The organism is Acidovorax sp., assembly GCF_027492855.1.
GTDB lineage: Bacteria > Pseudomonadota > Gammaproteobacteria > Burkholderiales > Burkholderiaceae_C > Acidovorax.
This window is the reverse complement of the sequence record NZ_JAPUDY010000034.1, coordinates 54,539-98,641: the sequence shown is the minus strand read 5'-3', so window position 1 is coordinate 98,641 and position 44,103 is coordinate 54,539. Positions and strand designations below refer to the sequence as shown.

The 44,103-nt window shown below is 64.8% G+C and carries 47 protein-coding genes and 1 tRNA gene (1 of these 48 running past the window's edge); 20 read left to right on the top strand and 28 right to left on the bottom strand.

All coding sequences use genetic code 11. The features are described 5' to 3' along the window. From Q0105_RS06875 to Q0105_RS06825, 11 genes are all read right to left on the bottom strand, one after another. The coding region (locus Q0105_RS06875; protein WP_298210091.1) for a branched-chain amino acid ABC transporter permease at positions 1–673 on the bottom strand (673 nt) is incomplete at its 3' end. A gap of 16 nt (positions 674–689) precedes the next feature. After that, a complete protein-coding gene (locus tag Q0105_RS06870) occupies positions 690–1,679 on the bottom strand; it encodes a branched-chain amino acid ABC transporter permease (RefSeq protein ID WP_298210089.1) in 990 nt (329 codons plus the stop codon). A gap of 115 nt (positions 1,680–1,794) precedes the next feature. Next, positions 1,795–2,532 carry an ABC transporter ATP-binding protein gene (locus Q0105_RS06865; RefSeq protein WP_298210087.1) on the bottom strand — a complete coding sequence of 246 codons (738 nt, stop codon included), beginning with the start codon at positions 2,530–2,532 and terminating at the stop codon, positions 1,795–1,797. Beyond that, entirely contained in the window at positions 2,529–3,311 is a 783-nt protein-coding gene (locus tag Q0105_RS06860) for an ABC transporter ATP-binding protein (protein WP_298210085.1), read from the bottom strand. Before Q0105_RS06860 ends, Q0105_RS06865 begins: the two co-directional genes overlap by 4 nt. A 67-nt stretch (positions 3,312–3,378) precedes the next feature. Beyond that, on the bottom strand, positions 3,379–4,857 hold the full coding sequence (locus Q0105_RS06855) for a PHB depolymerase family esterase (protein WP_298210083.1): 1,479 nt from the start codon (positions 4,855–4,857) through the stop codon (positions 3,379–3,381). A gap of 176 nt (positions 4,858–5,033) precedes the next feature. Further along, complete coding sequence (locus tag Q0105_RS06850; protein WP_298210081.1) at positions 5,034–6,227, bottom strand: substrate-binding domain-containing protein; 1,194 nt, start codon at positions 6,225–6,227, stop codon at positions 5,034–5,036. Positions 6,228–6,378: 151 nt separating this feature from the next. After that, positions 6,379–7,890, bottom strand: coding sequence for a sigma 54-interacting transcriptional regulator (locus tag Q0105_RS06845; protein ID WP_298210079.1), 1,512 nt, complete (start codon positions 7,888–7,890; stop codon positions 6,379–6,381). Between the two features lie 114 nt (positions 7,891–8,004). After that, on the bottom strand, positions 8,005–8,685 hold the full coding sequence (locus Q0105_RS06840) for a DUF2325 domain-containing protein (RefSeq protein WP_298210077.1): 681 nt from the start codon (positions 8,683–8,685) through the stop codon (positions 8,005–8,007). Positions 8,686–8,940: 255 nt separating this feature from the next. Continuing rightward, positions 8,941–10,440 (bottom strand): tripartite tricarboxylate transporter permease, encoded by a 1,500-nt coding sequence (locus Q0105_RS06835; protein WP_298210075.1) that lies wholly within the window; start codon positions 10,438–10,440, stop codon positions 8,941–8,943. A gap of 12 nt (positions 10,441–10,452) precedes the next feature. Further along, complete coding sequence (locus Q0105_RS06830; RefSeq protein ID WP_298210072.1) at positions 10,453–10,971, bottom strand: tripartite tricarboxylate transporter TctB family protein; 519 nt, start codon at positions 10,969–10,971, stop codon at positions 10,453–10,455. Positions 10,972–11,076: 105 nt separating this feature from the next. Beyond that, entirely contained in the window at positions 11,077–12,036 is a 960-nt protein-coding gene (locus Q0105_RS06825; RefSeq protein WP_298210070.1) for a tripartite tricarboxylate transporter substrate-binding protein, read from the bottom strand. Positions 12,037–12,160: 124 nt separating this feature from the next. Between Q0105_RS06825 and Q0105_RS06820 the strand changes: the two genes are divergently transcribed. From Q0105_RS06820 to Q0105_RS06810, 3 genes are read left to right on the top strand one after another with little or no spacing between them, the layout of a single operon-like run. Beyond that, positions 12,161–12,844, top strand: a complete 684-nt coding sequence (locus Q0105_RS06820) for a response regulator transcription factor (RefSeq protein ID WP_298210067.1) — start codon at positions 12,161–12,163, stop codon at positions 12,842–12,844. Next, positions 12,841–14,289, top strand: coding sequence for a sensor histidine kinase (locus Q0105_RS06815; RefSeq protein WP_298210065.1), 1,449 nt, complete (start codon positions 12,841–12,843; stop codon positions 14,287–14,289). Before Q0105_RS06820 ends, Q0105_RS06815 begins: the two co-directional genes overlap by 4 nt. Positions 14,290–14,306: 17 nt before the next feature. Then, on the top strand, positions 14,307–14,738 hold the full coding sequence (locus Q0105_RS06810) for an RNA-binding S4 domain-containing protein (RefSeq protein WP_298210063.1): 432 nt from the start codon (positions 14,307–14,309) through the stop codon (positions 14,736–14,738). Between the two features lie 120 nt (positions 14,739–14,858). Here the strand turns inward: Q0105_RS06810 and Q0105_RS06805 are convergent. The 7 genes from Q0105_RS06805 to cysS all read right to left on the bottom strand — a co-directional run bounded on the left by Q0105_RS06805 (position 14,859) and on the right by cysS (position 22,649). Next, positions 14,859–14,951, bottom strand: a tRNA-Ser gene (locus Q0105_RS06805). A gap of 42 nt (positions 14,952–14,993) precedes the next feature. Beyond that, complete coding sequence (locus Q0105_RS06800; RefSeq protein WP_298210061.1) at positions 14,994–16,262, bottom strand: aspartate kinase; 1,269 nt, start codon at positions 16,260–16,262, stop codon at positions 14,994–14,996. A gap of 103 nt (positions 16,263–16,365) precedes the next feature. Next, entirely contained in the window at positions 16,366–17,316 is a 951-nt protein-coding gene (tilS, locus tag Q0105_RS06795) for a tRNA lysidine(34) synthetase TilS (RefSeq protein WP_298210059.1), read from the bottom strand. A 117-nt stretch (positions 17,317–17,433) separates the two neighbouring features. After that, positions 17,434–19,284: a methyl-accepting chemotaxis protein gene (locus Q0105_RS06790; RefSeq protein ID WP_298210057.1), complete on the bottom strand. Its 1,851-nt coding sequence runs from the start codon at positions 19,282–19,284 to the stop codon at positions 17,434–17,436. Positions 19,285–19,469: 185 nt separating this feature from the next. Continuing rightward, positions 19,470–20,447 carry an acetyl-CoA carboxylase carboxyltransferase subunit alpha gene (locus Q0105_RS06785; RefSeq protein WP_298210055.1) on the bottom strand — a complete coding sequence of 326 codons (978 nt, stop codon included), beginning with the start codon at positions 20,445–20,447 and terminating at the stop codon, positions 19,470–19,472. Positions 20,448–20,550: 103 nt separating this feature from the next. Beyond that, positions 20,551–21,129, bottom strand: coding sequence for a DNA-3-methyladenine glycosylase 2 family protein (locus tag Q0105_RS06780; RefSeq protein ID WP_298210098.1), 579 nt, complete (start codon positions 21,127–21,129; stop codon positions 20,551–20,553). 140 nt (positions 21,130–21,269) lie between these two features. Further along, on the bottom strand, positions 21,270–22,649 hold the full coding sequence (gene cysS / locus Q0105_RS06775) for a cysteine--tRNA ligase (protein WP_298210053.1): 1,380 nt from the start codon (positions 22,647–22,649) through the stop codon (positions 21,270–21,272). A gap of 212 nt (positions 22,650–22,861) precedes the next feature. On the opposite strand from cysS, the gene Q0105_RS06770 reads away from it, so the two are divergent. The 6 genes from Q0105_RS06770 (at position 22,862) to Q0105_RS06745 (ending at position 28,076) form a co-directional block, all read left to right on the top strand. After that, positions 22,862–23,920: a tetratricopeptide repeat protein gene (locus tag Q0105_RS06770; RefSeq protein WP_298210051.1), complete on the top strand. Its 1,059-nt coding sequence runs from the start codon at positions 22,862–22,864 to the stop codon at positions 23,918–23,920. A gap of 76 nt (positions 23,921–23,996) precedes the next feature. Beyond that, complete coding sequence (locus Q0105_RS06765) at positions 23,997–25,283, top strand: L,D-transpeptidase family protein (RefSeq protein WP_298210049.1); 1,287 nt, start codon at positions 23,997–23,999, stop codon at positions 25,281–25,283. Continuing rightward, positions 25,280–25,861, top strand: a complete 582-nt coding sequence (locus Q0105_RS06760) for a peptidylprolyl isomerase (RefSeq protein WP_298210047.1) — start codon at positions 25,280–25,282, stop codon at positions 25,859–25,861. Before Q0105_RS06765 ends, Q0105_RS06760 begins: the two co-directional genes overlap by 4 nt. Positions 25,862–25,897: 36 nt before the next feature. Next, positions 25,898–26,404, top strand: a complete 507-nt coding sequence (locus Q0105_RS06755) for a peptidylprolyl isomerase (protein ID WP_298210045.1) — start codon at positions 25,898–25,900, stop codon at positions 26,402–26,404. A 15-nt stretch (positions 26,405–26,419) separates the two neighbouring features. Beyond that, a complete protein-coding gene (locus Q0105_RS06750; RefSeq protein ID WP_298210043.1) occupies positions 26,420–27,199 on the top strand; it encodes a UDP-2,3-diacylglucosamine diphosphatase in 780 nt (259 codons plus the stop codon). Between the two features lie 46 nt (positions 27,200–27,245). Then, complete coding sequence (locus Q0105_RS06745; RefSeq protein ID WP_298210041.1) at positions 27,246–28,076, top strand: M90 family metallopeptidase; 831 nt, start codon at positions 27,246–27,248, stop codon at positions 28,074–28,076. Between the two features lie 84 nt (positions 28,077–28,160). Here the strand turns inward: Q0105_RS06745 and mdeB are convergent, their stop codons facing one another. Then, positions 28,161–30,812 (bottom strand): alpha-ketoglutarate dehydrogenase, encoded by a 2,652-nt coding sequence (gene mdeB / locus Q0105_RS06740; protein WP_298210039.1) that lies wholly within the window; start codon positions 30,810–30,812, stop codon positions 28,161–28,163. A 103-nt stretch (positions 30,813–30,915) separates the two neighbouring features. On the opposite strand from mdeB, the gene Q0105_RS06735 reads away from it, so the two are divergent. Continuing rightward, positions 30,916–31,398 carry an Lrp/AsnC family transcriptional regulator gene (locus Q0105_RS06735; RefSeq protein ID WP_298210037.1) on the top strand — a complete coding sequence of 161 codons (483 nt, stop codon included), beginning with the start codon at positions 30,916–30,918 and terminating at the stop codon, positions 31,396–31,398. On the opposite strand, the gene Q0105_RS06730 is transcribed toward Q0105_RS06735, so the two are convergent. Beyond that, positions 31,337–32,602: a methionine gamma-lyase gene (locus tag Q0105_RS06730; protein WP_298210035.1), complete on the bottom strand. Its 1,266-nt coding sequence runs from the start codon at positions 32,600–32,602 to the stop codon at positions 31,337–31,339. The genes Q0105_RS06735 and Q0105_RS06730 overlap by 62 nt on opposite strands. A gap of 139 nt (positions 32,603–32,741) precedes the next feature. Between Q0105_RS06730 and Q0105_RS06725 the strand changes: the two genes are divergently transcribed. Then, entirely contained in the window at positions 32,742–33,209 is a 468-nt protein-coding gene (locus Q0105_RS06725) for an Lrp/AsnC family transcriptional regulator (RefSeq protein WP_298210033.1), read from the top strand. A gap of 18 nt (positions 33,210–33,227) precedes the next feature. Here the strand turns inward: Q0105_RS06725 and Q0105_RS06720 are convergent, their stop codons facing one another. The 7 genes from Q0105_RS06720 to Q0105_RS06690 all read right to left on the bottom strand — a co-directional run bounded on the left by Q0105_RS06720 (position 33,228) and on the right by Q0105_RS06690 (position 37,854). After that, a complete protein-coding gene (locus Q0105_RS06720) occupies positions 33,228–34,121 on the bottom strand; it encodes a DUF3014 domain-containing protein (protein WP_298210031.1) in 894 nt (297 codons plus the stop codon). Positions 34,122–34,235: 114 nt separating this feature from the next. Further along, positions 34,236–34,457 (bottom strand): amphi-Trp domain-containing protein, encoded by a 222-nt coding sequence (locus Q0105_RS06715; RefSeq protein WP_298210029.1) that lies wholly within the window; start codon positions 34,455–34,457, stop codon positions 34,236–34,238. 288 nt (positions 34,458–34,745) lie between these two features. Next, positions 34,746–35,417, bottom strand: coding sequence for a dienelactone hydrolase family protein (locus tag Q0105_RS06710; RefSeq protein WP_298210027.1), 672 nt, complete (start codon positions 35,415–35,417; stop codon positions 34,746–34,748). A 38-nt stretch (positions 35,418–35,455) separates the two neighbouring features. After that, on the bottom strand, positions 35,456–36,307 hold the full coding sequence (locus Q0105_RS06705) for a class III extradiol ring-cleavage dioxygenase (RefSeq protein ID WP_298210025.1): 852 nt from the start codon (positions 36,305–36,307) through the stop codon (positions 35,456–35,458). Positions 36,308–36,424: 117 nt separating this feature from the next. After that, the gene (gene arfB, locus Q0105_RS06700) at positions 36,425–36,838 is read right to left on the bottom strand and encodes an alternative ribosome rescue aminoacyl-tRNA hydrolase ArfB (protein WP_298210023.1); all 414 of its coding nucleotides are present in this window, start codon (positions 36,836–36,838) and stop codon (positions 36,425–36,427) included. A gap of 13 nt (positions 36,839–36,851) precedes the next feature. Beyond that, positions 36,852–37,337, bottom strand: a complete 486-nt coding sequence (gene aroQ / locus Q0105_RS06695; protein ID WP_298210021.1) for a type II 3-dehydroquinate dehydratase — start codon at positions 37,335–37,337, stop codon at positions 36,852–36,854. Positions 37,338–37,500: 163 nt separating this feature from the next. Beyond that, positions 37,501–37,854 carry a hypothetical protein gene (locus Q0105_RS06690; protein WP_298210020.1) on the bottom strand — a complete coding sequence of 118 codons (354 nt, stop codon included), beginning with the start codon at positions 37,852–37,854 and terminating at the stop codon, positions 37,501–37,503. 171 nt (positions 37,855–38,025) lie between these two features. Between Q0105_RS06690 and Q0105_RS06685 the strand changes: the two genes are divergently transcribed. The 9 genes from Q0105_RS06685 to Q0105_RS06645 all read left to right on the top strand — a co-directional run bounded on the left by Q0105_RS06685 (position 38,026) and on the right by Q0105_RS06645 (position 43,679). Next, the gene (locus Q0105_RS06685) at positions 38,026–39,849 is read left to right on the top strand and encodes a glutamine--tRNA ligase/YqeY domain fusion protein (RefSeq protein ID WP_298210018.1); all 1,824 of its coding nucleotides are present in this window, start codon (positions 38,026–38,028) and stop codon (positions 39,847–39,849) included. Positions 39,850–40,133: 284 nt separating this feature from the next. After that, positions 40,134–40,352 (top strand): addiction module protein, encoded by a 219-nt coding sequence (locus Q0105_RS06680; protein WP_298210015.1) that lies wholly within the window; start codon positions 40,134–40,136, stop codon positions 40,350–40,352. Beyond that, the gene (locus Q0105_RS06675) at positions 40,349–40,663 is read left to right on the top strand and encodes a type II toxin-antitoxin system RelE/ParE family toxin (RefSeq protein WP_298210013.1); all 315 of its coding nucleotides are present in this window, start codon (positions 40,349–40,351) and stop codon (positions 40,661–40,663) included. The genes Q0105_RS06680 and Q0105_RS06675 overlap by 4 nt, the downstream gene beginning before the upstream one ends. A gap of 10 nt (positions 40,664–40,673) precedes the next feature. After that, positions 40,674–41,213 (top strand): DUF924 family protein, encoded by a 540-nt coding sequence (locus Q0105_RS06670; protein WP_298210011.1) that lies wholly within the window; start codon positions 40,674–40,676, stop codon positions 41,211–41,213. A 242-nt stretch (positions 41,214–41,455) separates the two neighbouring features. Continuing rightward, positions 41,456–41,773 (top strand): hypothetical protein, encoded by a 318-nt coding sequence (locus tag Q0105_RS06665; protein WP_298210009.1) that lies wholly within the window; start codon positions 41,456–41,458, stop codon positions 41,771–41,773. Positions 41,774–42,024: 251 nt separating this feature from the next. Further along, positions 42,025–42,354 (top strand): hypothetical protein, encoded by a 330-nt coding sequence (locus Q0105_RS06660; protein ID WP_298210005.1) that lies wholly within the window; start codon positions 42,025–42,027, stop codon positions 42,352–42,354. 115 nt (positions 42,355–42,469) lie between these two features. Beyond that, positions 42,470–42,787, top strand: coding sequence for a DUF2322 family protein (locus Q0105_RS06655; protein ID WP_298210003.1), 318 nt, complete (start codon positions 42,470–42,472; stop codon positions 42,785–42,787). Between the two features lie 119 nt (positions 42,788–42,906). Beyond that, positions 42,907–43,362, top strand: coding sequence for an SRPBCC family protein (locus Q0105_RS06650; RefSeq protein ID WP_298210001.1), 456 nt, complete (start codon positions 42,907–42,909; stop codon positions 43,360–43,362). Positions 43,363–43,430: 68 nt separating this feature from the next. Continuing rightward, positions 43,431–43,679, top strand: a complete 249-nt coding sequence (locus tag Q0105_RS06645; RefSeq protein ID WP_298209999.1) for a hypothetical protein — start codon at positions 43,431–43,433, stop codon at positions 43,677–43,679. Between the two features lie 24 nt (positions 43,680–43,703). Here the strand turns inward: Q0105_RS06645 and Q0105_RS06640 are convergent, their stop codons facing one another. After that, positions 43,704–44,103, bottom strand: the 3' portion of a protein-coding gene (locus Q0105_RS06640) for a carboxymuconolactone decarboxylase family protein (protein ID WP_298209997.1). 194 nt of this gene lie beyond the right edge of the window; only the last 400 of its 594 coding nucleotides appear in the window; its start codon lies beyond the right edge, outside the window; it ends in the stop codon at positions 43,704–43,706.

Below are 44,103 nucleotides of genomic sequence, written 5' to 3'. Positions count from 1 at the left end.
AGCCGATGGCCTCGGCGCGGAACTCGTTCTCGCGGATGGCCTGCAGCACGCGGCCAAACGGCGAGTTGACGATGCGCAGCAGCGCCAGCACCAGCGCCACGGCAGTGACAAACAGCAGGTAGTAGCAGATCAGGCGCCCGTCGATGCTCACGCCCAGGAAGGGCTCTTCAAACGGCTCGAAGCTGGGCGACAGAAACTCTGGCACCTTGAAGGTCAGGCCGTCTTCGCCGCCGGTGATGTCGGAGAGCTGCGAGGCCAGCGTCTGGAACGCGGCGGCCACGGCGAGCGTGATCATGGCGAAGAAGATGGCCCGCACGCGCAGCGAGAACAGCCCCACCGCCAGCGACAGCAGCAGAGACAGCAGCAGCGCCCCGCCAATGCCCACGCCCAGCGCCGTCCAAGTAGGCCCCAGGCGCGTGGTGGCCACGGCAATGCCATAGGCCCCAATGCCAAAGAACATGGTGTGCGCAAAGCTCACGATGCCGGTGTAACCCAGCAGCAGGTCGAAACTGGCGACCAGCACCACAAAGATGAGCACCTTGGCTGCCACCGACAGCGCCTTGACGCCGGGGAACAGAAAGGGTGCGAACGCCAGCCCGAGGAGGATGGCTATCAGGATGGCCGCCAGCACCTTGCTGCGCGGGTAGTCGCCGGAGAGAAGTCGGTTCAGCATGTCAGTCGGCTCCTCATCAGCGGTTGGCGACCGGGTAGACGCCTTGCGGGCGCCACAACAGGATCGCCACCATGAGGGCAATGTTGGAGAACAGCGCCACCTTGGGCACCAAAAAGCCGGTGTAGTTGGCCATGAGCCCCACCAGCAGCGCGCCGATGAGCGCACCGCCCGTGCTGCCCAGGCCGCCGATGATGATCACGATGAAGATCAGCACATTGACCTGCGCACCCATCTGCGGGATAACGCTTTGCTGGTACAGGCCCCACATCACGCCACCCAGGCCGGCCAGGGCCGAACCCACAACAAACACGCCGATGAACAGGCGACGGATGCGGTAGCCCAGGCTCTCGACCATCTCGCGGTCTTGCACGCCCGCGCGGATCAGCAGGCCCACCTTGGTGCGCGACAGCGTCCAGGCCAGCACGCCAAACACCAGCAGGCCCACAGCCACGGCCACCAGGCGGTATTTCTCGATGGCGGCATCGCCGATGAGCAGCGAGCCACGCATGCCCTCGGGCAGCGGCAGCGGGATCTGCGCGGGGCCCCAGATGACCTTGATGAGCTCTTCACCAATGATCATGCCGCCCATGGTGATGAGGATCTGCTTCAAATGCTGGCCGTACACGGGCCGCACGATGAAGCGCTCGAACGCCAGGCCCACGGCACCGGCCACGGCCATGGCCACCAGCATGGCGGGCAGCACGGCCATCAGATTGCGCCACAGGTCAGCGCTTTGGGTGTAGTCGCCCATGGCGCCCAGCACGCTGGTGGCCACAAAGGCACCGAGCGCAATGAACACGCCGTGGCCGAAGTTCAGCACGTCCATCAGGCCGAACACCAGCGTGAGGCCCGAGGCGATGATGAACACGATCATGCCCATGGCCAACCCCGCCACCGTGAGCGTGAGCCAGGTGCTGGGCGAGCCGATGAAGGGCAACACCAAAAGCGCAAGCGCTGGCACCAGCGCCAGGGGCTTCCAGTCGAAGTCGCGGGCCATGTTGCTCATGCCAAACCTCCTTGCCAGGGGGTGGTCGGGAGCACGGTCACTATGTTTTTGATAGCTGGTAGCGCTTGATAAATAAGCGCCAGAGCATCAAAAGGCTTGAAATTGGATGTAAAACTCATAGTGCCAACCCCAGCAGCGAGCGCTGCAGTTCTTCGTCCTCGGCCAGCGCGGCCATGCTGCCTGCATGCACCACTTGGCCGTTGTCCATCACGGCCACGGTGTCACCGAGCCGCTTCGCGAAATTGATGTTCTGCTCGACGAGCAAAATGGTCACGCCACTCTTCTTGAGCTGGTCGAACGCCTCGATCATGTTGTTGATGATGGCGGGCGCGAGGCCCTTGCTGGGCTCGTCCACGATGAGCAGATCACGCGGTTCCACGATGGCGCGGCTCACCGCCACCATCTGCTTTTGGCCGCCGCTGAGCTTGCCCGCCGGGTGGTTCCAGAACTTCTCCACAGCGGGGAAAAGCTTGAAGATCCATTCGAGCCGCGCCTGATCCATCTGCACGGCGTTGCTGGCCTTGCGGGCGGCCAGCAGCATGTTTTCTTTCACCGTGAGGTCAGAGAAGATGCCCATGTTTTCGGGCACGTAGGCGATGTTCATGCCCGCGATCTGCGGGGTGTTCATGGCGGTGATGTCTTTGCCACCGAAATGGATGGAGCCCTGCGACGCATGCCACAGGCCCATGATGGTGCGCAGCGTGGTCGTCTTGCCCGCGCCGTTGCGCCCCAGCAGCATGGTGAGCTGCCCCTTGGGTACAGCCAAGTCCACACCGTGCAGGATGTGGTACGCGCCAATGTGGGTGTGTACGCCCTTGAGTTCAAGCAGATTGGGGGGGGTCGCCGTGCTCATGCCGCCTCCTTTTCTGCTTCCTTGCTGACGCCCAGGTAAGCCTCTTGCACCACGGGCGATGCAATCACCTCGGCCGGTGGGCCGTCGGCCACCAGCGTGCCGTTGGTCAGCACGATGATGCGGTCGGCCAGCTCGCGCACCACGTCCATCTTGTGCTCCACCAGAAGGATGATCTTGGTCTTGTCTTTTTTAAGCTCGCGGATCAGGTTCAGGATCACGGGGGCTTCGTCGTGGCTCATGCCGGCCGTGGGCTCGTCGAACATATACACCTGCGGCTCCAGCGCCATGAGCAGCGCTACCTCCAGCTTGCGCTGGTCGCCGTGCGGCAGGCTGGCCACGGGGGTGTCGGCGCGGTCGCTCATCGCCACGGCCTGCAGGATCACTCGGGCACGCTGGGTCAACGCGTTGTGGTCGCTCCAGATGCTCCAGAGGTTCATGCCCCGGCGGTGCTTGCCCTCGTGCGTGGCCTGCACGGCCAGACGCACGTTTTCCAGCACACTGAGGTTGGGGAAAAGGTTGGTGAGCTGAAACGCCCGGCCCAGGCCCGCATGCGTGCGCGCCGAGACCGATTGCCCCGTGAGATCTTGTCCACCCAGCGTGACAGTGCCACTGGATGCCTTGAGTTGCCCGGAGATCAGGTTGAAGTAGGTGGTCTTGCCCGCGCCATTGGGGCCCACGATGGCGGTCAGCGTGCCTGGCTCGAAGGAGCAGGTCACGCCATTGACCGCCACATGGCCGCCGAAGCGGATGGTCAAGTCCTTGGTGGCCAAGGTGCTCATGGGTGTTTTTTCACTTTCACTGTCGTCAGTCGATAGAAGGGGCGCCCGGCCGAGCGCCCGCTTCACTTTAGGGGCAGGTGCCGATCACGTAGTAGTTCGGCCCGGTCTGCTTCAGGGTCTTGGTCACGAACACATTCCACAGGCCCATGTTCTGGTTGGAGCCCAAGGCAAAGGTGTAGCCACCTGCGGCATACGCGCGGCCCGCCATGGTGTGTGCATAGTTGCTGGATGTGGTGCAGGTGGCTGTGCCACCGGAGCCAGCCAGCGTGGTGCCGGATGCGGCTGCCGAGGTAGCGCCCTCAGCACCGTTGGCATCGGCAGCGCGCACCGTCCAGCTGTAGGTGATGGATGCGGCCAGGCCGGTGTCGGTGTAGCTCGTGGCCGTCACCGGCAGCGCGTTGACCTTGTTGGCGTTGCGATAGACGTTGTAGCTGGCGGCACCGGAGACGGCAGCCCAGCCAATGGCCATGCTGTTCGATGTAGCACCCGAAGTGCTCACACCCGTGGGTGCGGGCAGCGCGGCCGGGGGCGGCGTTGTGGTGCCCGAGCCGCTGGAGACCGCGTCCACCATGGCCTTGATCGCAGCCATCTGTGGGCCGGACTTCTTGGAATAGTTGGCGTTGTCATAGCCCCACCAGTCCCAGCAGCTGTTGGTGGCTGCCGTGCTGGTCTGCGGGTACAGCATCACGATGTTGTTGGTGTCGGCCCAGCGGTTGTAGCCCGTGTTGCGCACGTACTGCTGCTGCACGTTGCTGACGTTCTGTTTGCAGCCATGCAGCACCACGTGCAGCTTGCAGGTGGCACTGCCGCCTGCCTGGCAAGCCTGCGGAATGTAGGCCCAGCCGGTGGTGGCCATGCCGTGGTTGGTGATGAACTGGCTTTGGTTGAACTCTACGTAGTTGCCCGCGGGAAGCGTGGCGTTGTTGCGCGCGTTCAGCGTGCCGTACAGGTGCTGCAGCATGGCCCCGGCCAGGTCGAAATTGCAGTCGTTGATGTAGGGCGCGCCATTGGTGGAGCAGCTGCTGCCGTAGTCATCGGTGATCATGGCGTGCTGGGCCGCGATGTCTTTTTTATAGACCACGTTGGCAGCGGGCACGAAGCTGTTGTAGTAGGTGCGCAGCGCATCCATCACGCCGGGCTTGACCGTGCTGTCGAGCGTGCCCGAGAACAGATAGACCTTGGAGCTTTGCAGGTTGGCCACGGGGTCGATGGCGCCCTGGCTGGCCCAGGTGTTGGTGGTGCTCACCAGCGTGCTGGTAGGAATGCCCGCCGGGCTGGCCATGCAGCGCCCGGTGGCGTTGGTGATCGAGCCCTCGGCGCAGTAGAACGGCCCGCCCGCCACCACGCCCGCGCCCTTGGCAAACGTGGCCGAATACGCCACGTGCAACTGCACGGCCATGAAGCCGCCCGACGACAGCCCCGACACCGTGGTCTGCGTCTTGTCGATGTTGAGCGCGGGAAGGTTGACGGCGGCCATTACGCCACCTGTTCCGCACATTGCGATGGCAGCTCCTGCTGCGGCCGCCCGGATGAAATTGAAAGCCATGTTGTCTTGTCTCCAAATAATTTTGAAAAAAACCGACCCAGCCCCCGTGTAGACCCGGGGGTTCATGTATCAATTCACTGGAAAAAGAGGGGCGGCCGCCCCTGCGGGATGTGCCCCGAAGGAGCAGAACATGTGTCCTGTCCAACGGGCCTCGCTAACACATTGAAAGGACCGGCTTATCGCTTGTTGCGAATCGGCACGTTCATTTCTTCAGGCTTGATCTCGCGCACCAGCTCGGGCACGCCCCAGGCGAAGGCCGGGTCCACCTTGATCTTGAAGTGGTACATGCTCTGCATGGCCTGGTGGTCTTCCTTGCGGAAGGTCATCTTGCCCTTGGGGGTGTCAAAACTCATGCCTTCCATGGTTTTGATGAGCTTGTTGGTGTTGGTGTCGCCGTTCGTGGCCTTCAGGGCCGTGACCAGGGCCATGGCCGAGCTGAAGCCGCCAGCGGTGAAGAAGTCTGGCGGCGTCTTGAACTCCTTGTAGTGCGCGGCCACCAGGGCTTCGTTCACCGGGTTCTTGGGGATGCCGAAGTAGTAGTACGTGGCGCCTTCCATGCCGGGGAAGTTCTTGTAGGCGGCCATGGCGGGCAAAATGTTGCCGCCCGTGGCAATCTCGATGCCGTAGCGCTTGAGGTCCAGATCGGCGATCTTGAACGGGTTGCCCGCACCGGCCCAGATGATGAAGATCACCTTGCGGCCGGGCACGTCCTTGAGCTTGTCGATCAGGCGCTGGGCACCGGCGGTGAAGTCGGTGGTGGTGGTGGGCAGGTATTCCTCGTGCACCAGCTTGGCGGTCTTGAGGGAGTCCTTGAAGGCCTTCACGCCGTCACGGCCGAAAGCGTAGTCCTGGGCCAGCGTAGCAACCGTCACGCCCGCCTTGTCGATGGCCACGGCGTTGCTGATGGCGTCCTGGCTGCTGTTGCGGCCGGTGCGAAAGATGTACTTGTTCCACTTGTCACCCGTGATGGCGTCGGCCACGGCGGGCTCTACCAGCAGGATCTTTTTGTATTCCTCGGCCACGGGCAGCAGCGCCAGGGCCACGCCGCTGGAGGTGGGGCCCACGGCGATGTCGGCCTTGTCATCCGAGTAGGCCGAGGCCAGCAGGCTCTTGCCCAGGTCGGGCTTGCCTTGGTCGTCTTTCTCGATCACGACGATCTTCTTGCCGCCCACGGTCATGGTGCCGCCAGTGGCGTAGTCCAGGCCCATCATCAGGCCCGTCTGGGTCTGCTTGCCATAGGCCTCCAGCGGGCCGGTCTTGCTATAGACGTGGGCAATGCGGATTTCGCCGGTCTGCGCGAAGGCGGGGGCAGACAACGTGGCGGCGGTAACAGCTGCGGTGGCGAGGGCGACCAGGGTGCGACGGTGCATAGAGAAGTCTCCTGTTGTGATGCCTGAACATTGCACAGTCCGTGCCAGGCTGCAAGTGATTGATTTTCAAGAAACTTTTATTTACACGCCATAAGTATTGGTCAAATTCAATACAACTTGTCTGTCCAATATTCAGGCATATGTTCAGTAATTAATCAGGGTTTTCCAGGCGTCCATAAAGCGTCGCGCGCGAGATTCCCAGCTGCCGGGCAGTGGCCAGCTTGTTGCCGCCGTGGGCCTTCAAGGTGGCGGCGATGGCGCGCTGCTCCAGCTCGGCCACTTGCTCGGCCAGTGGGCGCAGGTAGCGGGCTTCGTCGTCGGTTTCGCCCGTGGGGACTGCATCCAACACCGGGGCTGGGGCTGCGGGTTCCACACCGGCCTCGCGCAAAACACGCTCCAATTGCGCCGCGTCGATGGGCTGGGAGTCGCCGCGCATCACGGCTTGCTCGAGCACATTGCGCAGCTCGCGGATGTTGCCGCGCCAGGGCTGGCCCGCCAGCAGGGCCAGCGCGTCGGGCAGCAACTCGGGCGGCGGGGTGCCGTTGCGCATCGCCAGGTCTTCGCCCAAGGCTTCGACCAGTGCCGGGATGTCGCCCCGCCGCGCCCGCAGCGGGGGCACGCGCACGGGCAGCACATGCAGCCGGTAGAACAAATCCTCGCGGAACCGGTTTTCGCGCACCAGCGCCGCGAGGTCGCGCGAGGTGGCGGCCAGGATGCGTACATTGAAGGGCACAAGCTTGTTGCTGCCCAGCGGCTCGATCTCGCCCTCTTGCAGCGCGCGCAGCAGTTTGGCCTGCAGGCTTTGTGGCATGTCGCCGATTTCATCGAGGAACAGCGTGCCGCCATCGGCCAGCTTGAACTTGCCGTCGCGCCCCCTGCGGTCCGCGCCGGTGTAGGCGCCGGGGGCCACGCCAAAAAACTCGGCCTCCAGCAGCGTGTCGGGCACGGCGGCGATGTTCACACTGACGAACGGACCGCTCGCACGGCTCGACGCCGCATGGATCGCGTGGGCCAGCAGCTCTTTGCCGGTGCCGGTCTCGCCCAGCAGCAGCACGGGGCTGGTGGACTGTGCCGCGCGCCGCGCCTGGCGCTTGACCTCAGCCGCAGCGGGGCTGGAGCCAATGAAGCTGGCAAAGGTGTATTTGGCGCGCCGCTCGCCGTCGCCCGCCACGGCCAGCGAACGGCTGCGCTGGCTGGCCAGCTCGCGCCGGGCATCGTCCAGGTCGCGCTGCAGCAGCGCAAACTTGCTGATGAGCGGCTGCAGCGTGGTCTCGGGATGATCGACCAGCACGATGCCGATGGCGCCGATCACGCGGTCGAGCTCATCGCGCAGCGGGATGCGGCTGACCACGAAGGTGCCCGCCTTGTTGGTGAGCAGGTCGATCAGCACGGGCTGGCCGGTCTCCAGCACGCGGCGCATCTGGGTGTTGGGGATCACCTCCTCGACCGTGCGCCCCACGAACTCGTCGACCGACGAAAACCCCAGGTCGGGCAGGAAGCGCTGGTAGCCCTCATTGACCCAGACGATGCGTCCGTTGCGGTCCACCAGGAACATGCCCTGGCTGACGCTGGAGAACAGCTGGAACATGGAGCGCGCCGCCAGTTCAAGGATGCCCTGGGCATCCATCGGCAGTGCGGGGGCGTCGTCAGCAAGCAAAGGCATGCGCTGATGGTAGCGCGACAGGGTGCACGTCCTCGCCATGGCGCGCTGGAAGCGCGGCCTTGCGCACTCAAAATGCTATCAAATATATAGCTATTAGCGCTTATTCATCAAGCGCTAGGTGCCATTTTCATTCAAACCTTCAGTCGATAAAATGGCTTGCGCCAGCATCTCTTTCGCAGGCTGCTGTTGCTGCTGTTGCGCCGCTAGCGAAGCCATGCGCAACACGACCATGGGTTGAATGGCGGCCAGCGCCTGCGCCTGGCGAACGGCCAGGGGCTGGTCCACCAGGATGCAGGGCTTGCCCGTGCGGCGGCAGTGGTCCTGCACGCGCCAGTATTCATCGTGGCTGATACAGCCCGTCTGACAGATCACCAGATCCGCAGCGGCCAGGCTGGCGTCCAAGGCAGCATCGGCCTGCAGGCCCGACGAGTCGGCAAACTGGAGCGCTGCAGCGCCCTGCTCCATCACACGGGTCTGCACCTTGGCCTCGGCTGCGAGGCGCCAGCGCAGGCATTCGCGGGACAGGGCGGCAATGCGCTCAGCCAGCGCCCCGATGTGGCGCCCCATGGCCCGGCGCCGTGGCAGGCCGGGCGAGACCGCCTCCAACTGCGCAAGCTCCTCACGCGCCATGGCCAACCGCGTATCGCGCACCACCAGGGCACCGCGCAGCCGCACGATCTCGCCCTGCAGCGCCTGGATCTCGGCCGCCTGGGCGGACAGTGCGGTGCTGCAGCGCTGTTGGGCCTCGCCCAACTGGCGGCAAAGCACTAGAAACTCCCGCGGAAGTGAATGCATGGGTCAATCCTGCAAATAAGAACTATTCGCATTTTATGGTACCATTCAGTCATTGTTCGCAGCAAGTCGCCTGGTGGGAAAGGCGCCGGGGGCGCAAGGCCCCGGTGCCTGGCTTGCAACGGAAATCGTCGGCGCAAGGGACTGCTTGCGCTGTCTGGACATAAAAAAACCGCGCCCTGTGGCGCGGTTTTTTTGGTGCCCCGCTCACATGGGAGCGGTTTCAAAAGCTTTAAAAGCCTTGGCAGTTCCCCAGGCCTACGCCTGCGCCGCTTTGCGTGCAGCCCAGCGGCGCAGCAGGCGCGGCACGATCAGCACCGCCAGCACGATGATGATCAGCGTCACCGAACCGGGGCGCTCCAAGAAGATCGTCCACTTGCCTTCGCCAATCGACACCGCATTGCGCATCTGCGCCTCAGCCAGCGGGCCTAGGATCATGCCCACCACCACCGGCGCAGCCGGGAAGTCAAAGCGACGCATCACCACGCCCAAAAGGCCAATCGCATACAGAAGCACCAGGTCGAACGCACTTTGGCGCATGCCATATACGCCCAGCGTGGAGAACACCAAAATGCCCGCGTACAGGTACGACTTGGGGATGTTCAGCAGCTTCACCCACAGGCCCACCAGCGGCAGGTTCAAAATCAGCAGCATCACGTTGCCGATGTACATCGACGCGATCAGCGCCCACACCAGCGCACCGTTGGTGTCAAACAGCTGCGGGCCAGGCTGGATGCCGTAGTTCTGGAACGCACCCAGCAAAATCGCCGTGGTGTTCGATGTGGGAATACCCAGCGTGAGCAGCGGGATCAAAGTGGCCGTGATGGCCGCGTTGTTGGCTGCCTCGGGGCCGGCCACGCCTTCGATGGCGCCCGTGGTGCCGAACTCTTCCTTGTGCTTGCTCAGCTTCTTTTCCGCCGCGTAGCTCAGGAAGGTGGGGATCTCGCTGCCACCCGCAGGCACGGTGCCAAACGGGAAGCCGATGGCCGTGGCGCGCAGCCACGCGGGCCAGGAGCGCTTCCACTCCTCCTTGGTCATGTGGGTGCTGGTCAGGCGGTTCTGGGTTTCGTCGGTACGGCCTTCGTACATCACGTTGTACAGCGCCTCGCCCACGGCAAACAGGCCCACAGCGATCAGCACCACCTCAATGCCATCCATCAGCTCGGGCACACCACCGGTGTAGCGCGCCTGACCCGTGATCTGGTCGATGCCGATCAGGCCCATCGCCAAGCCAACGAACAGCGCCACCATGCCGCGCAGCGTGCTTTTGCCCAGCACCGCACTCACGGTGGTGAAGGCCAGCACCATCAGCATGAAATATTCAGGTGGGCCCAGGCGCACCGCGTATTCGGCCACCAGGGGGGCAAAGAACGTGACCAGCACCGTGGCGATGGTGCCCGCCACGAATGAGCCAATGGCCGCCGTGGCCAGCGCCGCACCCGCGCGGCCGTTCTTGGCCATCTTGTTGCCCTCCATGGCCGTGACCATGGAGCCCGCCTCACCGGGCGTGTTCAGCAAGATGGAGGTGGTGGAGCCGCCATACATCGCGCCGTAGTAAATCCCCCCAAAGAAGATCATCGACGCCGTGGCCTCGACCTTCACGGTGATGGGCAGCAGCATGGCCACCGCCACGGCCGGGCCGATGCCAGGCAACACGCCCACGGCAGTGCCGATGATGCAGCCCACAAAGGCCCACAGCAGGTTGATGGGGGTTGCAGCGGTGACGAACCCCTGCATCAAAAGGTTGAACGTTTCCATGGCGCGCGGGCTTTACAGCCACCCCGTGTTGGTCAGGCCGGGCAGATTGATGGCCAGCAATTGCGTAAACATCCAGTACACCGGGGCAGACACTGCGATACCGATGAAAGAATCCTTGATCCAGGCCTGCAGGCGCAGGTCCAGCTCGCCTTCGGCGCTTTTGAAGCCCCGCACCGACAGCACGAAGCACAGCGCACAACTCAGGATGAAGCCCAAGGTGGTGATGAGCAGGGCATTGAGCAGCAACCCGGCCGACACCCAGATGAAACCCTTCCAGTGCGCGCGCACGTCGCCTGAGCCGTCTTCCAGATCCCGGAACCCCCCTGTCAGTGCATGCACGATGCAAAGCACGCCGCAGACCAGCAAGACGATGCTGACCACCCAGGGAAAGAAATTGGGGCCCACGCCGCCGTAGCCCGCCTCGGAACTGACCGAGCTGGCCCCCCAGGCCAGGCCCAGCGAGAGCACCACCAGCCCCGCCCCCACCAGGGTTTGCAAGGGCTTGGAGCGCGACGAGTGTTGTTGTGTCATGTTTTTTCTCCTTCGCACCAACCAGCACGTACACCAGCGTGTGCGCTACTGCCGCCCAACCCACCTGGCAAGACAGGCAGAGCGGCTACAGCGCACGGCTTGCGATCAGATCATCCCGGACTTGGCCATCGTGGCGCGCATGCTGGCGAACTCGTTGTCCACGAAGTTGGAGAACTCGTCACCGGCCATCCATGCGGGGGTCCAGTTGTTCTTCTCCATCGCGTCCTGCCAGGCCTTGCTCTTGAAGGTCTTGGCCAACGAGTCGATCAGGGCCTTGCGCTGCTCGGGCGTGATGCCGGGGGCGCCGTACACGCCGCGCCAGTTGCCGATTTCCACGTTGATGCCCTGCTCCTTGAGCGTAGGCACGTTCACGCCCTTGAGGCGGGTGCCCGAGGTCACACCCACAGCGCGCATCTTGCCGGCCGAGATGTATTCAGAAAACTCGCTGTAACCGCTGCCGCCCACGGTGACATTGCCACCCAGAATGGCGGCGGTGGCCTCACCGCCCCCACGGAAAGCCACGTAGTTGATCTTGGCAGGGTCCACGCCCACTTCGCGGGCGATCATGGCGGCAGCGATGTGCTCGGTAGAGCCCCGCGAGCCACCGCCCCACTTCACGCTGCCGGGGTCCTTTTTGAGCTGGTCGATCACGTCCTTCATGGTCTTGAAAGGCGAGTTGGCGGGCAGCACGAACACGTTGTATTCGCTGGTCAGGCGCGCCAGGGGCGTGACCTTGTCCAGGCCCACGGGCGGCTTGCCGGTGATGATGCCGCCCAGCATCACGGCGCCCATCACCATCAAGGCGTTCGGGTCGCCCTTGCTGGCGTTGACGAACTGCGCCAGCCCGATCGCACCGGCGGCTCCGCCCTTGTTGTCATAGGACACCGACGATGCGGCGCCCGCGTCCTGCATCGCCTTGCCCAACGCGCGACCGGTGGAATCCCAGCCACCACCAGGATTGGCGGGAATCATCATCTTGAGGGCCGATGCCGTCTGGGCCGAGACGGGCAACACACCCGCAGCAGCCATGGCTGCCAGAGATTTCAGAAAGGTATCGCGACGCATGGAGTCTCCTGATAGGGTTACGAACGGCTCGATGATGCGCGCGCAGCCTGTCAAACGGCTGTCCTCGGACTCAGGGAAAACACCCATGCACCCCGCCCGACGAGACGGTGCTATGGTGCCGCGCATGCAACTGCTCCTTGTAGAAGACGACCCCACCATGCAGGCCACCTTGCACCGCGCACTGACACGCCGCGGCATGGAAGTAACCGCCGTGGGCGACGGGCGTGCGGCGCTGAACCAGTGGGCCGCCCTGCAGCCCGACGCGGTCATCCTCGACCTCACCCTGCCCGGCCTGGACGGCCTGCAGGTGCTGCAACAGGCGCGCAACCGGGGCCTGCGCACCCCCGTGCTGATACTCACCGCGCGGGGCACCGTGGGCGACCGTGTGGTGGGCCTGAACGCCGGTGCCGACGACTACCTGCCCAAGCCCTTTGACCTGGACGAACTGGAGGCCCGCCTGCGTGCCCTGGTGCGCCGCAGCGCCGACCCTGCCGTGGCCCCCCTGGCGCCCAGCACCATACAGATCGGCGCCATCCGCTACGACAAGGACAGCGGCGCGCTCTACCTGAACGGCGAGGTGATGGAGCTCACCCCCCGCGAACTGGCGCTGATGCACGCACTGCTGGCGCAGCCCGGCCACGCCGTGACCAAGGAGCGGCTGTATGAACTGGTGTTCCCCGGCCAGCTTGACGTGCAATACGAAGCCATCGAGGTGGTGGTGTACCGGCTGCGCAAAAAACTGACCGGCACGGGCCTCACCCTGATGACGCTGCGCGGCCTGGGCTACCTGCTGCGGGCCGATACATGAGCGTCGCCCCAAGCGCAGCACCGCGCTACCACTCGCTGCGCAGGCGCCTGCTATTGGGCATCCTGCTGCCAGTGGCGCTGTTCATCGCCTTCAACACCTTCAGCCTGTACCGCCAGACGCTGACATCGCTCAACACGGCATATGACCGCACCTTGCTGGCATCCGCCAAGAGCATCAGCGAGCAGCTCGACGTGAAAGGCTTCGACGACGCGGCGCAACTGCGCGCCATCGTGCCCTATTCGGCGCTGGAGGCTTTTGAGGCCGACAACCAGAGCCAGATGTTTTACCGCGTCTCGACATTGAAGGGCGAGATGGTGTCAGGTTTTGAGGAACTGCCGTTCTGGCAGGGCAGCATCCCCGATCGCCCGCCCTACGCCGCCCTGGTGGACTTCTACGATGACCAGTTCCGCGACCGGGACGTGCGCGTGGCCGTGCTGCTGCAGCCGGTGGCCAGCTCCGAAGGGCGCACCATGGCCGTGATCCAGGTGGCTGAAACGCTGGAAGTGCGCGAAACCCTGGCCCTGCAAATCCTGTGGAACACCCTGCTGCGCCAGGCCCTGCTGATCGCCGTGGTGGCCTTTACCGTAGTGCTGGTGGTGCAACGCGCCACCCGCCCCGTGCGCCAGCTCAGCCAGCAATTGCAGGCTCGGCGCGAGGGCGACCTGAGCCCCATCGCCGCGCCCCTGGCCCCGCGCGAACTGCAGCCACTGGTGGACGCCACCAACGAGGTCATGCAACGCCTGCGCCACCTGCTCAGGCACCAAAAGCGCTTCGTGCGCGACGCATCGCACCAGTTGCGCACCCCACTGGCCGTGCTCAAAACCCAGGTGCAATCGGCGCTGCATGGCGACCTGGAGCCCCGCCAAGCCCTGCACGAAATCAGCGACACGGTGGACCGGGCCACCCAACTCGCCAACCAGATGCTGGCCCTGGCCAAGGTGGAACAACTGCGCCAGCAAAGCGCCCCACCCACCACGCGGCTCGACGAGATACTGCGTGCCGTGGCACTGGAGATCTCACCCCTGATCGCGCAACGCGACCTCGATTTCGGCATCCACACTGAGCCCGCGCTGGTGCAGTCCCACGAATGGATGCTGCGCGAACTCAGCCGCAACCTGCTGCACAACGCCGTGCGCCACGCACCAGAAGGCAGCGAGCTGACTGTGGACCTGCGCAGCGACGGCCGCCACGTGGCGCTGACCATCAGCGACCACGGCCCCGGCATCGACGACGAACTGGCCGCCCGGCTGTTCCAGCCCTTCTCGGCCGGCGACGTGCGTACCGGCAGCGGCCTGGGCCTGGCCATCTGCCACGAAATCGTGCAGGCGCTGGAGGGCAGCATCACGCTCGTCAATCGCATGTCGGGCCACCAGATCGTGGGGCTTGACGCCGTCGTGCGCCTGCCCCTGCCCAGCGCGATGGCGAACGACGCGCCCGCAACTTAAGCGGCACAATCTCGCCCATGAATACCCTGGCGACAATGCGGCTGGACAAATGGCTCTGGTGCGCCCGCTTCTACAAAACCCGCAGCCTGGCCACCGAAGAAATCAGCAAAGGCCGCGTCACCCTCAACGGCCAACTGGCCAAGCCCGCACGCGACCTGCGCTGCGGCGACACCGTGGCCCTGCGGCAAGGCCCTGTGGAGCGCACCGTGCTGGTGAAAGGACTGAGCGGCGCACGCGGCCCGGCGCCCGTGGCCCAGCAGTTGTATGAAGAAACCGCCGACAGCATCGCCGCACGAGAGAACGCCGCAGAACTGCGCCGCCTGGCCCCCGAACCCGCCGCCACATTGCAAGAAGGCCGCCCCACCAAACGCGATCGCCGCGAGATCGACAAGGTGAACCAGCGCGGCAAAGAATGGGGCCAGAGGTGGAGTGCGTCGATCGACGAGTGACCGGCCACTTGCCTGCGCAGGCGACCCGCGCCATGCATGGCCCGCGTTGGATGGGTAGATTCAGCACCGGGGTGGGGCAAATAAAAAGCCCCACATGCTTGAAGCACTTGGGGCTTATCTTGGCGGAAACGGAGGGATTCGAACCCTCGATGAGGCTCTACACCCCATACTCCCTTAGCAGGGGAGCACCTTCGGCCACTCGGTCACGTTTCCAATCCCGCTATTATGCCTCATTTCAGAGGCGATTCTGGCGGGTTAGGCGGCTGGCTGGTCCAGCTCGAACGCCTTGTGCAGGCTGCGCACGGCCAGTTCGACGTACTTTTCGTCGATCACGACCGAGGTCTTGATTTCGGAGGTGGAGATCATCTGGATGTTGATGCCCTCTTCGCTCAGCACGCGGAACATCTTGCTGGCCACGCCCACATGGCTGCGCATGCCGATGCCGACGATGCTGACCTTGCAGATCTTGGTGTCGCCCACGACTTCCTGCGCGCCCAGGGCAGGTACCACTTTTTCCTTGAGCAGGTCCACAGTGCGCGCATAGTCGCTGCGGTGCACTGTGAAGCTGAAGTCGGTCTTGCCGTCCTTGCTCACGTTCTGGATGATCACGTCCACTTCGATGTTGGCATCGGCCACGGCGCCCAGGATCTGGTAGGCGATGCCGGGCTTGTCGGGCACGCCCAGCACAGAGATCTTGGCTTCGTCGCGGTTGAAAGCGATGCCGGATACGACGGCTTGTTCCATTTTTTCGTCTTCCTCAAAAGTGATCAGCGTGCCGGATTGGGCTTCTTCGTTGATGTCGATGTCCCAGGGCGTGAAGCTGGAGAGCACGCGCATGGGGACCTTGTATTTGCCGGCGAATTCGACCGAGCGGATTTGCAGCACCTTGCTGCCCAGGCTGGCCATTTCGAGCATTTCCTCGAAGCTCACCGTCTGCAGGCGGCGGGCTTCGGGCACCACGCGGGGGTCGGTGGTGTACACGCCGTCCACGTCGGTGTAGATCAGGCATTCGTGGGCCTTCATCGCGGCCGCCACGGCCACGGCCGAGGTGTCGGAGCCGCCGCGGCCCAGCGTGGTGATGTTGCCGTCGTCGTCAATGCCCTGGAAACCCGTCACGATCACGACCTTGCCGTTGGCCAGATCGGCACGCACGCGCTGGTCGTCGATGGATTCGATGCGGGCCTTGGTGTAGCTGCTGTCGGTGCGGATGGGCACTTGCCAGCCAGCGTAGCTGACCGAGCCCATGCCTTCGGCCTGCAGCGCAATGGCCAGCAGGGCCGACGATGCCTGCTCGCCCGTGGCGGCCAGCATGTCGAGTTCGCGGTTATAGGCCTCGGTAGCGCGGGGGGGAGCGAGTTCCTTGGCCAGCGCGAGCAGGCGGTTGGTCTCGCCGCTCATGGCGCTGGGCACCACCACCATCTGGTGGCCTGCGCGGGCCCACTTGGCCACGCGCTTGGCGACGTTGCGGATGCGCTCCGGAGAGCCCATCGAGGTGCCGCCGTATTTGTGAACGATCAATGCCATTGGAGTTTTTGGGGTGACGAATCCGAAGCCACGGCGCAGTGGTTGAAGAACAGGGGGAGGTTTTGGCGCGCCGCCGTTTTTCGTGCAGATAGGGGACCAAAACCTATGGATTGTACCAATCGAGTTTTGGGCCAGATCGCACTACAAAGCCGCGCCCCACCTTGATGCGTATGCCGTGGCCGCGCGTGGTGCACGCTTCGATCTGGTCGAGCAGTTCGCCAAGCTGCGCGGCGGCGGGGGTGGTGTGGTGAGCCTGGCGCAGCCAGTGGCGCAGCACATTGGCCTGCCGCGCGCGGCTGATCTGCTGCAGCAATGGGATCTCTGGCGGGTCTCCCACCAAGGCCAGGTCCTGCTGCGCCAGTTCACCCAGCAGCTCGGCGGCCTGGGCGGCGTTGGTGGCCGAACGCGCAAAGGTATCGCGAAACGATGGAAAGGCCGCATCTAATGCAGGCAGCAGCTGCGCGCGGATGCGGTTGCGCGTGAAACGCTGGTCGGTGTTGGTGGGGTCTTCCATCCAGGCTTGGCCTTGCGCTTGCAGCCAGCGGCGTACATCCGCGCCCGCCACCTGCAGCAAGGGCCGGTGCCAGGCCATGCCCGCGCGCCCCCAGCGGGCAGGCATGGCTGCCAGCCCGGCCACCCCTGCACCGCGCGACAAGGCCAGTAGCAGCGTTTCGACCTGGTCATCCGCATGTTGTGCAATTGCTATTGATTTGATAGCTGCTTGCGCTTTACTGGCAAGCGCTACCGCATCAAAAGCCTTGTATCTTGCCTGCCGGGCTGCATCTTCGGGGCTCTGGCCCGGTGCATGGCGGGCGTCCGGCCGCTCCACCCACAGCGGCACGTCGAGGCCTTGGCACAGCGCCGCGCAATGCTGCTCGAAGCCATCGGCTGCGGCCTGCAGGCCGTGGTGCACGTGGATGGCCTGCACCTGGCCGGGCCAGCGCCGGGCGCAGGCCAACAGCAGCGCGGTGGAATCCGCCCCGCCGCTCAGCCCCACCGCCAACGGCAGAGCGGGCGCGAAGGCCTCAATGGCGGCGTCGAAGGACTGGGTCATGCCTGCGACCCTCGCCCGCAGCAAAGGCCAAGCCAGGGGCCGGGGGCGGTATCAACAAGGCGGCAGCGGTGCATGGGCGCCGATTATCGCGGCCCCCTCGCTCGCTACCTTCAACCTTCAACCGCCGGGCGCGGACAAACGCGGCGCGGCGTGCGATGTATCGGTGGACAGGCGGAAACTGCCCACCACCTCAGACAGGCGCACCGACTGGTCCTTGAGGCTCTGCGCTGCGGCAGCGCTCTCTTCCACCAGCGCGGCGTTCTGCTGGGTCATCTGGTCAAGCTGCGTCACGGCCTGGCCCACCTCGCTGATGCTGGTGCTCTGCTCGTTGGTAGACGCGGTGATTTCGGCCATGATGTCCGTCACGCGCTGCACCGAGGTGACGATGTCGGTCATGGTAGTGCCCGCGTCGTGCACCAGGCGCGAGCCGTTTTCCACCTGCTCCACCGAGGTGTTGATCAGCGTCTTGATCTCGCGTGCGGCCTCAGCACTGCGCTGCGCCAGGCTGCGCACCTCGCCCGCCACCACGGCAAAACCCCGGCCCTGCTCGCCCGCCCGGGCAGCCTCCACCGCTGCATTCAGCGCGAGGATATTGGTCTGGAAGGCAATGCCGTCGATGACGCCGATGATGTCGTTGATCTTGCGGGAAGCGGCGTTGATCTGGTCCATGGTCGTCACCACATTGCCGACCACCTGGCCGCCGTGCTTCGCCACGCTGGATGCCTGGGCCACCAGCTGGTTGGCCTGGCGGGCGGAATCTGCGTTGTGCCGCACGGTTTCGGTGAGCTGCTGCATCGACGCCGATGTCTGCTGCAGGCTGGACGCCGCAAGCTCCGTGCGCCCGCTGAGGTCCTGGTTGCCGGTGGCGATCTCTTCGGACGCCACGCGCACCGAGTTGCTGGCGTCGCGAATCTGCGCCAACACGCCCGAAAGTTTGCCCGCAAAGCTGTTGAAGCTGGCCGCGATCTGCGCCAGCTCGTCCTCGCCCTGCGCATCAATGCGGCGCGACAGGTCGCCATCGCCCGCGCCGATCTCATGCATCGCGTCGCGCACCTGGGTAAGCCTGCGCAACCGACGCGACAGAATGCCCGCGAGCACCACCAGCGCCACCAGCAACACCACGATGCCCGCGCCCAGCGACACCTGCAGCATGGTGCTGATGGCCCGCAGCGCCTCGCCCCGGTCGAGCGCGATGGCCAGCAGCCAGGGCGTGCCGGTGACTGGTGCCACCGTGAGCAGTATGGCGCGGCCCTGCAGATCAAGCGCGGTGAGGTCGGTGCGCTGGGCCATGTCGACCAGCGCCGAGGCTGTGAGCGCTGGGGCCACGTCCGTGGCGGGCTTAAGGGCCAGTTTCACCTCGGGGTGGGCGATGATGCTGCCGTCGCGGCCCACCAGGAAGGCGTAGCTTGACGGCGTGGGCTTGATGGACGCCACATTGGTCACCACGTCCGCCAGCGACACATCGCCCGCCATCACGGCCTTGACGGCGCCACCCTCGCGCACGGCCTTGGCAAAGGTCACGACAAGCCCCGCGCCCCCGGCATCGGCATACGGCGCCGTGAGCACCGTTGCATCAGCCCCGGCAGCCTGCTTGTACCAAGGGCGTGCGGTGGGGTCGTAGTCGGGCGGCAGGTTCTGCTTTTCCGAAAACACCGTGCGCTTGTCGGCATAGCCGAAATAGGTGGTGTGAAAGCTGCCTGCCTTGGCCAGCATGAAGAGCGGCTTGGCGGCGTCCGCATCGTCCAGCGCCGCAGCGGCTGACTCGACCACGGCTGCCTTGCTGCGTGCCCAGTCGCGCAGGGCGTCGATGTGGCTATGTGCCAGCGCCTGCGACTGCGCCGTGAGCGAAGCGTAGGCCTGAGAACGCGCGTTGAGGTAGTTGGCCACGGTCAGGGCCACAAGCCCCGCCACCAGGCAAGCCACCGACACCAGCAGAATCTGTCCCTTGAGAGTTTTCAGAAGCGACATCGAGCACCTCCTCATTCGCCCGCACGGGCGGTTGCCGACGATGTTACTTCCTGTATCACCCTACTCCAGTGGGGGTAATTGCGGAGAGACGATGCGGCCGGTCGCCCGGGCCAGAAAGTAAAAACGGCCCCTCAGGGCCGTTTTTGCGGTGCTCGTGGTGCAGCAAAGCTGCGCCCTGTGGTGTCTCAGCGGCTGTCCGCCTTGGTATCGCTGAAGCGGCCGTAGCTTTGCAGACGCTCGTAGCGGCGGTCGAGCAGGTCCTTGGTCTTGAGGTCGGCCACCTGGCGGAAGGCATCACCCAAAGCGCGCTTGAGGAACGCGGCCATCTGCTTGTGGTCGCGGTGGGCACCGCCCACCGGCTCGCTCACGATCTTGTCCACCAGGCCCAGGGCCTTCAGGCGGTGGGCGGTGATGCCCAGGGCGTCGGCGGCTTCTTGCGCCTTGTCGCTGGTCTTCCAGAGGATGGAGGCGCAGCCCTCGGGGCTGATCACGGAATAGATGGCGTATTGCAGCATCACGACCTGGTCGGCCACGCTGATGGCCAGTGCGCCGCCCGAGCCGCCTTCGCCGATGATGGTGGTGATGATGGGCACTTCAAGCTGCGCCATCTCGAAGATGTTGCGGCCGATGGCCTCGGACTGGCCGCGCTCCTCGGCGTCGATGCCGGGGTAGGCGCCCGGTGTATCGACAAAGGTGAACACGGGCAGCTTGAACTTCTCGGCCGTCTTCATCAGGCGCAGGGCCTTGCGGTAGCCCTCGGGCTTGCTCATGCCAAAGTTGCGCATGGCGCGCTCCTTGGTGTCGCGCCCTTTCTGGTGGCCCAGCACCATGCAGGCGTGGCCGTTGAAACGCGCCAGGCCGCCCACGATGGACAGGTCGTCCGCGTAGTGGCGGTCGCCGTGCAGCTCCACGAAGTCGGTGAAGATGTCGCGCACGTAGTCGAGCGTGTAGGGGCGCTCGGCATGGCGGGCGATCTTGGTGATCTGCCAGGGCGACAGCTCGGCGTAGATGTCTTTGGTGAGCTGCTGGCTCTTCTTGCTGAGCTGGTCGATCTCTTCCGAGATATCGACGGCGCTCTCGGTCTGCACGTAGCGCAGTTCTTCAATTTTGGATTCGAGTTCCGCAATGGGCTGTTCAAAATCCAGAAAGGTCTTTTTCGCCAACGTTTTTCTCCTAGGGTCGCACCCCGCAGGGCTGCCACGAATGGCACGCACTGTAACCGACATGTAACGGGTTTTGTAAAACGCGTCGGGCAGCGCCGGTCGTTCAATACGCCACGGGCAGGGGGGCAATCGATCGCCAAATATACCAAGTCGCCACGCTGCACCAGGGCTTCCAGGCCTCGGCCACCTCGCGGGCGTCGCTGCGGCTCACGGGGTCGCCCGAGAAGTAATTTTGGCTGATTCCGTTGATCAGCCCCACATCGTCCAGGGGCAAAACATTGGGCCGCGTCAAATAGAAGATCAAAAACATCTCGGCCGTCCAGCGGCCAATGCCACGGATGGCCACCAGCTCGGCAATGATGGCCTCGTCGTCCATGGCCGCCCAGTCCTTGACGTGCAGCTTGCCGCCGTCAAAGTGCAGGGCCAGGTCCACCAGGTAGTCCACCTTGCGGGCCGACAAGCCTGCGCCGCGCATGTCGTCGACCTTGAGCTTGAGCACGCTGGCGGGCTTCATGCTGCGCGGCAACTGGGCAAAACGCTCCCACACCGTTTGCGCGGCTTTCACCGACACCTGCTGCCCCACGATGGAGCGCGCCAGCGTGGTGAAAGCGTCGCCACGCGTTTGCAGCGCCGCGTCGCCAAACTGCGGGATCAGGCGCTTCATCACCCGGTCCTTCTTCATCAGGTGTTTGCACGCCTCGGCCCAGTAAGCGGGCGTGGCGTGCTCCTGCGGAGGCTCCACGACCTCGCTTGCTATCTTTTTAGAAGCTGCCACCGCTTAACCCACCTGCCCTAGTGACATATTTCGCTTAAAACAAAGGCTCACTGCGCAGCTTCCCAGGTCGTGCCCGCTGCCGAATCCTTGAGCACGATGCCCTGGGCCAGCAGCGCCTGGCGAATGCGGTCGGCCTCGGCAAAGTTCTTGGCGGCCTTGGCGGCGGCGCGTGCGGCAATCTGCGCCGCGATGTCGGCTTCGTTCACGCCAGCACCTGCCTGCAGGAAGGCCTTGGGGTCGCCTTGCAGCAGCCCCAGGCAGCCGCCCAGCGCCTTGAGCAGCCCGGCCAGCTCGGCCGAGCGGGTCTTGTTGACCTCGCCTGCCAAGTCGAACAGCACCGCCACAGCCTCGGGCGTGCCAAAGTCCTCGTCCATCGCGGCCTTGAAGCGCGCTGCGTAGGGGTTGGCCCAATCGATGGCCGTCACGTCTGCCGGAGTCACCAGGCTCAACGCCGTGTACAGGCGCTTCAAAGCCTGGCGTGCGTCGTCCAGGTGTGCGTCGCTGTAGTTCAGCGCACTGCGGTAGTGGGCGCGCACGATGAAAAAGCGCACCGTCTCCGCGTCGTAGCTTTTGAGCACGTCGCGGATGGTGAAGAAGTTGCCCAGGCTCTTGGACATCTTCTCGTTGTCCACGCGCACAAAGCCGTTGTGCACCCAGAATTTGGCCAGGGGCTTGCCCGTGGCGCCTTCGCTCTGGGCGATTTCGTTCTCGTGGTGGGGGAACTGCAGGTCCGCCCCGCCGCCGTGGATGTCAAAGGTATCGCCCAGCGTGGCGCAACTCATGGCCGAGCACTCGATGTGCCAGCCGGGGCGGCCGGTGCCAAAAGGGCTGGCCCACTGGGCTTCGGGCGGCTCACCCTCCTTGGAGGACTTCCACAGCACGAAGTCGAGCGGGTCTTCCTTGCCACCCTCCACAGCCACGCGCTCGCCAGCGCGCAGCTCGTCAAGCGACTTGCCCGAGAGCTTGCCGTAGCCCGCAAACTTGCGAACGGAGTAGTTCACATCGCCACTGCTGGCACGATAGGCCAAGCCCTTGTCTTCGAGTCGGCCAATGAGCGAGAGCATCTGCGGCACGTATTCAGTGGCGCGGGGCTCGATGGACGGCGGCTCGATGTGCAGGCGCCCGATGTCCTCGTGCATGGCCGCGATCATCTCGTCGGTGAGCTGGCGAATGGTGATGCCCCGCTCCAGCGCGCGCTTGATGATCTTGTCGTCGATGTCGGTGATGTTGCGCACGTAAGTGACGCGGTAACCACTGTTTTTCAGCCAGCGCTGCATCACATCGAACGCCATCATCATGCGGGCGTGGCCGATGTGGCACAGGTCATAGATGGTCATGCCGCATACATACATGCGCACATGGCCGGGTTCGAGCGGGGAAAATTCCTCCAATGCACGCGACAGCGTGTTGTAGATGCGCAAACTCATGGGGTTTCAGTCACGGGGGATGGGGTGGTTGGGTGAAAAAATCACCCGGCAGCAAAGGGCGAGAGCCCTCGGCGGGGGTTGGCCCGGCAAGGGGCCTTCAGCGAAATCACCCGTGGCAACAGCGTACCGTCATGACAACCCCCTCAGCTACAATCCGCCGCAGTATAAGCCCCCGCCCCAGCGGGCCGCTGCTCAACCCCCCCGGAATCCCCATGAAGCCTGTCCTGCGCACCCTTCCACAACTCCTTCGCCTCGTGGCGCTGACCGCGCTGCTGGGCACGGGCGTGGCCCATGCCGACGACTACACGGAGATTACCCAGCTGATCAAGACGGGCAAGGCCGCCGAAGCGCTTGCCAAGGCCGACCAGCGCCTGGCAGCCACCCCGCGCGACCCGCAATTGCGTTTTCTGCGCGGCGTGGCGCAGGCTGACAGCGGCAAACAAAGCGACGCCATCGCCACCTTCACCAAGCTGACGGAAGAGTACCCCGAGCTGCCCGAGCCCTATAACAACCTGGCCGTGCTCTATGCCAACCAAAACCAGTTGGACAAGGCGCGCACGGCGCTGGAGATGGCGATCCGCACCAATCCCAGCTACGCCACCGCGCACGAAAACCTGGGCGACATCTACGCCAAGCTGGCCAGCCAGGCCTACAACAAGGCCCTGCAGCTTGATGCCGCCAATGCCGGCACGGTCAAACCCAAGCTGGCACTGATCCGGGAGCTGTTCTCCACCGACGCCGCCAGCAAGTCTGCCCGCCCGACCGCAGCGGCGCCAGCACCTGCGCCCGCCGTAGTAGTAACCCAGCGCCCAGCACCCGCACCAACCCCGGCCCCCGCAACAGCAACAACGCCGCCAGCAGCGGCAGCGCCAGCACCCGCCCCGGCCCCAGCGGCCACACCAGCGCCCGCCCCCGCTGCGGCCAACGAGGCATCCACCCAGGCCGTAACAACCGCCGTGCAGGCCTGGGCCGCCGCCTGGGCTGCCCAGGACATGAAGGCCTATCTGGCCGCCTACGACAAGACCTTCGACCCGCCTGGCCGCCAAGCCCGTGCCGCCTGGGAAAAAGAACGCGAAGCACGCATCGTGGGCAAATCCAAGATCAGCGTGAAGCTGTCCAACCTGACGGTGTCGGTCCAGGGCGACAAGGCCACGGCCCGCTTTCGGCAGGCCTACAGTGCCGACACGCTCAATGTGACCAGCCGCAAGACGCTGGAATTGGTCAACAACAACGGCCGCTGGGCCATCGTCCGCGAATCCACGGGCGGTTGATCGTGAGCCCCAACGCGGCGCCTGCGCCTCTCGCGCGGGCTTTTTTTTTGCTTTGACCCGAAACCCGATTCCGCGCATGTCCGTGCATTCGTCCGCACCAGGCCGCCTGGCGGTAACCGCCGCCCTGTGCCTGGCAGGCCTCTTGCTGGCCGCCCCCGCGATGTCCCAGGGCGACAAGGAGAAGAAGAAGCGACGCGCATCATCCTCGCCGCCGCCTGTCTCCACCGCCGTCCTACGCGACGGCCAGGCCGAGGCGCGCCTGATGGCCGTGTACAAGCTCGTGGCCGAAGGCCGGGGCCGCGAGGCCCTGGTGAAAGCCGAAAGCCTGGCGCGCGACTACCCCAACTTTCAGTTGGCGCAGCTTGCCGTGGGCGATCTGCTGATGTCGCGCACGGGGCCCATCCGCCAACTGGGCGACGTGCCCGCCGACTCCGACGCGGCCCGCAGCAGCCAGACGTCCGCCACCCTCACCGAGCTGCGCACCGAATCGCGCCAACGGGTGGACGCACAACGCATCCGCCCGCCCGACAACAGCGTTCCGGCCCAGTTCCTGGAGCTGTCGCCCCGCTCGCGCCACGCGATCGCGGTAGACGCCTCGCGCTCGCGCCTGTACCTGTTTGAAAACACCGCCAAGGGCCTCAAGCTGGTGGCCGACTACTACGCTTCGGTGGGCAAGCTCGGTATCGAAAAAGTGGTGGAAGGCGACCAGCGCACGCCGCTCGGCGTGTACTTCATCACCAGCCGCCTGGATCCCGCCACGCTCAAGGACTTCTACGGCGCGGGCGCCCTGCCCATCAACTACCCCAACCCGCTCGACCAGAGCCGGGGCAAAACCGGCAGCGGCATCTGGCTGCATGGCACGCCGCCCGACCAGTTCGCGCGTGCCCCTCTGGCCACCGATGGCTGCCTGGTGCTCTCCAACCCCGACCTAGAGCGCATCCTGCGCACAGTGGAGCCGCGCAGCACCCCCGTGGTCATTGCGCGCCAGTTGCAGTGGGTGCAGCCACAAAGCGTGTCGGCCGAACGAAAATCGTTCGAAGCCGTGCTCAACGCCTGGCGCACCGCCAAATCCGAGGGCGACATGAAGCGCCTGCTGGGCTTTTATGCTCCGGACTTTCAAACCTACCGCAACAAGCCCCTGGACGAGTGGAGCCAGGTGCTGCAGGCCGAGGCCCAAGCGCTGAAAGGCCGGGAACTCCAGCTCAAGGACAAGTCTTACCTGCGCTGGACCGATTCCGCCGACACCATGGTGGTAACGTTTGGCGAAGTCGCCAAAGGCGCCCGCACAGGCCCCACCAAGCGCCAGTACTGGACGCGGCGGGGCCAAAATTGGCAGATATTTTTCGAAGGAGTAATAGGATGATTTCCAGAAGAAACTCGACCCTGGCGCTTGCTGGTATTGCGCTTGCAGCTATTTTTTCAATAGCGCCTGCCCACGCACAGGACGCGCCCAAGGTCAAGCTCGCCACCTCGATGGGTGACATCGTGGTGCAGCTCGATGCTGCCAAGGCGCCCAAGACGGTCGAGAACTTCCTGGCCTATGTGAACAGCAAGCACTACGACGGCACCGTCTTTCACCGCGTGATCGACGGCTTCATGATCCAGGGCGGCGGCTTCACGGCCGACATGCAACAAAAGCCCACCAAGGCCCCCATCGCGCTCGAAGCCAAGAACGGCCTCAAGAACGACACCTACACCATTGCCATGGCCCGCACGAGCGACCCCAACTCGGCCACCTCGCAGTTCTTCATCAACGTGAAGGACAACGCCATGCTCAACGCCCCCAGCCCTGACGGCCACGGCTACACCGTGTTCGGCAAGGTGGTGGAAGGCACCGCCGTAGTGGACAAGATCAAGGCCGTGGCCACCGGCAACAAGGGCGGCCACCAGAACGTACCCTCCACCCCCGTCACCATCAACTCCGCCTCCGTGGTGAAGTGACCGGTTGATTCCCCTTTTTCAGAAAGAAACACTGCCATGAGCAACCCCAAAGTTGAACTGCACATCACCGGCCACGGTGTCATCACCCTCGAACTCGACGCCGCCAACGCGCCCAAGTCCACCGAGAACTTTCTGGCCTACGTGAACAAGGGCCACTACAACAACACCATCTTCCACCGCGTGATCCCCGGATTCATGGTGCAAGGCGGCGGCTTCGAGCCCGGCATGACCCAAAAGGGCACCGACGCTCCTATCGAAAACGAAGCCAAGAACGGCCTCAAGAACGCCAACTACACCGTGGCCATGGCCCGCACGAGCGACCCACACTCGGCCACTGCCCAGTTCTTCATCAACGTGGCCGACAACGGCTTTTTGAACCACACGGCTCCCTCGGCCCAGGGCTGGGGCTATGCCGTGTTCGGCAAGGTGGTGGACGGCGCCGACGTGGTGGACAAGATCAAGGCCGTGGCCACGGGCCGCAAGGGCTTCCACGACGACGTGCCCAAGGAAGACGTGGTGATCGAAAAAGCGGTCGCCCTCTGACCTGACGTCAGCCCCGTGACCCCGACCGTGCCCCGGTTCGAGGAGCTTGCCGCTCCTTCGCACTGGCGCACAGTCGAGTTCATTTCGGACCTGCACCTGCAGGCCAGCGAGCCCGCCACCGTGGCCGCATGGCGGCACTACCTGCAGACCACCGAGGCCGACGCCCTCGTCATCCTGGGCGACCTGTTCGAGGTCTGGGTGGGCGACGACGCCATCCTGGAGCCCGGCAGCTTCGAGGCCGAAGGCTGCGCTGCCCTGCAAGCAGCGGCGCAGCGCCTGCCCGTGTACTTCATGCACGGCAACCGCGACTTTCTGGCCGGATCGGCGTTTCTTGCCCACTGCGGCATCACCGGCCTGGCAGACCCCACCGTACTGGTGTTTGGCGGCCAGCGCGTCGTGCTCAGCCATGGCGATTTGCTGTGCCTGGACGATGTGGACTACCAGCGTTTTCGGGTGCAGGCGCGCAGCAGCGAGTGGCAGGATCGTTTTCTGGCCCAGCCCCTGGCCACGCGCCGTGCGCAAGCGCGCGGCATACGGCAAGAGAGCGAAGCGCGCAAACATTCAGGCGCCAGCTATGCCGACGTGGACCACCCCGCCGCCATTGCCTGGCTGCAAGCCGCTGGCGCCCACACGCTGATCCACGGCCACACCCACAAGCCCGCCAGCCACCTGCTGGCCCCTGGCTTGCAGCGCGTGGTGCTCAGCGACTGGGACGCTGCCGCATTACCACCCCGTGCGGAAATACTGCGTTTGTCCAGCGCGGGCTTGGAACGGGTCACACTGGCCCCCAAGTAGATGCGATCATGAACTGCGCAGGTGCACTCCCTGCGACCTGATCGCCATGCCCCCTTTTCTCAACCGGCTCTGGCGCCGCGTGCGCTCCACCGTGGCCCCTGTGCCCGACATCTCGGCCACGCTGTGGCTGCAAACCCTGCAGCGCTACCCGTTTTTGGCTGCGCTCTCACTGCACGACCAGTCCAAGCTGCGTGCGCTCAGCGCCCTTTTTCTGCACCACAAGGAATTCCACGGCGCCCACGGCCTGGTGGTGACCGACGCCATGGCCATCGACATCGCGGCCCAGGCCTGCCTGCCCCTGCTGCATTGGGGCGACCCCGCCAAGGCGCTCGCCTGGTACGACGACTTCGTCACCATCGTGCTGCACCCCGGCGAAGCCGTGGCGCGCCGCCAGACGGTGGACGAAGCCGGCGTGGTGCACGAACACACCCAGGTGCTGCTGGGCGAGGCGATGGAGCGCGGCCCCATCATGCTCAGTTGGCAACATGTGGCCAACGCCACCGAGAACACGGCGCGCGGCCACAACGTGGTGGTGCATGAGTTTGTGCACAAGCTCGACATGAAAAGCGGCCAGCCCAACGGCTGCCCGCCCCTGCCCGCAGGCTTCATGGGCGCACGCACCGGCCGCGCCGCCTACGAAGCCTGGTGGAACGCCTGGGAGCCCGCCTACCAGGATTTTCGCGAGCGCGTGATCCTGGCCGAGCGTTTTGGCGCCGAACGCCCCTGGCTGGACGCCTACGGCGCCACGTCACAATCCGAGTTCTTCGCCGTGGCCTGCGAGGCGTATTTCGTGAACCGCGAGCGGTTCGCGCAGGAGTTTGCCGTGCTGATGCCGGTGCTGGATGCGTTTTTCCGGCGTGGGCCGGGCAGCCCATGAGCAGCCCCGGCGTCGCCTTGCTCAGAATGCTATGTTTTTAATAGCTATTAGCACTTGATGAATAAGCGCTAGAGCCATAAAACACTACAAACCCAAGGCAGCGCGCGCAGCCCGCGCCACCGCCTGGGCATCCACCCCAAAGAACCCGCGCAGCGCGGCCCGCGTATCGCTGCGGCCAAAACCATCCGTGCCCAGGGTGAGGTAGCGGCGCCCCTCGGGCATGAAGGCGCGCACCGTCTCGGGCACAGCGCGCACGTAGTCGGTGGCGGCGATCACGGGGCCTGCCGTGGCGACCAGTTGTTGGGCCAGCCATGGGGTGCCGGGCTCTGCGTCGCCCGCCAGCCAGCGCTGCTCGCAGGCCACGCCGTCGCGGGCCAACTCGCTCCAGCTGGTGACGCTGAGCACGGTCACATCCACGCCTTCGCTCGCAAGCAGCTCGGCAGCCTTGACCACCTCGGTCAGGATGGCGCCGGAGCCTAGCAGGGTGACGGATTTTGATGAAACAGCGGCCTCGCGCTTGTCCATCAAGCGCGGATAGCTCCTGAAAACATAGCAACCACGCAGCACACCCTCGGCGGCGCCTTCGGGCAGGTCGGGCTGGGCGTAGTTTTCGTTCATCAGCGTGACGTAGTAGAAAACGTCACGCTGCTCGACCAGCATCTCGCGCATGCCCGCGTCGATGATGACGGCCAGCTCGCCCGCGTAGGCGGGGTCGTAGGCCTTGCAGTTGGGGATGGTGGCGGCCACGAGGTGGCTGCTGCCGTCTTGGTGCTGCAGGCCCTCGCCGCCCAGCGTGGTGCGGCCCGAGGTGGCGCCCAGCAGAAAGCCGCGTGCGCGCTGGTCGGCGGCAGCCCAGATGGCGTCGCCCACGCGCTGGAAGCCGAACATCGAGTAGTAGATGTAAAACGGCAGCATGGCCAGGCCGTGCACGCTGTAGCTGGTGGCGGCCGCCGTCCAGCTTGCAATCGCACCCGCCTCGCTGATGCCTTCTTCGAGGATCTGGCCGTCGAGCGCCTCGCGGTAGGAGAGCACCGAGCCGATGTCCTCGGGCGCGTAGCGCTGACCCACGCTGCTGTAGATACCGACCTGCTTGAACAGGTTGGCCATGCCGAAGGTGCGCGCCTCGTCGGCCACGATGGGCACGATGCGCGGGCCCAGTTGCGCGTCTTTCAGCAAGGTGCCCAGCATGCGCACAAAGGCCATGGTGGTGCTCATCTCCTTGCCGTCTGCCGCCAGGGCGAACTGCGCGTACTGGGCGATGGCGGGCACGGGCACCACGTCGCAGGCGGTTTCGCGGCGCGGCAGCGCACCGCCCAGGGCGGCGCGGCGGTCGCGCAGGTACTGCATTTCGGGGCTGTCGTCGGCGGGTTTGTAGAAGGCCAGGTTCTTGGCCTGCTCATCAGACAGCGGCAGGTTGAAGCGGTTGCGGTATTCGATGAGGTCGGTCTCGTCGAGCTTCTTCTGGCTGTGCGTGGTCATCTTGCCCTGCCCGGCCTGGCCCATGCCGTAGCCCTTTTTGGTGTGGGCCAGGATGACGGTGGGCTGGCCCTGGTGGGCGCTGGCTGCGGCGTAGGCGGCGTGGATCTTCACCAGGTCGTGGCCGCCGCGCTTCAAGCGGTCGATCTGCTCGTCGGTCATGCCCTGGGCCAGCGCGGCCAGCTCAGGGTTCTGGCCAAAGAAGTTGTCGCGGTTGAAGCGGCCGTCCTTGGCGGCGAAGGTTTGCATTTGCCCATCGACCGTGCCTTCGAGCGTGCGCACCAGCGCGCCAGTCAGGTCGCGGGCGAACAGGCCGTCCCAGTCGCTGCCCCACACGAGCTTGACCACGTTCCAGCCCGCGCCCGCAAACAGGCGCTCCAGCTCGTCGATGATGCGGCCGTTGCCGCGCACCGGGCCGTCAAGCCGCTGCAGGTTGCAGTTGACCACCCAGACGAGGTTGTCGAGCCCCTCGCGCGCGGCCAGGGTCAGCGCGCTCATGCTTTCGGGCTCGTCCATCTCGCCGTCGCCAAACACGCCCCACACCTTGCGCTGGCCGCAGTCGAGCAGGTTGCGGTGCGTGAGGTAGCGCATGAAACGCGCGTGGTAGATGCTGCTGATGGGCCCGATGCCCATGGAGCCGGTGGGGAACTGCCAAAAGTCGGGCATGAGCCACGGGTGCGGGTAGCTGGAGAGCCCCTGCGCGCCCACGCCAGGCGCCGTGATTTCCTGCCGGTAGTGCTGCAGGTCGTTCTCGCTCAAACGCCCTTCGAGGAAGGCGCGTGCATACACGCCCGGTGCGCTGTGCGGCTGGAAAAACACCAGGTCGCCCCGGTGCTGCCCCTGCGCCGTGCCCTCGCGGGCTCGGAAGAAGTGGTTAAAGCCGGTCTCGAACAAATCCGCCGCGCTGGTGTAGCTGGCGATGTGGCCGCCCAGCTCGCCATAGGCTTGGTTGGCGCGCACCACCATGGCCAGCGCGTTCCAGCGCATCAGCGAGGCCAGCCGCTCTTCGATGGCCAGATCGCCCGGGAAGGCAGGCTGCGCCTGTGCCGCCACGGTGTTCACATAGGGCGTGTTGAGCTGCGGCTGCCAGCCCACGCGCTGGGCGCGGGCCAGGCGCACCAGTTCTTCCAGCACGAAGCGCGCGCGCTCGGGGCCTTCGGTGGCAACCAGGGCCAGGAAGGCCTCGCGCCATTCGGCGGTTTCTTGCGGATCGATGTCAGCCAGGGTGGCGAGCAGATGGGTGGGCAGTGGGGCGTTCATGGGAGCACACTGTAGAAGGGTTGAGCAAAAATGTGATGCCGTAACACGAAGATTCACCGTCTTTAAAAGCACAATATGCCGCATCAACAAAATATTGCAGCATATGAAGCTTGACGCCACCGATCTGCGCATTCTGGCCGAGTTGCAGGCCGACGGCGCGCTCTCCAACGTGGAGCTGGCGCGGCGCGTGCACCTGTCGCCCTCGCCCTGCCTGGCGCGTGTGAAGGCGCTGGAGGCCGGGGGTGTAATCGCCCGCTACGTGGCCCTGGCCAACGCGACCGCGCTGGGCCTGGGGCTCAATGTGTTCATCAGCATCAGCCTGAAAACGCAGAGCAAAGAGGCGCTGGCCGACTTCGAGCTGCGCATTGCCGAGCAGGACGAGGTGATGGAGTGCTACCTGATGAGCGGCGACTCCGACTACCTCATCCGCGTGGCGCTGGCCGACATCGCGGCGCTGGAGCGCTTCATCCTGGAGCGGCTTACACCGCTGCCGGGCATCGAGAAGATCCGCTCCAGCTTCGCGCTCAAGCAGGTACGCTACAAAACGGCTTTGCCGCTGCCGCCGCAGGCACCGGCTCGGCCTTGAAGCCCAGCGCCTGCGCCAGGTCGAGCGCCTGGCCGATGTCGGCCAGCAGGTCGTCCAGATCTTCCAGCCCCACCGACAGGCGCACCAGCCCTTCGGCAATGCCGTGCGCGGCGCGCTGCTCGGGCGTGTAGGTGGAATGTGTCATGCTGGCCGGGTGCTGGGCCAGGGTTTCGGCGTCGCCCAGGCTCACGGCGCGGGTAACGAGTTGCAGCGCATCCATGAAGCGCACGCCCGCCTGCAGGCCGCCGCGCAGTTCAAAAGCGATCATGCCGCCCATCTGGCGCATCTGCTGCTTGGCCAGTGCATGTTGCGCAAAACCGGGCAGGCCGGGGTAGTGCACGGCAGCCGCTGCCGGGTGGGCAGCGATGAACTCCGCCACCTTCTGCGCGCTCTGGCAGTGGCGGTCCATGCGCAGCGTCAGGGTCTTGAGGCCGCGCATCACCAGGTGTGCGTCCTGGGCCGACATCACCGCGCCGGTCATGTCTTTCAAACCGTACAGCCGCACGCGCTGGGCCAGTTCGGCGTCGGCAAACACAGCGGCGCCCGCCGTCAGGTCGCCATGGCCGCCGAGGTATTTGGTCATGGAGTGCACGCTCACATCGGCACCCAGCAGCAGGGGCTGCTGCAGGTAGGGCGTGCAGTAGGTGTTGTCCACCACCGCCCTTGCGCCGTGGGCGTGCGCCAGGGCCGACACGGCCGCGATATCCACCAGGCGCATGTTGGGGTTGGCCGGGGTTTCGAGGTACACCACGCGGGTCTGGGGGCTCAGCGCCTCGGCCACGTTGGCAAGATTGGTCATGTCCACGTGCCGCACCTTCACGCCAAAGCGGGTCAGGCCATGGTTCAGAAACGAAAACGTGCAGCCATAGAGCGTGAGGTCGGCCAGCACCTCATCGCCCGGCTCCAGCATGGACCACAGCGTGGCCGTGATCGCCCCCATGCCCGAGCCGAACACCACGGCGCCCGCGCCCTCTTCCAGCGCGGCCAGCCGCCCTTCGAGCAGCGCCAGCGTGGGGTTGGCGATGCGGGTGTAGAAGTAGCCGGGCTCCTCGCCCGCGAAACAGCGCGCGCCGTAGGCCACATCGGGGAAGGCATAGGTGGCCGAGGTGTGGATGGGCGGCACCAGCGCGCCCTGGTGGTCGGCCGGGTTGTAGCCGTGGTGGATGGCGCGGGTGCTGAAGCCGTTGGCGGTTTTGCGGGTCATGTCTTCTTGTCTCCTGTGGTGCCAGCCAAGGGGGCTGGATGGAGAGATTCTTGAACCCATGGCGGGGCAATATTTCGCCATATTTACCCAATAATCGCATTCAAAGGGCAAAATTTGCCCCAAACCCTCCACCAACATCATGGACACCTACCCGCTCGACCCCGTGGACCGCACCCTGCTCAACGCCCTGCAGCGCGATGGCCGCGCCACCGTGGGCGATCTGGCCGAGGCGGTGTCGCTGTCCACCTCACCCTGCTGGCGGCGCGTGCGGGCGCTGGAAGAAGCGGGCGTCATCGCGGGCTACCACGCCCATCTGCACCGCCAGCGCGTGGGCTGGGGCGTGCTGGGTTTTGTGCAACTGGCGCTGCACGACCACACCGCCGACACCACCTCGGCCCTGGAGCGCGAGGTGATGGCCATGCCGCAGGTGTTGTCGTGCCACAACCTCTCGGGCCGGTACGACTATCAGCTGGAGGTGGTGGCGGCCGACCTGGAATCGTTTGCCGACTACGTGCGCACCCATGTGCGCAGCCTGCCGGGCGTGCGCGAGATCTCGACGAGCTTCTCGCTCAAGGAGGTCAAGCGCACCATGGCGCTGCCGGTGTAAGCCCCGGCGCGCCCTGCATCACTGCTTGGGCGGCAGCTCGCTGGTGGCGATGCGGCGGCGCAGTTCGCGGACCAAGGCCTTGGCGCGGGCCTCGTTGGCGGGGCCCATGCGCAGCAGGATCTTTTGCCCGCTGGGCAGTGCTTCGAGCGCCGGGTCGGCAAACTCATAACGCACCCAGGGGCGCAGGTTGGCCACCTCGGTGTTCACGGGCGTGAGCTTCACCATCAGCGGGCCGGTGGGCTCGGGGGTGCGTAGCAGGTCGTCCAGCACCGCCACCAGTCGGTCGTTGAAGTAGCGCTTGGGGTAGCCCAGTTCTTCATACGCTTGCTGGAACAGCGGGTACAGCCGCGCATACAAGGCCACGGCAGGCTCCAGCGGCACGGCCTCGGCAAAAGCCAGAAAGGCGTTGTAGCGGGCCGCGTTGGCGGCGGCGATGGGTGTGGGCCCGTTGCCCCCGCCATCCACCACGAACCGCTGGGGCATGGGGTGCACCGGCCACATGCGCGACGGGGCCTGGGCGCGGCCCAGGTTGTCCACCGTGGCCACCACGCGGCGGATGAAACCATCAGTCAGCAAAAACGACAGCATCTTCTCGCGCCCGACCAGTTCTGCCAGCAGCTCGGCCACCCGCGCATCAGACTGCGCCAGCGCAGGCAAGGCCGCTTCGGGCGGGGCGAGTGCGTCCACAGGGTTCTGCGGGCCAGATGCTTCGGGCAGGGGCGGTGGCGCCACGGGCGCCTCAGGCGCTGCAGCCACGGGCGGCGCCACGGCGGGGGGCGCCGCCGCGCGCAGCCAGAACCACCAGGCGACACCGGCCGCCACGGCGCAGGCCAGCAAGATGGTGATGATCCAGGGGAACGCCCTGCTGCGCTCTGGCGCGGGGCGGAACTCGGCGGTGTCTTGATCGGGCATCAGGTCTCCTTAAAGCGCGGAACAACCCTTGTCCGACAGGCCAGAGCGCCAAGCGTTCCCCCGTTGCGCCACAAAGGCCGGCGTGCACTCAGCGCAAGCGGATGGCGGCAAAGCCTATTCCGTCTTCTTCCACTTGATCTGAAACTCGATCTCTTGGGCGCCGTCCCCGCGTTCATGCTCGATGTTGTAGGTCGCCCGAACGGGCACATAGATCCTCTCACCGGCAATCTGTATCTCGAATTGCTCGCCCGCCTCCAGGCAGTCAGCGAGGCGGCGAAGCTTCGATACGAACTCACTGATGGGGTACGTCTTTTCTATGTCGCGGCTGTCTGGCATGGGCGTCCTTTCGTCCTTATAAGGTCTTGAACCTAGAAACCGCAGTTGGCCGCTTGTTGATCTTCGTAAGTTCCTCTGGGCACAGCACTTTTTGGCTTCGAGCACGTTCACCTGTTTGGTTACACCGCTATGCGCCCGCCAGCACCACGCTCAGCGCACCATGCGGCGTTGCTCGTCCTTGCGGGCATGAGCCCACTGCGTCCTCGCGCCTTGCCTGGCACGCCGATCGTGGCACTGGCGAGCGCATCCAACTGCGGTTTCTAGGTTAAAAGTCTAACGGGAGCGCCGTCAAAACGCCGTGGGCGTGGCCGACAGCGCCTCCAGCCAGGCCACCGTGGCCGCCAGCTCCGCCGGCCGGATCTCGTGCGCGCCGGGGAACTCGTGGTACGCCACCGTCACCGGCAGGGGCGCCATGTGGCGCGCAATGGCCTGCGCGCTGGCCAGCGGGATCACGTTGTCCTGTGTGCCGTGGCTGAGCCACAGTTGTTTGCCGCGCAGCGCATCGGCAGGCGCCGTGAGCGGCACCACCTGCGGCAACAGGCGGCTGTGCCACACCAGGCCCGCCTGCAGCAGCGCGGGCCGGGTCAGCAGCAGCGACAGCGCCATGATGCCGCCCTGGCTGAAGCCGCCCACCACCACGCGCTCGGGCGGAATGCCCAGTTGCTCGGCGGCAGACTCAACGGCCTGTGCCACCAGGGCGCGGCTTTGGGCCTCTTGCGGCTCGTTGATGGTGCGCTCGCCATTGGGCTCGATAGAAAAGTCAAACCAGGCATGCGCGCCCGGCCCCATGCGATACGGCGCGCGCAGGCTGAGCACATGAAAACGCCCAGGGATCTGCGGCGCCAGGCTGAACAGGTCCTGCTCGTTGCTGCCCACGCCGTGCATCAGCACCAGCAGCCAGGGGCGGGGAGTGTTTGCGGCCGCAGGTCGCTGCAAAAAAGTGAGCGGTAGATGAAGCATATATAAGCGCCAGAGGCAGTTTTTATTGATAAAAAGGCTCAATGCACGGGATGCAGCGCAAATGCATCCATCGACAGCATGCTGTACATCACCTCGCGGCTCAAGTAGTCGGCATGCAGGTCGTCGCCCGCCGCGCCCAGCGCAAAGAAGATGGGCAGAAAGTGGTCTTCGGTGGGGTGCGCGCGGAGGGCGTGCGGGGCCTGGCTGCGGTAGTTGAGCAGCGCCTTCATGTCGCCGCGCGCCAGCGCATCCTCGATCCAGCGGCTGAACTCCAGCACATAGGGCGCGGGTGCGCGCTCGCCACCAAAAAACTCGGCCAGGTTGTGCGTCATGCTGCCCGAGCCCAACACCAGCACGCCCTGGCTGCGCAGGCCGCGCAAGGCGGCGCCCAACGCATACACCTCGGCCGGACCCGCACCCACAGGCAAGGCCACTTGCACCACGGGCACATCGGCCTCAGGGAACAAATGCATCAGCGGCACCCAGGCGCCATGGTCAAAGGGGCGCGCGGCATCGCCCTGGGCGGCCACGCCCGCCGCCTGCAGCAGGCCCAGCACCTCTTGCGCCAGCGCGGGCGAGCCGGGGGCGGGGTACTGCAATTGGTACAGCGCAGGCGGAAACCCGCCAAAGTCGTGCCAGGTGGCAGGCTGCGGCCCGGTCATCACCTGCGCCGAGCGCGCCATCCAGTGCGGCGACATGACGACCACGCCGCGCAGACCGGGGTATTGCGCCCGAAGGCTGGTGCCCCACTGCGTGAGCGCTGGGCCGGTGGTGCCCGCATCCAGCGCAAACAGCGGCGCGCCGTGCGATACGAACAGCGCGGGCACCAGGGCTTCTGGCACAACAGGCGCCGTGGTGACGGGGGCAGAGGTGGAAACAGTGGCAGACATGGCGACTCCTTCGGTGAATGCCTTGACTGTAGAACTGTCGATCGACGAGACAAAGCCCATCTAATCGGACTGATTGTTCCGCCAGTAATGCCAATATGGCGCCAAAAGATACCGGTTTCAGGAGCCGTCGCGCACCCGGCCTCGCAACGCCTTGGTCTCGCTGCGCTGGGTTTTGCCTTGCAGCCGCCGCTGCTGCGAGCCATAGGTGGGCTTGGTGGCACGGCGCACGCGGGGCGGCACGGCCACGGTGTTGACCAGCGCGGTCAGGCGCTCCAGCGCATCGGCGCGGTTTTGCTCCTGGCTGCGGTATTGCTGGGCCTTGATGACCACCACGCCCTCTTGTGTGATGCGGGTGTCGCGCAGGGCCAGCAGGCGCTCCTTCACACCCTCGGGCAACGACGATGCCGCCACGTCAAAGCGCAGGTGCACGGCGCTCGACACCTTGTTGACGTTTTGCCCGCCCGCGCCCTGGGCGCGCATGGCGGTGATCTCCACCTCGGCCTCGGGCACCAAAAGGGGCACAAGGGCCATGCTGGGTGCTCGATCAGGCTGCTGGCTGCTGCTGCTGCGCCGCCAGCAACTGCGCCAGGCCGTCGATGGCCAGGCCGTAGCCCAGCACGCCAAAGCCACACATCACCGCCTTGGCCGCCGCCGCCATGTAGGAGTGGTGGCGGAACGCCTCACGCGCATGCACGTTGCTGATGTGCAGCTCGATCAGCGTGATGCCCGTGCCCTTGGTGGCATCGTGCAGGGCAATGCTGGTGTGGGTGTAGGCCCCGGCGTTGATCACCACGCCCGCCAACTCGCCCGCTGCGTGCAGGCGCCCCGCCTCATGGATCCAGTCCACCAGCGCGCCCTCGTGGTTGCTTTGGTGAAACCGCAGCGCAAAACCGTGGCGCTGGCAGGCGTCAGCGCAGAGCTTTTCCACATCGGCCAGCGTGGCGGCGCCATACACGGCGGGCTCGCGCGTGCCCAGCAGGTTCAGGTTGGGGCCATTGAGGACAAAAACGGTTTTTTTTGCAGACAACATGCTTCTCCGGGCTGAGCGCCCGCCACACCGGCGGACCCGAGTGCGCGATTATGCGTGCCCCATAAAAAAGCGGCCCCGAGGGACCGCTGTAAAAGGCAGCCTGTGCAACGCTGCCTGTGAGCGACTCGCGCCCAAGAGGTTGGTGGCCGATCAGCCAGGCGGGCTAGTCGTCGCGGTCCCAGTGGCGACCACCATAACCACGGCCGTGCCTGTAACCATGGTGGCGATGCCGGTAGCCATAGCCGCCGTAGTACACGGGCGGTGGTGGCGAGTAGTACACCGGAGGGGCGTTGTAGTACACGGGCCGGGGGGGCGCGTAATACACCGGAGGGGGCGGCGCCACGTACACCGGGGCGGGCGCATAGTAGCCATTGCTGGCGCCGATCACCACGCCGGGCACGCCAACACCCACCGACCAATGGACGTCACGGGCCTGGGCAGCGCCAGCACCGGCCAACAGGGCCAGCGCCACGCCAGCCGAGGCGGCCATGGCACGGATAGAACGGGTTATCGTCATGGAAATCTCCTTGTGAGTGAAGGCAGCCAGCCAAACGGACCCGCCTCACCGGTACATAACGCACCAAGTAGCCAAAAGGATGGCACAAAAGTGTCTTTACGTTGTGTCTGAACGTATACGCGCTCGTTTCAATGCGTAATGCATCACGAAACCGCCGCCTAAAATGGCTGGATGAGCACCCCCTCCCCCGCCAACACCGCCGCCAGCGCCGCCGCTGCAGCCCCAGAAACCGCCAAGACCAGCAACTTCCTGCGCCAGATCATCGAACATGACCTGGACAAAGGCACCTACGCCACCCGCCGCTGGGCCGGCTCCCCCGGCGACGCCGCCCACCATGCGGCCGGCCAGCCTGACCCCGCCAAGATCCGCACCCGCTTCCCCCCCGAGCCCAACGGCTACCTGCACATCGGCCATGCCAAAAGCATCTGCCTGAACTTCGGCCTGGCGCGCGACTACGGCGGCGTGTGCCACCTGCGCTTTGACGACACCAACCCCGAAAAAGAAGACACCGAATACGTCAACAGCATCATCGACGCGGTGCAATGGCTGGGCTTCGACTGGGCGCAACCGGGCAGCGCCCAGCCCTACCAGGCCAGCGACTATTTCGACTTCATGTACCGCGCCGCCGAATACCTGGTGCAAGCGGGCCACGCCTATGTGGACGAGCAGACGGTGGAGCAGATGCGCATCAACCGGGGCGACTTCAGCAAGCCCGGTGTGGACAGCCCCTTTCGCAGCCGCACCCCGGCCGAAAACCTGGCCCGGTTCCGCGAAATGCGCGATGGCCAGCACGAGGATGGATCGATGGTGCTGCGCGCCAAGATCGACATGGCCAGCCCCAACATCAACATGCGCGACCCGGCCATCTACCGCATCCGCCGCGCCACCCACCACAACACGGGCGACGCCTGGTGCATCTACCCCATGTACACCTACGCGCACCCCATCGAGGATGCGCTGGAGCAGATCACCCACAGCCTGTGCACGCTGGAGTTCGAAGACCAGCGCCCCTTCTACGACTGGCTGCTGGAGCGGCTGTGCGAAGGCGGCCTGCTGGCCAACCCCGCCCCGCACCAATACGAATTCGCGCGCCTGAACCTCACCTACGTCATCACCAGCAAGCGCAAACTGGCCCAACTGGTGTACGACCACAAGGTCAGCGGCTGGGACGACCCCCGCATGCCAACAATAGTCGGCCTGCGCCGCCGTGGCTACACCCCCGCCGCACTGCAGATGTTCGCCGAGCGCATCGGCGTGACCAAGAGCGACAGCTGGATCGACTACGGCACCCTGGAAGGCTGCCTGCGCGAAGACCTGGAACTCAAGGCCCACCGCGGCATGGCTGTGCTCAACCCCGTCAAACTGGTGCTGACCAACTGGGACGAGGTGATGGGTGCAGGTCACCTGGAGCCCTGCAGCCTGCCCGCCCTGCCCCACCCGCCCGAAGGTGTGGAGAGCCCAGTGCGCCACTTCACCATCGGCAAAGAGGTGTGGATCGAGCGCGAAGACTTTGAAGAAGTGCCGCCCAAGGGCTACAAGCGTTTGTTCCCCGGCAACAAGGTGCGCCTGAAGGGCGGCTACGTCATCGAATGCACCGGCTGCACCAAAGACGCGGCAGGCAACATCACCGAAGTGCTGGCCACCGTGGTGCCCGACACCAAAAGCGGCACCCCCGGCGCCGACAGCGTGAAGGTCAAAGCCGCCATCACCTGGGTGGGCGTCGCCGACGGCGTGAACGCCGAAGTGCGCATGTACGACCGCCTGTTCCTCGATGCCCACCCCGACGCGGGTGGCAAGGACTTTATTGAAAGCCTGAACCCGAACAGCCTGAAGGTGGTGACGGCCATCGTGGAGCCGTCATTGGCGAATGCAAAGCCGGACGACAAGTTTCAGTTTGAGCGGCACGGGTACTTTGTGGCGGACCGCATTGACCACAAGGCGGGCAAGCCGGTGTTTAACTTGGCGGTGGGGTTGAAGGATTCTTGGGGCAAGTAATTTCCCTTGAATAAGAAAAAAGGGCCAGCAGATTTTGAGGTTTGCTGGCCTTTACTTTTAGGCCGCTGGCGGCTTTGAGTCCTGAGCTGCCGACGAGCGCCATTCCTCAAAGCGGTGGTCGACTCACAATCGACTCGCTCACAATCCTTAGCTAACCTCCAAGCAGCACTTCGTCAAAGACGCCGCGCTGGACAAAACCATCCGTGCGCGGTTTGGCGACACGCCGCGCGCCTTTGCGCAGGACGCGCTTGCGCAGTAAAGTAACCCTTCCGTAAGGAGCAGTCATGCACAACACCCAAGCCCTGCAACAGCAAATTGCACAACTGCCTGCCCTGGAACGCATCGCGCTGGTAGAAGAAATTCTTCAGGGTCTTGATGCACCCGACACCGCCATGGATGCGCTTTGGGCCGCCGAAGCCGAAAAGCGCCTTGCCGCGTACCGCACTGGACAAGTCAAGGCCGTCCCCTTGTCGGAAGTTATGGCCAAGTACAAGTTGCCATGAATTTCAAGCTTCTGCGTGAAGCACAAATCGAGCTTGACGAAGCCTACGAGTGGTACGCGCTGCAGGCGGATGGTTTGGGAGAGCGTTTTTTGGCCGAGGTTGTCCATTCCTTTGGTCTGATACAGCAGTACCCCACAGCGTGGCATCCGCTGAGTACAAACACCCGCCGTTGCAGATTGAAACGCTTCCCGTACGGCGTGGTCTACGCAGTGGAGGAGGGGCAGGAAGTCATCGTCATCGCCGTGGCGCATTTGCACCGCAAGCCGGGATACTGGACAGCAAGGTTTAGTTCGGAGCCAGAACAGCATTGAAGCTCTCCCCATGCAACCCCAACCCATCCTTCAATTCTGGTTCGAAGAACTCACCCCCAAGCAGCACTTCGCCAAAGACACCGCACTGGACGAAACCATCCGCACCCGCTTTGGCGACACGCTGGATGCAGCGGCACGGTGCGAGTTGTATGCGTGGCGCACGACTGCAGAAGGTCGGTTGGCAGAAATCCTTGTGCTGGACCAGTTCTCGCGCAATGTGTGGCGCGACACGCCCCGCGCCTTTGCGCAAGACGCCTTGGCCCTGGCGCTGGCGCAAGAGCTGGTGGCCAGCGGGCAAGACCGCAGCCTGCCCACGGCGCAGCGCATCTTTGCCTACATGCCCTATATGCACAGTGAATCGGCGCTGGTCCACGAACAAGCCGTCGCACTGTTCTCGCAGCCGGGCATGGAGGGCAATCTGGACTTTGAGCTGCGCCACAAGGCCATCATCGACCGCTTTGGCCGCTACCCGCACCGCAACGCCGTTTTGGGCCGCACATCCACGCCGCAGGAGCGGATGTTTTTGAACGAGCCTGGGTCGTCGTTCTAACATTTTGAACTGTTTTCGCTACGTTTTTAATAGCTAGTAGCACTTTCTAATCATGCGCAAGCGCCTGATTTAATGCTCAATCGCTGCCTGCCTACTTGAAGCCCGCCAGCCCATGCGGCCCCATGAATCCGCACACCACGTACCGCAACTGTGGCCTACGGTGCGTCATCGTTCATGGCAAGGCCCGGAGGCAGCGTGGCATTGGGCGGTGGGCGCCCCGCTTTTGAGATACAAACAACGCCATGCCTCTGCCTCAGCCCTTGACGCCTCCCTTCACACCCACCTTCGCCCATGTGCCACCCGGCCCGGTGGTCGGCCCCTTACAGTTGTTGCCCATCAACGCCGCGGTGGTGGCGGTGCACACGGCCAATGGGGCGCATGTTGGCTCGCTCAAAAAGGTGGGCGGGGCCTGGAAGTTCAAGGCCATGGGCTACAGCACTGCCGGTGGCATGGAACCCGGCCACGGCCCGCTGACGGAGCAGCACAACATGCAGTTCGCCACGCCCGATGCCGCCGAGGTGAGTGCGCGGCTTCTGGGGGCGCTGGGAAGCGCGCTGTAATTCCATTTCTAAATCATCCATGTCGTTGTTGTTTCGCCTTGTCGTACTGCAGCACTGCCCGTGGCTTCGCGCCTAGAGACGACAAATGATTTGGAAATGGAATCGAAAAACCACGGTCCCAAGCCGATGGGATGGCGTTTATGAGTGCGCCTGGCTCCTCGCGCTGATCGATGCGTGCGCCTCGCTATATCTTTCGTAGCTGCTTGCGCTTGTTCCACTTGCGGTAGCGCCATTTTTCTAAAGAACACTCCATGCGCCGCCGAAAGCCCCATCACCACGTTTATGTCATCGAACTCTCCAAAGACGTGCTGAACGAGCCGCGCTTTCGCAAGAACAACCCCGGCTACATCGACGGCAAACCCTGCGTGTATGTCGGCATGACCGGCCTGGACCCGGATGTGCGGTTTGACAAGCACAAGGCGGGCATCCAGGCCAACCGGTTTGTGACGCAGTACGGCCTGCGGCTGCTGCCCGATTTGTACGAGGGCTTCAACCCCATGGGCTACGAAGAGGCGGTGGACCGGGAGATCGAGATCGGCATCGACCTGCGCTCGGCGGGGTTTGGGGTGTGGCAGGCGTGATACGCGCCTCCCGTCGATCCCGTAACATCAGAGGTTACTCATTTTTTCATAGCTGCTAGCGCTTACTCATCAAGCGCTAGAGGCCAATTTCATTCAAATTTATACCCTAGCCACCATGAATTTCGCAGACCGCCTTCAGCAACTCCCTTCCGCCAGCCACCTCGCGGCCCTGCACCTGCTGGGCGCCGACGGCCAGGTGCTGGCCACCATTGAGAACAAGCCTGGCCAGACGGGCTCGCTGGTGGTGTATGCCGCGCTGGCGGCGCTGTATGGCGGGCACATCACGCCTGCGGCGGCCGGGCTGGGGCTGGAGTGGTATGCAGAGCATGTGGCGGATGCGCGGGCCTTCCCTGGCAAGCACCCCAATATCGACCGGCTGCTGGCCTGGGCGCAGGGTGGCGAGAGCTTTGTGGTGCGCACGGTTTCGGCCTGAAGACTGCCTGAGCCTGCGGCCACAACAGGCTGCCGTCACCTCGCACGCAGGGGGATTTGCGGATATGGTTTCATGGCTCGCTCTGTGAGCCACCCATGATTCCCCCCAAGGAGACCGCCATGACTACAAACACCACCGGTACCGTGACCCTGCACCGCGTGCTGCGCGCGCCCGCCGAACGCATCTACCGCGCCTTTCTGGACCCCGACGCGATGTGCAAATGGCTGCCGCCCCACGGCTTTACCGGTCGGGTGCTGAGCCTGGATGCACGCGTGGGCGGCAGCTACCGCATGCAGTTCACCAACCTGAGCAGCGGCGGCACGCATGCGTTTGGCGGCGAGTATGTGGAGCTGGTGCCCGGCGAGCGCATCGTGCACACCGACCGGTTCGACGACCCCAACCTGCCCGGAGAGATGCGCACCACCATTGCGCTCAAAAAGGTGATGGTGGGCACGGAGGTGTCCATCGTGCAGGCGGGTATTCCGGCCGTGATCCCTACCGAGATGTGCTACCTGGGCTGGCAAGAGTCGCTGCAGTTGCTGGCGCTGCTGGTGGAGCCCGAGATTCCGGGTTGATGCGCCCCCGGCCAGCGAAACTCGGTTACCCTGCCCGCCTTTCTTTCTTCGCAACCCAGGAATTCACCATGAAAAAGCTCAACGTCACCATCCAGCTCGAAATGTCGGTGCCCGACGACTGGGCGCTGGTCGAGACCTCGGAGGGCACGCCAGTGATTCAGATGGCCGACGGCAAGTTTCTGGACATCGCCATCGAGCCCCTGTTCGCCACCGACCCCGAAGACATGTGGAGCAGCACCGAGAGCGAGGACGAGTTGCACGAGGTGCTGGACATGGTCGAGAGCGAAGCCGTGACCTATGAGTTTGTGACGCACTGAGGACGGCGCCGCGCCGCCCCTGCGCTAGCTGGAGTGCTTGCCCGCCGTCCACCCCTGCGCGCCCAGTGTCTGGACGGCAACCTCGGTGGGCGCGGCCTCCAAGGGCGTGGCCATGGTGTCGTTCCAGCGGTTGAGAAACGCGAACATGGCCACCACGCCCAGCAATTCCACGATCTCGCCTTCGCTCCAATGTTTGCGCAGTTGGGCGAATTGTTCGTCATCCACAGCATTGGGCTGGCTGGCCGCAGCCAGGGCAAAGTCGAGCGCAATGCGTTCGCGCTCGCTGTAGTGCGGGCTGCTCGCATACGTCCACACATCGGCCAGCTTGGCCTCGCTGATGCCAAAGTTCTTGGCCCCCAGCAGGGTATGCGCCTGGCAATACAGGCAGCCTGATACCTTGCTGACCACGTGGCCGATGAGCCTT

Bases quoted from the DNA above. Each gene is read 5' to 3' on its own strand.
- Q0105_RS06725 (WP_298210033.1), top strand. From the start codon at position 32,742: ATGGACACCTACCCGCTCGACCCCGTGGACCGCACCCTGCTCAACGCC.
- Q0105_RS06815 (WP_298210065.1), top strand. From the start codon at position 12,841: ATGAGCGTCGCCCCAAGCGCAGCACCGCGCTACCACTCGCTGCGCAGG.
- Q0105_RS06770 (WP_298210051.1), top strand. From the start codon at position 22,862: ATGAAGCCTGTCCTGCGCACCCTTCCACAACTCCTTCGCCTCGTGGCG.
- Q0105_RS06710 (WP_298210027.1), bottom strand. From the start codon at position 35,417: ATGCTTCATCTACCGCTCACTTTTTTGCAGCGACCTGCGGCCGCAAAC.
- Q0105_RS06830 (WP_298210072.1), bottom strand. From the start codon at position 10,971: ATGACACAACAACACTCGTCGCGCTCCAAGCCCTTGCAAACCCTGGTG.
- arfB (WP_298210023.1), bottom strand. From the start codon at position 36,838: ATGGCCCTTGTGCCCCTTTTGGTGCCCGAGGCCGAGGTGGAGATCACC.
- mdeB (WP_298210039.1), bottom strand. From the start codon at position 30,812: ATGAACGCCCCACTGCCCACCCATCTGCTCGCCACCCTGGCTGACATC.
- Q0105_RS06645 (WP_298209999.1), top strand. From the start codon at position 43,431: ATGAAAAAGCTCAACGTCACCATCCAGCTCGAAATGTCGGTGCCCGAC.
- Q0105_RS06665 (WP_298210009.1), top strand. From the start codon at position 41,456: ATGCCTCTGCCTCAGCCCTTGACGCCTCCCTTCACACCCACCTTCGCC.
- tilS (WP_298210059.1), bottom strand. From the start codon at position 17,316: ATGACCCAGTCCTTCGACGCCGCCATTGAGGCCTTCGCGCCCGCTCTG.
- aroQ (WP_298210021.1), bottom strand. From the start codon at position 37,337: ATGTTGTCTGCAAAAAAAACCGTTTTTGTCCTCAATGGCCCCAACCTG.
- Q0105_RS06820 (WP_298210067.1), top strand. From the start codon at position 12,161: ATGCAACTGCTCCTTGTAGAAGACGACCCCACCATGCAGGCCACCTTG.
- Q0105_RS06690 (WP_298210020.1), bottom strand. From the start codon at position 37,854: ATGACGATAACCCGTTCTATCCGTGCCATGGCCGCCTCGGCTGGCGTG.
- Q0105_RS06655 (WP_298210003.1), top strand. From the start codon at position 42,470: ATGAATTTCGCAGACCGCCTTCAGCAACTCCCTTCCGCCAGCCACCTC.
- Q0105_RS06790 (WP_298210057.1), bottom strand. From the start codon at position 19,284: ATGTCGCTTCTGAAAACTCTCAAGGGACAGATTCTGCTGGTGTCGGTG.
- Q0105_RS06835 (WP_298210075.1), bottom strand. From the start codon at position 10,440: ATGGAAACGTTCAACCTTTTGATGCAGGGGTTCGTCACCGCTGCAACC.
- Q0105_RS06825 (WP_298210070.1), bottom strand. From the start codon at position 12,036: ATGCGTCGCGATACCTTTCTGAAATCTCTGGCAGCCATGGCTGCTGCG.
- Q0105_RS06845 (WP_298210079.1), bottom strand. From the start codon at position 7,890: ATGCCTTTGCTTGCTGACGACGCCCCCGCACTGCCGATGGATGCCCAG.
- Q0105_RS06870 (WP_298210089.1), bottom strand. From the start codon at position 1,679: ATGAGCAACATGGCCCGCGACTTCGACTGGAAGCCCCTGGCGCTGGTG.
- Q0105_RS06860 (WP_298210085.1), bottom strand. From the start codon at position 3,311: ATGAGCACCTTGGCCACCAAGGACTTGACCATCCGCTTCGGCGGCCAT.
- Q0105_RS06715 (WP_298210029.1), bottom strand. From the start codon at position 34,457: ATGCCAGACAGCCGCGACATAGAAAAGACGTACCCCATCAGTGAGTTC.
- Q0105_RS06720 (WP_298210031.1), bottom strand. From the start codon at position 34,121: ATGCCCGATCAAGACACCGCCGAGTTCCGCCCCGCGCCAGAGCGCAGC.
- Q0105_RS06760 (WP_298210047.1), top strand. From the start codon at position 25,280: ATGATTTCCAGAAGAAACTCGACCCTGGCGCTTGCTGGTATTGCGCTT.
- Q0105_RS06735 (WP_298210037.1), top strand. From the start codon at position 30,916: ATGAAGCTTGACGCCACCGATCTGCGCATTCTGGCCGAGTTGCAGGCC.
- Q0105_RS06730 (WP_298210035.1), bottom strand. From the start codon at position 32,602: ATGACCCGCAAAACCGCCAACGGCTTCAGCACCCGCGCCATCCACCAC.
- cysS (WP_298210053.1), bottom strand. From the start codon at position 22,649: ATGAGTTTGCGCATCTACAACACGCTGTCGCGTGCATTGGAGGAATTT.
- Q0105_RS06840 (WP_298210077.1), bottom strand. From the start codon at position 8,685: ATGCATTCACTTCCGCGGGAGTTTCTAGTGCTTTGCCGCCAGTTGGGC.
- Q0105_RS06650 (WP_298210001.1), top strand. From the start codon at position 42,907: ATGACTACAAACACCACCGGTACCGTGACCCTGCACCGCGTGCTGCGC.
- Q0105_RS06660 (WP_298210005.1), top strand. From the start codon at position 42,025: ATGCGCCGCCGAAAGCCCCATCACCACGTTTATGTCATCGAACTCTCC.
- Q0105_RS06800 (WP_298210061.1), bottom strand. From the start codon at position 16,262: ATGGCATTGATCGTTCACAAATACGGCGGCACCTCGATGGGCTCTCCG.
- Q0105_RS06780 (WP_298210098.1), bottom strand. From the start codon at position 21,129: ATGAAGAAGGACCGGGTGATGAAGCGCCTGATCCCGCAGTTTGGCGAC.
- Q0105_RS06810 (WP_298210063.1), top strand. From the start codon at position 14,307: ATGAATACCCTGGCGACAATGCGGCTGGACAAATGGCTCTGGTGCGCC.
- Q0105_RS06685 (WP_298210018.1), top strand. From the start codon at position 38,026: ATGAGCACCCCCTCCCCCGCCAACACCGCCGCCAGCGCCGCCGCTGCA.
- Q0105_RS06705 (WP_298210025.1), bottom strand. From the start codon at position 36,307: ATGTCTGCCACTGTTTCCACCTCTGCCCCCGTCACCACGGCGCCTGTT.
- Q0105_RS06675 (WP_298210013.1), top strand. From the start codon at position 40,349: ATGAATTTCAAGCTTCTGCGTGAAGCACAAATCGAGCTTGACGAAGCC.
- Q0105_RS06850 (WP_298210081.1), bottom strand. From the start codon at position 6,227: ATGCACCGTCGCACCCTGGTCGCCCTCGCCACCGCAGCTGTTACCGCC.
- Q0105_RS06680 (WP_298210015.1), top strand. From the start codon at position 40,134: ATGCACAACACCCAAGCCCTGCAACAGCAAATTGCACAACTGCCTGCC.
- Q0105_RS06765 (WP_298210049.1), top strand. From the start codon at position 23,997: ATGTCCGTGCATTCGTCCGCACCAGGCCGCCTGGCGGTAACCGCCGCC.
- Q0105_RS06670 (WP_298210011.1), top strand. From the start codon at position 40,674: ATGCAACCCCAACCCATCCTTCAATTCTGGTTCGAAGAACTCACCCCC.
- Q0105_RS06855 (WP_298210083.1), bottom strand. From the start codon at position 4,857: ATGGCTTTCAATTTCATCCGGGCGGCCGCAGCAGGAGCTGCCATCGCA.
- Q0105_RS06745 (WP_298210041.1), top strand. From the start codon at position 27,246: ATGCCCCCTTTTCTCAACCGGCTCTGGCGCCGCGTGCGCTCCACCGTG.
- Q0105_RS06755 (WP_298210045.1), top strand. From the start codon at position 25,898: ATGAGCAACCCCAAAGTTGAACTGCACATCACCGGCCACGGTGTCATC.
- Q0105_RS06865 (WP_298210087.1), bottom strand. From the start codon at position 2,532: ATGAGCACGGCGACCCCCCCCAATCTGCTTGAACTCAAGGGCGTACAC.